At 66.1% G+C, this 56,951-nt stretch carries 50 protein-coding genes, 2 rRNA genes and 1 pseudogene (1 of these 53 running past the window's edge); 20 read left to right on the top strand and 33 right to left on the bottom strand.

Going from position 1 to position 56,951, the window contains the following annotated elements:
- Positions 1-1,441, top strand: partial view of an acetyl-CoA hydrolase/transferase family protein gene (locus tag CR156_RS21800; RefSeq protein ID WP_100554564.1) — the 3' portion only. The gene continues 74 nt to the left of window position 1, outside the view; only the last 1,441 of its 1,515 coding nucleotides appear in the window; its start codon lies off the left edge, out of view; it ends in the stop codon at positions 1,439-1,441.
- Positions 1,442-1,526: 85 nt separating this feature from the next.
- Here the strand turns inward: CR156_RS21800 and hglS are convergent, their stop codons facing one another.
- The 9 genes from hglS to CR156_RS21750 form a co-directional block, all read right to left on the bottom strand.
- Positions 1,527-2,888: a 2-oxoadipate dioxygenase/decarboxylase HglS gene (gene hglS, locus CR156_RS21795; RefSeq protein WP_100554563.1), complete on the bottom strand. Its 1,362-nt coding sequence runs from the start codon at positions 2,886-2,888 to the stop codon at positions 1,527-1,529.
- A 162-nt stretch (positions 2,889-3,050) separates the two neighbouring features.
- Positions 3,051-3,539, bottom strand: coding sequence for a hypothetical protein (locus CR156_RS21790; RefSeq protein ID WP_100554562.1), 489 nt, complete (start codon positions 3,537-3,539; stop codon positions 3,051-3,053).
- Between the two features lie 31 nt (positions 3,540-3,570).
- Positions 3,571-4,323, bottom strand: a complete 753-nt coding sequence (locus tag CR156_RS21785) for an HAD family hydrolase (protein WP_100554561.1) — start codon at positions 4,321-4,323, stop codon at positions 3,571-3,573.
- A gap of 97 nt (positions 4,324-4,420) precedes the next feature.
- On the bottom strand, positions 4,421-4,840 hold the full coding sequence (locus tag CR156_RS21780) for an EF-hand domain-containing protein (protein ID WP_100554560.1): 420 nt from the start codon (positions 4,838-4,840) through the stop codon (positions 4,421-4,423).
- A 227-nt stretch (positions 4,841-5,067) separates the two neighbouring features.
- Positions 5,068-5,439, bottom strand: coding sequence for a hypothetical protein (locus CR156_RS21775; protein WP_025878234.1), 372 nt, complete (start codon positions 5,437-5,439; stop codon positions 5,068-5,070).
- Positions 5,440-6,040: 601 nt separating this feature from the next.
- Complete coding sequence (locus CR156_RS21765) at positions 6,041-6,754, bottom strand: M15 family metallopeptidase (protein WP_100554558.1); 714 nt, start codon at positions 6,752-6,754, stop codon at positions 6,041-6,043.
- Positions 6,687-8,237, bottom strand: a complete 1,551-nt coding sequence (locus CR156_RS21760; RefSeq protein WP_100554557.1) for a serine hydrolase domain-containing protein — start codon at positions 8,235-8,237, stop codon at positions 6,687-6,689. The genes CR156_RS21765 and CR156_RS21760 overlap by 68 nt, the downstream gene beginning before the upstream one ends.
- Before the next feature lie 55 nt (positions 8,238-8,292).
- Positions 8,293-11,316, bottom strand: coding sequence for a TonB-dependent receptor (locus CR156_RS21755; RefSeq protein ID WP_100554556.1), 3,024 nt, complete (start codon positions 11,314-11,316; stop codon positions 8,293-8,295).
- A 50-nt stretch (positions 11,317-11,366) separates the two neighbouring features.
- A complete protein-coding gene (locus CR156_RS21750) occupies positions 11,367-12,839 on the bottom strand; it encodes a transglutaminase-like domain-containing protein (RefSeq protein WP_100554555.1) in 1,473 nt (490 codons plus the stop codon).
- 132 nt (positions 12,840-12,971) lie between these two features.
- Here CR156_RS21750 and CR156_RS21745 point away from each other — a divergent pair, with 132 nt between their 5' ends.
- From CR156_RS21745 to CR156_RS21720, 6 genes are all read left to right on the top strand, one after another.
- Entirely contained in the window at positions 12,972-14,417 is a 1,446-nt protein-coding gene (locus CR156_RS21745; protein WP_100554683.1) for an SH3 domain-containing protein, read from the top strand.
- Positions 14,418-15,512: a dipeptide epimerase gene (locus CR156_RS21740; RefSeq protein ID WP_100554554.1), complete on the top strand. Its 1,095-nt coding sequence runs from the start codon at positions 14,418-14,420 to the stop codon at positions 15,510-15,512. It begins immediately after the preceding gene.
- A gap of 517 nt (positions 15,513-16,029) precedes the next feature.
- Complete coding sequence (locus tag CR156_RS21735; protein WP_100461502.1) at positions 16,030-16,878, top strand: MurR/RpiR family transcriptional regulator; 849 nt, start codon at positions 16,030-16,032, stop codon at positions 16,876-16,878.
- Positions 16,879-16,890: 12 nt separating this feature from the next.
- Positions 16,891-17,655, top strand: coding sequence for a L,D-transpeptidase family protein (locus tag CR156_RS21730; RefSeq protein ID WP_100554553.1), 765 nt, complete (start codon positions 16,891-16,893; stop codon positions 17,653-17,655).
- Positions 17,652-18,953: an APC family permease gene (locus CR156_RS21725; protein ID WP_100554552.1), complete on the top strand. Its 1,302-nt coding sequence runs from the start codon at positions 17,652-17,654 to the stop codon at positions 18,951-18,953. Before CR156_RS21730 ends, CR156_RS21725 begins: the two co-directional genes overlap by 4 nt.
- 82 nt (positions 18,954-19,035) lie before the next feature.
- On the top strand, positions 19,036-19,368 hold the full coding sequence (locus CR156_RS21720; protein WP_100554551.1) for a hypothetical protein: 333 nt from the start codon (positions 19,036-19,038) through the stop codon (positions 19,366-19,368).
- A 107-nt stretch (positions 19,369-19,475) separates the two neighbouring features.
- Here CR156_RS21720 and yiaA read toward each other — a convergent pair whose 3' ends face one another.
- Positions 19,476-19,928, bottom strand: coding sequence for an inner membrane protein YiaA (gene yiaA / locus CR156_RS21715; protein ID WP_100554550.1), 453 nt, complete (start codon positions 19,926-19,928; stop codon positions 19,476-19,478).
- A 171-nt stretch (positions 19,929-20,099) separates the two neighbouring features.
- Here yiaA and CR156_RS21710 point away from each other — a divergent pair, with 171 nt between their 5' ends.
- A complete protein-coding gene (locus CR156_RS21710) occupies positions 20,100-21,266 on the top strand; it encodes a PQQ-dependent sugar dehydrogenase (protein ID WP_100554549.1) in 1,167 nt (388 codons plus the stop codon).
- A 70-nt stretch (positions 21,267-21,336) separates the two neighbouring features.
- Here CR156_RS21710 and CR156_RS21705 read toward each other — a convergent pair whose 3' ends face one another.
- From CR156_RS21705 to folB, 4 genes are all read right to left on the bottom strand, one after another.
- A complete protein-coding gene (locus CR156_RS21705; RefSeq protein ID WP_100554548.1) occupies positions 21,337-21,927 on the bottom strand; it encodes a hypothetical protein in 591 nt (196 codons plus the stop codon).
- A gap of 129 nt (positions 21,928-22,056) precedes the next feature.
- Complete coding sequence (locus tag CR156_RS21700) at positions 22,057-24,231, bottom strand: glycoside hydrolase family 3 N-terminal domain-containing protein (protein ID WP_100554547.1); 2,175 nt, start codon at positions 24,229-24,231, stop codon at positions 22,057-22,059.
- A 128-nt stretch (positions 24,232-24,359) separates the two neighbouring features.
- Positions 24,360-25,631, bottom strand: a complete 1,272-nt coding sequence (locus CR156_RS21695; protein ID WP_100554546.1) for a mechanosensitive ion channel family protein — start codon at positions 25,629-25,631, stop codon at positions 24,360-24,362.
- Between the two features lie 88 nt (positions 25,632-25,719).
- Positions 25,720-26,073 (bottom strand): dihydroneopterin aldolase, encoded by a 354-nt coding sequence (gene folB, locus CR156_RS21690; RefSeq protein ID WP_025878255.1) that lies wholly within the window; start codon positions 26,071-26,073, stop codon positions 25,720-25,722.
- Positions 26,074-26,438: 365 nt separating this feature from the next.
- Between folB and CR156_RS23245 the strand changes: the two are divergent.
- Positions 26,439-27,100 (top strand): annotated as a pseudogene (locus CR156_RS23245) (hypothetical protein).
- 41 nt (positions 27,101-27,141) lie between these two features.
- On the opposite strand, the gene tsaD reads toward CR156_RS23245, so the two are convergent.
- Positions 27,142-28,167, bottom strand: coding sequence for a tRNA (adenosine(37)-N6)-threonylcarbamoyltransferase complex transferase subunit TsaD (gene tsaD, locus CR156_RS21680; protein WP_100554544.1), 1,026 nt, complete (start codon positions 28,165-28,167; stop codon positions 27,142-27,144).
- 167 nt (positions 28,168-28,334) lie between these two features.
- Between tsaD and rpsU the strand changes: the two genes are divergently transcribed.
- The 6 genes from rpsU to CR156_RS21650 all read left to right on the top strand — a co-directional run bounded on the left by rpsU (position 28,335) and on the right by CR156_RS21650 (position 33,523).
- A complete protein-coding gene (rpsU, locus tag CR156_RS21675; protein ID WP_002808376.1) occupies positions 28,335-28,550 on the top strand; it encodes a 30S ribosomal protein S21 in 216 nt (71 codons plus the stop codon).
- Positions 28,551-28,683: 133 nt separating this feature from the next.
- Positions 28,684-29,127 carry a GatB/YqeY domain-containing protein gene (locus CR156_RS21670; RefSeq protein ID WP_099821346.1) on the top strand — a complete coding sequence of 148 codons (444 nt, stop codon included), beginning with the start codon at positions 28,684-28,686 and terminating at the stop codon, positions 29,125-29,127.
- A 126-nt stretch (positions 29,128-29,253) separates the two neighbouring features.
- Complete coding sequence (locus tag CR156_RS21665) at positions 29,254-30,198, top strand: YihY/virulence factor BrkB family protein (protein ID WP_100554682.1); 945 nt, start codon at positions 29,254-29,256, stop codon at positions 30,196-30,198.
- Between the two features lie 59 nt (positions 30,199-30,257).
- Positions 30,258-31,997, top strand: coding sequence for a DNA primase (dnaG, locus tag CR156_RS21660; protein WP_100554543.1), 1,740 nt, complete (start codon positions 30,258-30,260; stop codon positions 31,995-31,997).
- A gap of 26 nt (positions 31,998-32,023) precedes the next feature.
- A complete protein-coding gene (locus CR156_RS21655) occupies positions 32,024-32,524 on the top strand; it encodes a protein tyrosine phosphatase family protein (protein WP_100554542.1) in 501 nt (166 codons plus the stop codon).
- Positions 32,525-32,551: 27 nt separating this feature from the next.
- A complete protein-coding gene (locus tag CR156_RS21650; RefSeq protein ID WP_099782541.1) occupies positions 32,552-33,523 on the top strand; it encodes a bile acid:sodium symporter family protein in 972 nt (323 codons plus the stop codon).
- An 81-nt stretch (positions 33,524-33,604) separates the two neighbouring features.
- Here CR156_RS21650 and CR156_RS21645 read toward each other — a convergent pair whose 3' ends face one another.
- The 5 genes from CR156_RS21645 to CR156_RS21625 form a co-directional block, all read right to left on the bottom strand.
- Entirely contained in the window at positions 33,605-34,411 is an 807-nt protein-coding gene (locus CR156_RS21645) for a TraB/GumN family protein (RefSeq protein ID WP_100554541.1), read from the bottom strand.
- Positions 34,412-34,507: 96 nt separating this feature from the next.
- Positions 34,508-35,401, bottom strand: coding sequence for a heme o synthase (cyoE, locus tag CR156_RS21640; RefSeq protein WP_089238231.1), 894 nt, complete (start codon positions 35,399-35,401; stop codon positions 34,508-34,510).
- Between the two features lie 4 nt (positions 35,402-35,405).
- On the bottom strand, positions 35,406-36,569 hold the full coding sequence (locus CR156_RS21635; RefSeq protein WP_100554540.1) for a COX15/CtaA family protein: 1,164 nt from the start codon (positions 36,567-36,569) through the stop codon (positions 35,406-35,408).
- Between the two features lie 10 nt (positions 36,570-36,579).
- Positions 36,580-37,149 carry a hypothetical protein gene (locus CR156_RS21630; protein ID WP_100554539.1) on the bottom strand — a complete coding sequence of 190 codons (570 nt, stop codon included), beginning with the start codon at positions 37,147-37,149 and terminating at the stop codon, positions 36,580-36,582.
- Positions 37,150-37,199: 50 nt separating this feature from the next.
- The gene (locus CR156_RS21625; protein WP_100554538.1) at positions 37,200-37,916 is read right to left on the bottom strand and encodes an SURF1 family protein; all 717 of its coding nucleotides are present in this window, start codon (positions 37,914-37,916) and stop codon (positions 37,200-37,202) included.
- Between the two features lie 57 nt (positions 37,917-37,973).
- On the opposite strand from CR156_RS21625, the gene CR156_RS21620 reads away from it, so the two are divergent.
- Positions 37,974-38,192 carry a twin transmembrane helix small protein gene (locus CR156_RS21620; RefSeq protein ID WP_089238223.1) on the top strand — a complete coding sequence of 73 codons (219 nt, stop codon included), beginning with the start codon at positions 37,974-37,976 and terminating at the stop codon, positions 38,190-38,192.
- Positions 38,193-38,245: 53 nt separating this feature from the next.
- On the opposite strand, the gene CR156_RS21615 is transcribed toward CR156_RS21620, so the two are convergent.
- The 6 genes from CR156_RS21615 to CR156_RS21590 all read right to left on the bottom strand — a co-directional run bounded on the left by CR156_RS21615 (position 38,246) and on the right by CR156_RS21590 (position 43,072).
- The gene (locus CR156_RS21615) at positions 38,246-39,121 is read right to left on the bottom strand and encodes a cytochrome c oxidase subunit 3 (RefSeq protein WP_049468562.1); all 876 of its coding nucleotides are present in this window, start codon (positions 39,119-39,121) and stop codon (positions 38,246-38,248) included.
- A gap of 14 nt (positions 39,122-39,135) precedes the next feature.
- On the bottom strand, positions 39,136-39,726 hold the full coding sequence (locus CR156_RS21610; RefSeq protein ID WP_100461555.1) for a cytochrome c oxidase assembly protein: 591 nt from the start codon (positions 39,724-39,726) through the stop codon (positions 39,136-39,138).
- The gene (locus CR156_RS21605; protein WP_100554537.1) at positions 39,723-39,950 is read right to left on the bottom strand and encodes a hypothetical protein; all 228 of its coding nucleotides are present in this window, start codon (positions 39,948-39,950) and stop codon (positions 39,723-39,725) included. The genes CR156_RS21610 and CR156_RS21605 overlap by 4 nt, the downstream gene beginning before the upstream one ends.
- 8 nt (positions 39,951-39,958) lie before the next feature.
- The gene (gene ctaD, locus CR156_RS21600; RefSeq protein ID WP_025878294.1) at positions 39,959-41,566 is read right to left on the bottom strand and encodes a cytochrome c oxidase subunit I; all 1,608 of its coding nucleotides are present in this window, start codon (positions 41,564-41,566) and stop codon (positions 39,959-39,961) included.
- A gap of 61 nt (positions 41,567-41,627) precedes the next feature.
- Positions 41,628-42,584, bottom strand: coding sequence for a cytochrome c oxidase subunit II (coxB, locus tag CR156_RS21595; protein WP_100554536.1), 957 nt, complete (start codon positions 42,582-42,584; stop codon positions 41,628-41,630).
- Between the two features lie 11 nt (positions 42,585-42,595).
- The gene (locus CR156_RS21590) at positions 42,596-43,072 is read right to left on the bottom strand and encodes a DUF2244 domain-containing protein (protein WP_100554535.1); all 477 of its coding nucleotides are present in this window, start codon (positions 43,070-43,072) and stop codon (positions 42,596-42,598) included.
- Between the two features lie 273 nt (positions 43,073-43,345).
- Here CR156_RS21590 and putA point away from each other — a divergent pair, with 273 nt between their 5' ends.
- On the top strand, positions 43,346-46,564 hold the full coding sequence (putA, locus tag CR156_RS21585) for a bifunctional proline dehydrogenase/L-glutamate gamma-semialdehyde dehydrogenase PutA (protein ID WP_100554534.1): 3,219 nt from the start codon (positions 43,346-43,348) through the stop codon (positions 46,562-46,564).
- A gap of 89 nt (positions 46,565-46,653) precedes the next feature.
- On the opposite strand, the gene CR156_RS21580 is transcribed toward putA, so the two are convergent.
- From CR156_RS21580 to CR156_RS21570, 3 genes are all read right to left on the bottom strand, one after another.
- Complete coding sequence (locus tag CR156_RS21580; protein ID WP_100554533.1) at positions 46,654-47,721, bottom strand: AAA family ATPase; 1,068 nt, start codon at positions 47,719-47,721, stop codon at positions 46,654-46,656.
- Complete coding sequence (gene pnuC / locus CR156_RS21575) at positions 47,708-48,307, bottom strand: nicotinamide riboside transporter PnuC (protein WP_100554532.1); 600 nt, start codon at positions 48,305-48,307, stop codon at positions 47,708-47,710. Before pnuC ends, CR156_RS21580 begins: the two co-directional genes overlap by 14 nt.
- A 166-nt stretch (positions 48,308-48,473) precedes the next feature.
- Positions 48,474-49,901 (bottom strand): outer membrane protein transport protein, encoded by a 1,428-nt coding sequence (locus tag CR156_RS21570; protein WP_089238203.1) that lies wholly within the window; start codon positions 49,899-49,901, stop codon positions 48,474-48,476.
- Positions 49,902-50,126: 225 nt separating this feature from the next.
- Between CR156_RS21570 and CR156_RS21565 the strand changes: the two genes are divergently transcribed.
- Positions 50,127-50,819, top strand: coding sequence for a rhomboid family intramembrane serine protease (locus tag CR156_RS21565; RefSeq protein ID WP_025878304.1), 693 nt, complete (start codon positions 50,127-50,129; stop codon positions 50,817-50,819).
- A gap of 86 nt (positions 50,820-50,905) precedes the next feature.
- Here CR156_RS21565 and CR156_RS21560 read toward each other — a convergent pair whose 3' ends face one another.
- Complete coding sequence (locus CR156_RS21560) at positions 50,906-52,387, bottom strand: S41 family peptidase (RefSeq protein ID WP_100554531.1); 1,482 nt, start codon at positions 52,385-52,387, stop codon at positions 50,906-50,908.
- A 107-nt stretch (positions 52,388-52,494) separates the two neighbouring features.
- Positions 52,495-53,727 (bottom strand): murein hydrolase activator EnvC family protein, encoded by a 1,233-nt coding sequence (locus tag CR156_RS21555; protein ID WP_223880324.1) that lies wholly within the window; start codon positions 53,725-53,727, stop codon positions 52,495-52,497.
- Positions 53,728-53,896: 169 nt separating this feature from the next.
- Here CR156_RS21555 and CR156_RS21550 point away from each other — a divergent pair, with 169 nt between their 5' ends.
- Entirely contained in the window at positions 53,897-54,559 is a 663-nt protein-coding gene (locus tag CR156_RS21550) for a DUF4097 family beta strand repeat-containing protein (protein WP_100554529.1), read from the top strand.
- Positions 54,560-54,636: 77 nt separating this feature from the next.
- On the top strand, positions 54,637-56,352 hold the full coding sequence (locus CR156_RS21545; RefSeq protein ID WP_100554528.1) for a M28 family metallopeptidase: 1,716 nt from the start codon (positions 54,637-54,639) through the stop codon (positions 56,350-56,352).
- Between the two features lie 232 nt (positions 56,353-56,584).
- On the opposite strand, the gene rrf (CR156_RS21540) is transcribed toward CR156_RS21545, so the two are convergent.
- Both rrf (CR156_RS21540) and rrf (CR156_RS21535) read right to left on the bottom strand, forming a co-directional pair.
- A 5S ribosomal RNA gene (gene rrf, locus CR156_RS21540) occupies positions 56,585-56,699 on the bottom strand.
- Positions 56,700-56,832: 133 nt separating this feature from the next.
- A 5S ribosomal RNA gene (gene rrf / locus CR156_RS21535) occupies positions 56,833-56,947 on the bottom strand.
- Between the last annotated feature and the right edge of the window lie 4 nt (positions 56,948-56,951).

Below are 56,951 nucleotides of genomic sequence, written 5' to 3'. Positions count from 1 at the left end.
CCAGCCCGGTGAAACCGTGGCCATGAGCGGCTTTACCGGCTCCGGTTACCCCAAGGCCGTTCCCGTTGAACTGGCCCGCCGCATCGAATCGGTGCATGCCCAGGGCCTGCCCTTCCAGATCAGCCTGATGACCGGTGCCTCCACTGCGCCGGAACTGGATGGCGCGCTGGCCAAGGCCGATGGCATCGCCATGCGCATGCCGTTCCAGAGCGACCCGGATGCGCGCAACCGCATCAACGAGGGCAAGCTGGATTACATCGACATCCACCTCAGCCACGTTGCCCAGCACGTCTGGTTCGGCTTCTACGGCGAGATCGATACCGCCGTGATCGAAGTCTCGGCCATCCGCGAGGATGGTTCGCTGGTGCCGTCCACCTCGCTGGGCAACAACAAGACCTGGCTGGACCTGGCCAAGAAGGTGATCATCGAGGTCAACGAGTGGCAGCCGGCCGGCGTCGATGGCATGCATGACATCTACTACGGCACCGCGCTGCCGCCGCACCGCAAGCCGATTCCGCTGGTCAATGCCAACGATCGCATCGGCGAGACCGCGCTGCGCTGCGACCCGGACAAGATCGTGGCGGTGGTGCGCACCAACGGCCCTGACCGCAACAGCCCGTTCAGCCCGATCGATGCGACCAGCGAGCAGATCGCCGCGCACCTGATCGAGTTCCTGCAGCACGAAGTGAAGCGCGGCCGCCTGCCGGCCAACCTGCTGCCGCTGCAGTCGGGCGTGGGCAACATCCCCAACGCGGTGCTGGCCGGCCTGGCCAAGAGCGGTTTCCGCGACCTGGCTGCGTTCACCGAAGTGATCCAGGACGGCATGCTCGACCTGCTGCGCGACGGCGTGCTGAGCTATGCCTCATGCACCGGTTTCGCGCTGAGCCCGCAGGCCAACGAGACGTTCAAGGAAAACATCGATTTCTACCGCGAGCGCATCATCATGCGCACGCAGGAGATCTCCAACCATCCGGAACTGGTGCGCCGCCTGGGCTGCATCGGCATGAACGGCATGATCGAAGTGGACCTCTACGGCAACGTCAATTCGACGCACGTGATGGGCACGCGGATCATGAACGGCATCGGCGGTTCCGGCGACTTCGCGCGCAATGGTTTCCTGTCCGCATTCCTGAGCCCGTCGACGGCGAAGAACGGCACCATTTCGGCGATCGTGCCGATGGCCAGCCACGTCGACCACACCGAGCACGACGTGTCGGTGATCGTGACCGAACAGGGCCTGGCCGATCTGCGTGGCCTGACCCCGCGCAAGCGCGCGCAGGTGCTGATCGACAACTGCGCGCACCCGGATTTCCGCGCGCAGCTGCAGGACTACTTCGACCGCGCCAGCCGCGAGAGCTACGGCAAGCACACCCCGCACCTGCTGCCGGAGGCCCTGTCGTGGCACCAGCGATGGCTGGATACGGGCACGATGAAGGCTTGAGTATTGCCGGTTCGCCGGGCATGGCCCGGCGCTACCCCGCATCACACCCTGGTAGCGCCGGGCCATGCCCGGCGGATGTGGCGTATCAGCTGCGCAGCGCCGCCAGCGATTCGGCCTGGATGCGCTCGTAGATCTCGAACTCATCGTTCACCGCCGCGCCCAGCGCCTGTTCGAAGGCTTCGCGATTGGCATGTGCGGTGTAGGCGCGCTGCTCGCCACCGCCCAGGTTCGACTGGAAGATGCCTGCGGCGCTGACCGGCAGGAAGTCCTCGTAGACGATCGGATCGGCCGTGGCCAGGCCCGCTGCAACCAGCACTTCGGCCGGCAGATCGGCCACGCGTTCCGGCGCGGCGCGGCCCGCGTCGGTCAGCTGGTAGCGGTAGTAGCCCAGGCCTTCCTGGCGCAGGGTGTCGTGGTCATCCGGGAAGCTGGCGAACACCGCCTGCAGGCGCTGGCCATAGTCACCGCCGGTGCTGCCGGCACCATCGGTATCGCGCGCCTGGGTCAGCAACTGGTCGTACAGCGCGCGGCCCTTGGCGGTCAGTGCCAGGCCGCGCTGTTCGATCTCGCCGAAGCGCGCGGTATGGGTACCGGCGTCGCCGCCCTCGTTGTCCGGGAAATGCACGGCCTCTTCCAAGGCCTTGAAGCTGGTCTGCCGCAGCAGGATCGGGCAGGCGCGACGCGGCGGGCCCTCGATCACCGCCTTGGCGGCCATGCCGTGCTCGATCATCGCCGCCTGTGCAGCGTCGATGTCCAGCGTGCGCGGGGTCAGGTGGTTGATGTGCGGGCCACGGAAGCTGACCACGTCGGCCACCAGCCGGTGCGCCTTGTGCAGGGCGTGGTAGGTCGGAAGATCCACGGTGGCGTCACCATGCCAGCGGAAGGTTTCCAGTGACTGTTCGACGAAGCGCTCGGCATCGGCCTGGGTCAGGCCACCCTCGCGCTCGGCCTGCTCGATCAACGCCAGCGCGTCGTCGGTGAAGATGCGGCGGCGGGCGAGGATCTCAGCCGACTGCGCACGCAGCACCTCGTCTTCGATCAGCTCCAGCCGCAGCAGCGAGGTGAACACGCGGAACGGGTTCAGTGCCAGCGCAGCGGCGGTCAGCGGGCGGAAGGCGGTGGAATGCACCGGCACGCCGGCCACCGACAGATCGTAGTAGCCCACCGGGTACATGCCCATCACCGCGAACAGGCGGCGCAGGGTCGCCAGTTCCTGCGGGGTGCCGACGCGGATCGCGCCATGGCGTTCTTCATCCAGGCGCGCGCGCTCGTCGTTGCGCAGCAGCTGCGCGGCCAGCGCCGGGTCCTGCGCCAGGACCTGCGAGTTGATCCGCTCCACCAGTTCCACCAGCGTGCCGTACAACGGCACTTCGGTGCGGTACATGCGGGACATGGCCTGGGCGAACAGGCGGCGGATCACATCAGGCGAAACGAAAGAGGCGCTCATCAGTCACTCGGTTACGGGAACGGGGAACGGCGAGAACCCGTATTGTCGCCGGAGTGCGCGGCCGCGGCGATACGCAGAGCAACATGAAGAACATCGGTAGCGCCGGGCCATGCCCGGCGGACCCCAGGGCCGCGCTGCGCGCTCGCCGGGCACGGCCCGGCGCTACCTGCCCAGCTGGCGCTTCAGCGTGGCATCGAGGGTGATCGGCCGGTCCCAGTGCTCGTAGCTGGCCACGATGGCGTGGCGCACGGCGCGGTAATGCAGGTTCTGCGGCTTGGCCGGCATCCGCTTCACCACCTCGGCCCAGCCGCCCTCGGGGTCCTGGCTGAAGGCGCGCACGCTGTCGCGGCAGGCCTGGCCACTGGCCTTGGCCCAGAAACAGGCGAAGTAGATGTCACCGGCCTGCCACTGGTGGGTGGTGGCCAGCGCGGCGATGTAGCCGCGCGGTACACCGGCGTAGCGCGATACCTCGTCGAGGAAGGCATCGGGGTAGCGCTCGGCGTAATGGTTGATGTCGGCCAGCTGGGTGTCGACCCAGGCGTCGCCGGTATCCACCTCGTAGGTCGCCGAACGTTCGGCGGTCTGCTGGGCCAGCACGATGGCCGGCGCCAGCAGCAGGGACAACAGCAGCGCGCGCAGTGGCAGTTTCATGACCCGATTCTGCCGCAGCGGGCGCGCCGTGTCAGGCCACGGCGGCGGCCTTGGCCTCGATCGTCGCCAGCGCGGCCGGCCAGTCCCAGGCGGTATCGGCGTTGACCATGCGCGGTTCGTCGTCGGCCACGCCGTGCTGGGTCTCATGCGCCCAGGTCACCGCGTACGGGGTATGGATGCCCCAGCCGCCCAGGGTGATCACCGGTTCGATATCCGAGCGCAGCGAATTGCCGACCATCACGAACTGCTGCATCGGCAGGTCGAATTCGGCCAGTACGCGTGCATAGGTTTCCGGGTCCTTCTCGGACACGATCTCGATGCGCGGGAACAGGTCGGACAGCGCCGCCACCTTGATCTTGGCTTCCTGGTGGAACAGGTCGCCCTTGGTGATCAGCACCACCGGGTACTGCGCGGCGATGGCCGCCACCGACTCGCGTACGCCGTCGATCAGTTCGACCGGATGGCGCAGGGTGTCGTGGCCGATGTCGAGGATGCGCTGGATGTCCTTGGACTCGATGCGCTGCGAGGTGATCTCGATGGCCGCTTCGATCATCGACAGCGTCATGCTCTTCACCCCGTAGCCGAACACGCCGAGGTGGCGCTGCTGCACTTCCAGCAGGTGGCGGGCGGTCTGGGTGTCATGGACGTCGATGTAGCGCGACAGCAGGTCCAGGTAATCCTGCTCGGCCTTGCGGTAGTAGTCCTCGCTCTTCCACAGCGTGTCGTCACCGTCAAAACCGACCAGGCCGATGGCGCGCGAAGGCGCAGGCGTGGAGGTGTTCATCGCCCTAGGATACAGGCGCGGAGATGACGAAAAAAACCCGGGTGGCCGAAGCCACCCGGGTTGCCCATGCACCGGTTGTCCCGAATTCAACCGTGGATCAGCGGCCCTGGCCCGCGGCCGTGCCACCTGCGCCGGCACCCGCCTGCTGGGCGGCCACGTAGGCCTTGTACTCGTCGGCACTCAGCTGGCCGTCCTTGTTGGCATCAGCCTGGTCGAACACCTGCGCAAGGCCCGCATTCACCTGCGCTTCGCTCTTGCTGATGGTGCCGTTGCCATCGGTATCGATGCTGGCCCAGGTCTGGCCACCGCCGTTGGCCTGCGCCGATGCTGCCGCGGCCGCATCGGTCGCCTGGTCGGCCGCCTGGCCTGCCTGTGCCGCCGCCTGCTGGGCCTGCGCCGCTTCGTTCTGTGCATGCGCGGCCTGCTGCTTGGCCGACTGCGCCATCGCCGGGATGGCCAACACGCTGCCGGCGGCGACGATCAGGGCGATCAGGGGCTTGCGGTTGCGAATAGTCATCTGGGGTGTCTCCTGAGGGGTGGTAGTGCGCGGTCGTTGTCTCCGCACGGCACCTACCCTGCCACCGCGTTTCTGAATCGATTTTGCGCGGCGATCGCCGCGAACACGCATGGTTAACCACTCACCCGGACGCATGCTTTAGCGCGGTGGTTAGTGCGAAGTGAGCAGGGAGTAAGACGAGCATTCAGCGCTACCGGATTTAACCGGCAACGAACGAAAAACCTGCGTCAGTCGACGGTTTTTTCCGATGACCGCGAACTGAACAACACCCATCCCAATGCAACACCGGAGAGCGCACCGGCGATTTCCAGCACCACGCGGCTGCCCAGTTCGTTCGGATCGTGGATGGTGGACAGGAACAGGCGCGCATACAGTGGCGACTCCAGCCGCACGATGCCCATGTAGAACAGCTTCCAGGCGTCGATGCCGGCGGAGATGATCACCGCGATGACGCACGACCAGCCGATCGCATGGCCCACGGTCCAGTGCAGCAACCGGCACAGGTGGTGCCACAGGAAGTACACCAACAGGCCGACCAGCAGGGCGATGAGGCCCGCTTCAAGCGTACCGAGCAGGCCGAAATGCAGGGGAAGGTTCATCGGGCGGGGACGCAGGAGAAGGCGGCCAGTGTAAGGGGTATCGGCAGGGCTGCGCCCTGCACCTGCAGATGCCGAAGCAACGGCAACAGCAGGCATTCCGTGGGGTGGCGGGGCGGTGTCGGAGTGCGGGGACGCCGTAAACCCATCCCTGGGGGCTTGGCAGCCGCATCCATGCGGCTGACACCCCGCAATCCGACACCGCCCCACCTTCGACAGATTCCCGCGATCGGGTAGATCCACGCCATGCGTGGATGAATCTCCATCGAAATCGAATATCTCGACAATTGATCGAAGAGCATCCACGCATGGCGTGGATCTACGTGTCGACCAAGGTCGACACCCACCAACAGCAGCGTGGTCGACACCCACCAAGCGCAGGCCATGCCATTCCGACAGATCGCGGAGACCTGTCGAAGGCGGGGTGGGTCCGGTTGCGGGGGTGTAAGCGCCATGGATGGCGCGCCCAAGCCTCCATGGATGGATTCACGGCGTCCCCCGCAACCGGACCCACCCCGCCATCCCACGGAATGCCCGCTGTTGCCGTTGCCGTTGCTCTGGCTTGAGGCTTCGGCAGGTGCAGGGCGCAGCCCTGCCGACACCCCTACCGCACTGGCACGTCGTAGGCAGTACCGGCATCCGGCTCGGGTTGCATCGTGTAGTGCCACCACTCCTGCGCATAGTTGGCGAAACCACGCCGCGCCATCGCCTGCACCAGCTGCTGGCGGTTGGCGTTCTGTGCATCACTCAAGCCCGGCGTCTGCGTATGCGCGCGTGGGCCGAAGAAATCGAAGTCGGTGCCCATGTCCATCGGCGTGCAGCGCCCGCTGCGACAATCCAGCAGGCCAAGATCCACGGTGGCACCGCGGCTGTGGCCGGAACGCTCGGCGATGTAGCCGTCGCTCAGCAGCTGCGGCTTACCCAGATCCGGATACTGCAGCGCCTTGCGCGACTGTTCCTGCGGATCACTCACCCAGGCCATGAACGCCTGCACCGCGCGCACCGGGCGGTAGCAATCGTAGAGGCGCAACGCAAAGCCCTGCGCGCGCAGGTCGCCCTCCACATCGGCCAACGCCTTTGCCACTGGCGCCAGCAGATAGCATGCAGGCGCCTCATAGCCGGGCACGGGCGCAGCGGTGAAGTTGTTGGCACCGGCATAGCGGATGTCCATCTCGATGCGCGGCGACAGCATGCGGATCTCCACCAGTCCCGCCGCAGTGGCGTCGGTGGCGGGCGAGATGCGTGGTGACTCAGCGGCGTGGGCCGCCGGGGCCAGGGCAATCGCCAGTACGAGTGAAATGCAGGTCCTGGAAGTCATAGCTGAAGTCGATCTCCGGATCGATGGCGCGCAGCTCCAGCGTCGGCGTGTCTGCGCCGGGATTCAGCCACGCCTGCGCCGAGGGTTCCAGCGTATCCCACCGCAGCAGCCAGCGCCCCTCTAACTGCTGCACCGTTGCCTGCAGCGCGGGCGACTTGTCCACGCTGAAGCGCAGGCCGTTGGCGGTGGGACACAGCGAGGCAGGGCCCAGCCAGGGATCGAGGTAGCGTCCCTGCCATTGCGCCAGATCGGTGGCAGCAGCCGGTTGCGCAGCCCGGGTGGAAGGCGCACGACTGCCCGTGGCAGCACGCACGGCCCGTTCGGCGGCCAGCTCGGCCAGGTAGTACCCCACATGTTGCGCGTCTTCCGGCGCGGTGAACTGTTTCAGCGTCGACTGCATCAGCGCGGTACGCGCGTCTTCGGCCTCGCCGTTGATCAGCATCACCACACCGAACTTGCGATCCGGCAGCAGCGCCAGCGAGGAATACATGCCCGACAGCGTACCGGTGTGCGCGACCTTCCAGTGCCCATCCATGTCCGACACCCGCCAGCCCAGCCCATAACCGTAGAAACGGGCGTTGTCCCAGTCGCGTTGGCGTTCGCCCAACGGCATCGGCATGTGCAGTGTCCACAGCATGCGGCGCTGCTCGGCGCCCAACCACGCCGGTGCCAGCGACGGGTCCAGCAGCACCTGCATCCAGCGCGTCATGTCGCGCAGCGAACAACGGATGCCACCAGCCGCCATCGACGTCAGGTCGGGGCTGAGCGCTCCATCACCACCGGCCACCACGTTGCGGCCATCGCGCCGCACATGCGGTTGGGCGACATTGCCGACCTGCTTCACCGACCATGCGCCCACCTGGCAACGGGTCATGCCCAGCGGTTCAAACACCCGCTCGCGCATCAGCTGGTCATAGGGCTTGCCACCGGCGGCCGCAGCCACCTCACCGGCAACGACATACATCAGGTTGTCGTAGGCGTAACCGCTGCGGAAGCTGGTGACCGGCTTCAGGTGTGCCAGCCCGGCGATGACATCGCTGCGGGTGAAGGCATTGGGCTCAGGCCACAGCATCAGGTCACCGGCACCCAGGCCGAGGCCACTGTTGTGGATCAGCAGATCGCGTACCTGCAGGTGTTCGCCCACCCACGGGTCATGCATGCGGAACGCCGGCAGGTGACGCTGCACCGGATCATCCCAATGCAGCTTTCCCTGTTCCACCAGCGTGGCCAGCAGCGCGGCGGTCATCGCCTTGCTGTTGGAGGCGATCTTGAACAGCGTGTCGTCGTCGATGCGGCCGCCGTCACCGCGCACCCCTTCGGTGTGGCGATAGACCACCTGGCCATCCTCGACCACCGCCATCGCCAGCCCCGGCAGGTGCTCGTGCTGGTCCACGAAAGCGATGTCGGCATCCAGGCGTGCGCTGTCCACCGCCTGTGCAGGGGCGGCGGCAAGCAGCGCGGCGAAGGTCAGCAGGCGATACACGTCCGGTCTCCATCGGCAGCGCCGGGCAACGCCCGGCACTGCGCATCCTCGTCGATCAGAAGTTCCAGGTCACCACCAGCTGGGTGTAGCGCGGGGCCTGCCAACGGGTACCGGTGGCGAAGGTGTTCTCGCGGTACTGGCCAGGCTGCGCTTCGTAGCGCTGGTGCACGTTGATGGTCTTCTGGTTGTTGAAGATGTTGTACACCGAGAGTCGGGCACTCAGGTCGATGCCCTCCACCGGCAGGCGCCAGGTCACGTTCGCCCCCATGGTCCAGGTCCACGGCAGGCGACCGAAAGCACCACGCGGGCTGTATTCGAACTGGCGTTTGTCATACGGGTCGGAACAGTTGGCCACGCACAGCCAGCCGGTGCCACCGCCACTGCCTTCACTGGACGTGCTGCCGCCGGCAATCGAATCGTTCGGCCACATCACGCCATAGGCAGTGATCGGGCCGCCAGACTGCACCTGCAACGTGGTACCGAACGACCACTGCTTGTTCAGTGCATACGCAGCACGCAGCTTGAACTGGTGACGGAAGTCGTTGAACAGCACGCCGTAACGTTCGTTGGTGGCCGGGTGATCCCAGAACTGGACCATGCCGGTGTCGCCATAGTTGGTATCGGAGTTCACCGGCCCTTCGAAATTGCCCTCGCTCTTGGACCAGAGGTAGGACGCGTTGAGCATCCACTTCTCGTCCCACGCGCGGTCGATCTGGAATTCCAGCGCCTTGTAGGTCCGCTTCGGCTTGGAATAACCGATCACCTCGCCGCTGCCACCCTTGCGATAGCCGCTGTTGGCGGTATCGATGGTGATCCAGCCTTCGTTGGCGCAGCCGATGCTCTTGTCGCCCCAGATCGTCAGGCTCTCGCCCGGGTTTGCGATCGGCCACAACGTGCTCGGCGTCGGTCCGCACGGGGTGTAATTGATGCGGATGTCATCCAGTGCGCGGGTCATGCGCCGGTAGGTCGCGTTGACGCCCCACGACCAGGCCTGGTTGATCATGTTCTGGAAACCAAGGATGTACTCGTCCTGGTAGACCGCCTTCAGATCCTTGTCCACGCTCTGCCGCAGGTCGGCACCACCGGTGTTCATGCGGGTGTCGGTCGGCCCGACCTGCTGGCCGATGACCGGCGCCATGTACGCCGAACCGGTGGGCGAGGTCTTCCGTTCCCAGCCCTCAAGCACGTAGTAGCTGTACTCGTCGGTCAGGCCGCCGGCGAAGTTGACGTTGATATTGTTGGTCACCGGCAGGTAGTAACGGCCCGCGTTGCCGAACACCTTGGTGCTGCCGTCGCCCTTCATGTCCCACGAGAAGCCTACGCGCGGCGCGATCAGATCGTCCATCTTGATGAACGCCTTGCCGGCGGCGGTGCGGTTTTCGAAGCGGTCCCAGCGCACGCCAAGGTTCAGCATCAGGTTCGGGGTGATGTTCCAGATGTCCTCCAGGTAGAAGGCATTGGCTTCGGTCTCGAACTTGCCGCCGGATTGCCGGTTGCGCGCACGCAGCATCTCGGTGACACCGGCCGGCACGTAGCCATTGGCGCCGTCCCACACTTCATCCCCGGGACGCGCCACGTAGGCGGTGTAGCTCAAGGCGGTCGGCCCGGGATAGCGGGTGGTCTGGTCGGTGGTCATCAGCTCGCGGTCAACGCCGAAGCGCAGCAGGTGGTCTCCCAGCTGCCATTCGAAGTCCAGGCGCGCCACGTCGCGTGTGTCATCACGTTCGGCCACGGCAGTCCCGGTCGGATGGCAGCCGGCGCGCAGGCCCTGCAGCTTGGACAGGCGGGTGCCATAGGTGCTGTCGGTGAACACCGGGCTGCAGGCCTGGTCCAGCGACGAGTTGGTGAACGCGCGCTGGTTGTTCTGGCCGACCATCGCGCGGGCGGTGAAGTTCTGTCCGAAGTGACCGGTGTAGGTCGCTGACCAGTTCTTGCCGCCAGTCTCGGTGATCGAATCACCGCCCCAGTCGCCGAGACGATTGTCATCCCAGGCATAGGCGTAGGACGCATTGGTGACATCGCCTTCATCGGAAAATGCCAGCAGCGCCAGGCTGTGGTTGTCATTGATGTTCCAGTCCAGCTTGGTGCCCCAGAACCCATTGCCGGACTTGTTCTTGAACCAGGTGCTGCCATCGGACGAGGTGTTGTGGCCGCGGTCGTTGCGGTCCTCGTACATGGCGAACAGGAACAGCTTGTCCTTGATGATCGGCCCAGAGCCCCAGACGTTGGTCTTCAGGAACGAATTGTTGTCGCGGCTGCCGTAGGAATGCGGGGTACCGTCGCGATGGAAATGGTCGCCGCCGCTTGAGCGCCCCGCGCTGGGCTCGGCAGTGACTTCCACGCCGCCCTTGAACTCGTTGCTGCCCGAGCGTGTGACCGCATTGATCACGCCGCCGGTGGAACGACCGAACTCGACCGAGTAGCCGCCGGTCTTGACCTGGAATTCATTGAAGAACGCGAACGGTGCCGTGCTGAAGCCGCGGCGCGTGTACATGTCGGTGACGTTGAGGCCGTTGATGAAGACTGCGTTCTCGGCCACCGAGGAACCCGCAAAGGACAGGCCGCCGAACGAGGAGTTACCGCCGACCACACCCGGTGCCATCAGCGCGACAGCGGACAGATCCTGTGCCACCGGCAGCCGGGAAATCTCCTGCCGGTTGATGTTGAATGAGGTCTCGGTGGAATAGACGTCCACCCGGTTGATCACGCGGGTACCGACCACCTGCAGCGCATCGAGGTTGGTGACACCGCCGCCACTGGCCAGGTTGACTGTGGTGGTGCCGCCGACAGCGACGCTGACCGCCACCTGTTCGCCCAGTGTCTGGCCATCGCGGCTGAGCTGCAGCCGGTAGTCACCCACCGGCAGCTGGCCGAGGCGGTAGCTGCCATCGGCACCGACGGTGACCGTCCGGGTCAGACCGGTGCCGGCATTGACGACGGTGATCTGGTCGCCCGCGGTCGCGCGGCCGGCAACGGCACCCGACACGTTCTGGGCCATGGCCGTGGTGGGCAGCATGATGCCCAGACACGTCCCGAGGGCGACGCACAAGGCCGCCCGCTTGATGTTGTAAGCCTTCATCCCCTGCTCTCTCCTGCAAGAATTGAATGGTGGTGGGGTGGTGTGTCGCGCTAGCGTTGCCCGGCTGGCAGTACCCGCCACTGGAAGTCGTAGCTCCATTGGTCGAAGTACAGGTTGCCGCCTGACCACTCGGCCTCGCCGCGCTGCGAGTCGACCGTTTCCGAGCGGTAGTGCTTTTTGGCCGGCACGAAGGCCTGGCCGAAATCGTCGTTGAACGCGATGCGGTAGCCATCGAGGCCACCGAGGTAGAAATCACGCAGCGCGGGCGTGTCGCTGGCCAGCGCACCGGTGGTCACATCCATCGGCAGCCAGCCATACGGCGCCAGGTAGACCTGTCCCCAGTCGTGCAGGTTGTTGTAGCCGCTGCCATCGTCGGAATACACCATGCCCGACTGCCAGCGCGCGGGAATGCCGTTCATGCGCAGCAGGGCGATCAGCAGCAGGGTCTGCTGCCCGCAATCGGCGTGGCCGGCACGCAGCGCGTAGTCGCTGATGTTGCTGATCGTCGAGTACTCACGCGCCCCTGCCCACGGAATGCGGTCGACCGCCGCGAACAGCCTGCGTACCACTTCATATGGGCGTGTCTCGCCCTGCAGCACCTGGTCGGAGAACAGCTTCAACGCCGGGGTGAAGCGCACGTGCGGCAGCTGCTCGGCCAGATAGGGCTTCAATGCAGGATCATTCGGCGTCGACTGCACCTTGGTCGCGTCGATTGCCGTGTGGCGCGCGAAGATCGTCACCGCATAGCGGATTTCAAAGTGCGTCGGCTTGCCAGCGACGGCCTTGGCTTCCAGATAGGCGGTGCGCTGCTGGATGCTGGCCGGGGCGATGCGCGCCTTGCCCGGCGAACTGGCAATCCACTGCACGCGCTCCTGCTGGCCGGGAATCTCGCGCGGGTACGGAATCCATGCACGTACGGTTTCGCCGGCCGGCACGGTGTCGGCCTTGACCGTGAGCGACTGGGTGAATTCGATGCGCTGCGGCAGCACAGATGTCGTGCCGCTCTGTTCGGAGACAGCAACCACGCGTGCATGATGCGCATTGAGCACTTCATTCGGGCCGGGCGGTGGCATAGGCGCATCTGCCCGACGACGCGCACGCGCCTCGTCGCTGAGCAGGAACAAGTTCGACGGTGCGCGCTTGAAGTACCAGCGCGTGCCGTCGATATCGTAGTGCTCGATCAACCCCTGCTGGTCCCAGCGCGCGAACTCCTCGTCGGTCAGGTTGGGAATCCAGCGACGCACGGCGGCCTTGGCTGCGGCTTCGTCGAGGCTGAAATCCATCTTGATGCGGCGCATGCGCTCGTACTGGAAGTCGGCGGGTGCGGGCACTCCGTCTGCGGCGAACGTCGCATCGACATCCCTGAAGCGACCGCTGTCGACCAGATCGATCAACCGCGTTTCCTGCTCACGATCGACGGCACTGCGCTGATCCGCGGCCGGTGCCGCCCACGCCCACAGCAGCAGCGCGGCGCATAGTCCGGCAGCGACAGGCAGAGACGGTTTGCGAACGGCAGGATCCACAGCGACACTTCCCAAGCGCGGGTGGTAACGGCTGTGTAACACGGGCCGGGGGACCGGTCAATAATTTATTCTTGCTTTCGTCGCCAAAAGGAATAAATATTCCAAAAGGCATTCGAGGAGGGTGTGCAGCGCATGATCCTGGCTTCCCGCGAACCGCGTCGGCACTGGCCGCGCAGGTTGACCCTGGCGCTGGCCCTGGGCCTGCTGGCGGTACCGGCCTTTACTCAGGCAGCCACGCCTGCACCCGACCCCGGCGCACCGCTGCCGTACGTGATCGGCCTGCATGAGGCCTACCTCACCCCGGATTACTGGGCCGCACGGCTGGACAACGCCGACGCACCGATCCTGGATCGCGCGCAGATCAATGCGCAGAACGCGCGGATGCGCACCCAGGACAACCACATCCAGGACATCGCCACGCTGCCCGCACAGCTCAGCGCCACGCAGGTGCGCGACAGCATCGGCGCGCTTTCAAGCTGGCCCAAGCGGGCGCTGTATGACGAGAAGGGCCAGGCCATCGCCCCCGGCCTGCGCACCGCAATTGAAGCCAACCTCGGCCTCGACGCGGTTCCTGCGCAGGTCGCACCGTCGTACGGGCTGGTGGTGAAGCGCGCCGCGCTGCGCACCTTCCCCACCCGTCAGCGTGTTTTCAGCACCGTCGGCGACACCGATATCGACCGTTTCCAGGAATCGGCGCTGTTCCCCGGTGACAAGGTAGCCGTGGTCCACCGCAGTGCCGATGACCGCTGGCTGTTCGTGCACAGCGAGCGCTACAGCGCCTGGATCGAAGCCGATGCCGTGGCCAGTGGTGACAAGGCCACGGTGCTCGGCTACGGCGCGAAGGGCCCGTACCGCATCGTCACCGGTGCCACCGCGCACACCGCCTACACACCGGAAGAACCGCGTGTATCGCGCCTGCAGCTGGACATGGGCGTGCGCCTGCCGGTGCTGGCCGACTGGCCCGCCGCCGAACCGGTGAACGGGCAACAGGCACACGCTTCGTGGGTGGTGCAGCTGCCGGTGCGCGAGGCAGATGGCCGCCTGCGCCTGGTGCCGGCGCTGCTGCCACGCTCGCAGGACACCGCCGCCGACTACCTGCCGCTGACTCCGCGCCTGCTGCTGCAGCAATCGTTCAAGTTCCTCGGCGAGCGCTACGGCTGGGGCCACGACTACGACACCCGCGACTGCAGCGGATTCGTGTCGGAGATCTACCGCAGCTTCGGTGTACTGTTGCCGCGCAATACCAGCGCACAGGCGATCAGCCCCGCGCTGGACCGCCTGCCGTTCACCAGCAAGGACAGCAAGGCCGTGCGCGACCGCGCCGTCACCGATCTGCAGGTGGGCGATCTGGTCTACATCCCCGGCCACGTGATGATGGCCATCGGCCACATCGACGGTCGCACCTGGGTGATCCACGATACCGCGGGCGGCAGCTGGTTCGGCGCCGACGGCAAGCGTGTGCAGGCCCATCTCAATGGCGTATCGGTCACGCCGCTGGAGCCGATGATGGCCAGCGACAGCGTCCGCTACATCGACCGCATCACCAACATCCAACGCCTGCGTGCCAAGAATCCCTGAATGAAGATCACTGCCATCGAACTGGGCATGCTGCGCGTGCCGCTGAAAACACCGTTCAAGACCGCGTTGCGTACCGTGGAGACCGTGGAAGACGTGGTGGTGCTGATCCGCACCGACACTGGCCACACCGGCTACGGCGAGGCGCCGGCCACCGCGGTGATCACCGGTGACACGCACGGCTCGATCATCGAAGCGATCCGCCACTTCATCGCCCCGCGCCTGATCGGCCAGGAGGTGGTCAACCTCAACCGCCTGTGCACGCTGGTGCAGACCGCGATGGAGCGCAACACCAGCGCCAAGGCGGCGGTGGAAATCGCGCTCTACGATCTGTGGGCGCAGCTGCATGGCGCGCCGCTGTACCAGATGCTGGGTGGCGGCGACCCGGTGATCACCACCGACATCACCATCAGCGTGGACTACATCGACAAGATGGTGGCCGATTCGCTGTCGGCGATCGAACGCGGCTTCGAGTCGCTGAAGATCAAGGTCGGCAAGGACATCGGCGTGGACATTGAGCGGGTCAAGGCAATCCATGCCGCCGTTGAAGGCCGTGCACTGCTGCGCCTGGACGCCAACCAGGGCTGGACCGCCAAGCAGGCCGTGCATGCGATGCGTACGCTGGAAGAAGCCGGCGTGGTGCTGGAGCTGCTGGAGCAACCGGTCAAGGCCGCCGACATCAGTGGCCTGAAGTACGTGACCGACCGGGTCAACACCCCGGTGATGGCCGACGAGAGCGTGTTCAGCCCCAGCCAGGTCATGGACCTGATCCAGCAGCGCGCCGCCGACATCATCAACATCAAGCTGATGAAGACCGGCGGCCTGTCCAACGCGATCCGCATTGCCGACATCGCCGGCATCTACGGCGTGCCGTGCATGATCGGCTGCATGATCGAGTCGAGCATCAGCGTGTCCGCGGCAGTACATCTGGCGGTAGCCAAGAGCGATGTGATCACCAAGGTCGACCTGGATGGCCCATCGCTGGGGCAGTTCGATCCGGTCAGCGGCGGCGTGCGTTTCAACGAGTCGGAAATCAGCATCAGCGATGTGCCGGGGCTGGGCATCACCGAAGTGCGGGGGCTGGAGATGCTGGGTTGATTTCTGCCTTGCCGCTGGCCTGGCGTACAACTGACTTTTGGTCGGGCGTTACTTTTCTTTTCGCGAAAAGAAAAGTAACCAAAAGAAACGCTCCGCCGGCCGCGAGCCGACGTGCTGCGCACGCCAGTGCCCTGCGCTCCTCGGTCCGCCGAGGGACGGCGCGGAACTCGCTGCGCTCAGACACCCGCGCCTCTTCGCCCTCGCCGGACCTGCGGTGCTCAGCTCGCTTGAAGGCGGACTCAACAGCAGCTCCGGGTAGATCCACGCCTCGCGTGGATGCTTTTGCCTTCGCTTTTGATTCTGCCCTTCACCGTATCCCTTTCGCGGCTGGCACGCGCGCGATCTGTCCGGGGTCGGGCGGGTGGGATTTGCAGGGGTGTCCGCGCCAAGGATGGCGCGGCCAAGCCTCCATGGACGGATTCACGGCGTCCCCTGCGAATCCCACCCGCCCGACCCATCGCATGAAACGCTCTACGCAGCCAACCGCAACGCGCCTACACATGTCCGGACGCCCCGCATGCCGCCCCTGCTGAAAATCCGCACCGAGCGCGGGCAGATGTCGGCCATCGAACGCCGCATCGCCGACTTCATCCTCGACAACGCGCACCTGCTGCGCGATTACTCTTCGCAGCAGCTGGCCAGTGCCCTGGGCATCAGCCAGTCCAGCGTGGTCAAGTTCAGCCAGAAGCTCGGCTTCAAGGGCTACCCGGACCTGAAGTACTCCATCGGCGAGGACGTCGCCCGCGCCGGTGCCGACCCGCAGCAGGCACCGGCCGCACCGGACATCAGCGATGACTACCTGCGCCTGGGCGATGCCCTGCGCCGCAGCAAGGCGCAGGCCGAGGAAGAAACCCGCCAGGCCAACCCGCGCGAGGAGATCGAACGCATCGTGCAGCTGCTCGACGGCGCGCCGAAGCTGTTCGTCCACGGCCTCGGTGACGACGGCCTGTACGCACGCGAATTCGCCATGCGGCTGTCTTTGCTCGGCCTGCTGGTGGTGCCGCATACCGATCCGATCCTGATGCTGGCCAACCTGTCGGCGGCGCGTCCGGGTGATGTGCTGTTGATGTTTTCCGAGTTCGGCAACCTGCCACAGCTGTCACAGCTCTCGCGCCAGTTCCAGGACATGGGCGGCAAGGTGGTGTCGATCACCCGCCACACCGCCAACCCGCTGCGCGCGCATGCCGATGCGGCGCTGGTGGTGTGCGCCCACGACCGCGCGCCGCAGGTGGCGCAGCTGCTGTACCGTAGCGCCATGCACGCCCTGCTCGATTTCCTGTTCGTGCTGCTCTGCCACGCCAATCCGGATCGCCAGCAGCAGCTGGCGGTGAACCTGGAACGGATCGATCACCTGCTGGATTCCTGACCGGAGCGCCCAATGAATCTGCTGCTGGCCCGCTTTGCATCCGCCGCGCTGCTGCTCGTAGCGGCCGTCACTGTCCATGCTGCTCCGCTGGACGACGCTCGCCAATTGATCGTCGTCACCAGCGATACCTGGGACAGTACGCAGGGCCAGCTGCAGGCCTTCGTGCGCGACGGCAAGCACTGGCGCAAGCACGGCCAGTCGTTCCCGGTGGCGCTGGGTCGCACCGGCAGTGCCTGGGGCCTGGGCCTGCATCCTGCCCAGGCCGATGGCCCGCAGAAACAGGAAGGCGACGGTCGCAGTCCGGCCGGCGTGTTCGCGCTGGGCAGCGCGTTCGGTTATGCCGTCACCCGGCCCGGAACGGCGATGATTTACCAGCCAATGTTCGAGAGCAGCTACTGCATGGACGTACCGGCGTCGCCGTTCTACAACCGCATCGTCGATGCAAAGAAGGTCGGCAGTGCCGCCATCACCGGCTCCACCGAACCGATGCGGCTGGACCTGCACAACAAGGGCGACGTGCGTTACCAGGAAGGCTTCGTGATCGCGCACAACCCGGACAACCAGCCCGGCAAGGGCAGCTGCATCTTCGCTCATCTGTGGCGCCAGCCCGGCGAGGCCACCGCTGGCTGTACCGCGATGCCACAGGCGCGCATGCAGGCATTGCTGGACTGGCTGCGCCCGCAGGACACGCCGCGTTTCGTGCTGCTGCCGCGGGCTGAATACCAGCGCCTGCAGGCGCAGTGGAAACTGCCCGCGCTTGAAGGAGCCGCACGTTGAGCGCCGCCGACGAACCCCAACTGCAACGCGCGGTCAGCCGCTGGCAGATCGTCGGCCTGTCGATCAACGATGTGGTCGGCAGCGGCATCTACCTGCTGCCGGCGGCCACGGTCGCCCTGCTCGGCCCCTTCAGCCTGTGGGGCGTGGTGGCCGCCGGTATCGTCGTCGCCCTGCTGGTGCTCTGCTACGCACAGGCAGCCAGCTATTTCGATGAACCCGGTGGCAGTTATCTGTACGCGCGCGAAGCCTTCGGCCGCTTTGCCGGCTTCGAGATCGGCTGGATGATCTGGCTGACCCGCATCAGCTCTGCCGCAGCGCTCAGCAATGCGCTGGCCGACGCCGTGGCGCGGTTCTGGCCATGGGCAGGCGCCGGCATGGGCCGCATCGCGATCATCGTGGTCTCGCTCGCTTTCCTGACCGGGGTGAACATCATCGGCGTGCGTTCGGCCGCCCGTACCGGCATCGTGCTGGTGATCGGCAAGATGCTGCCGCTGCTGCTGTTCGTGGCCATCGGCGCGTTCTACATCGACCCGCAGCTCGCTTTCTCCGGCCAGCGCCCGGACCCGCACGACCTGCAGCGCATGGGCGAGGCAGCGCTGTTGCTGTTGTATGCCTATGCCGGGTTCGAGAACATCCCGGCCGCGGCCGGCGAATACCGCAACCCACGCCGCGACATTCCGTTCGCACTGATCACCATGATCGTCACCGTCACCGTGATCTATGCGGCGGTGCAGATCGTGGCGCAAGGTACGCTGCCCGGCCTGGCCGCGTCAGCCACGCCGCTGGCCGATGCCGCCTCCAGCTTCGGTGGCGAGGCGCTGGCGCTGATCCTCACCGTGGGCGCGACCATCTCCATCCTCGGCACCAACAGCAACACGATGATGATGGGCCCGCGCTTCCTGTTCGCCCTGGCCCGCGATGGCTACGGCCCGAAAGTGCTGGCGCAGGTGCACCCACGCTTCCGTACCCCGGCCGCAGCGATCTTCTGCCAGGGCCTGATCGCCCTCGGCCTGGCGCTGTCCGGCTCGTTCGTGCAGCTGGCGCTGTTGTCGATGACCACGCGCCTGTTCGCCTACATCGGTACCGCGGCAGCGGTGCTGGTATTGGCCAAGCGCTATGCGGACCGCCCCGGTGCGTTGAAGCTGCCCGGTGGCCCGTTGATTCCGGTGCTGGCCCTGCTGCTGTGCGTGGCCCTGTTCGCCAGTGCCAGCTGGCAGAACATCGCCGCGGCGCTGGTCGCCTTCGCTGTTGGCGCGGTCATCTACAAGCTGCCGCGCAAGGACGCCAGCGCCGATTGACCTGCCGATCACGCTGCCGGCCCGATGCGTTAACCGGCCGATAGGCACGATCAGGCTTCGTCCACCACGGAGCCTCCTGCCCATGAGCACTGATTACCAGATCCCCGGCCGCGTACCGGAAGAAGGCACACCCCGCCAGGCGGTTTCGGACTACTGGCGCGATCGCTATACCAGCGAACCGTACTACGACAACCAGCTGTTCTTCGACGATTACGAGCCGGCGTACCAGATCGGCCACACCGCACGCGCGCAGGACATGATCCGCGCTTACGAAGAGATCGAAGGCGAGCTGGAGTCGCGATGGGCGAAGGAGCGCGGCAAGAGCCGGCTGGAATGGGCGCAGGCGCGCAGCGCCGTGCGTCGCGGCTGGGAAGAGGCAGTGAATCTGGATCCGCGCCGGAACAGCCGCGGATAACCATGCCCTGTAGAGCCGAGCCCATGCTCGGCTGGGTATCCAGAGTCGAGCCCGCTCGGCTGCCGATACACTGCAGCCGAGCGTGGGCTCGGCTCTACCACCGTCCGTCAGTCCTGTTCCGGCAGCGGCGGAATCGGCGAGGCGCGCTTGGGCTCAGCGGCATTGGCGGCAATCAGGTCGCGGGTGTTCTTCTGCACCGCCACCGCGCCAAACAGCGACAGCGCGAATGCCATGCCATAGAAACCCTTTTCGCTCAGCACCAGGGTGGCGTTCCACAGACCGACCAGCAGCAGCAACAGTGCCGACAGCAGCGCGAACCAGCACAGTGCGTAGTACAGGCCGCTCACCGGAATGCTCTCGACGCGGTCGCGCACACTCTTCTGCAGCGATACCGCCGCGAACAGGCCGAACAGCAGCAGGGTCAGGTAATAGCCCTTTTCGTTCAGCGGCATTTCGGCATTGAACAGGCCTACCAGGTAGGCCACCGCGCCCAGCAGCAGGGCCACCCACGAGGCGGCGATGAAGGCGGGCGAGGGTCGATGGATGAGGGGTGCGTTCATTGCAGATCCTTGGCAGACAGGCGGGCATGCTTTGCCCGGGCGAGAACACCCTAGACGATCCGCGCCATGCCGCACAGGGGGTAGCAGGACCTTCGGGCCACGACCGTCACCCCGCCGGTGGTATACAAAGGAGAGCCTGGCCATCCGCATCCCCTTCCGCTGGAGATACCCATGACCCGCACGCCCCTGCTGCTCGCACTCGGCCTGCTGCCGATCCTCGCCACCACCGCCTGCAATGCCGCCGGTCCTGATGCGACAGGTCAGAAGGCACCGGCAACCGCCGCGACCGCCAACGACCAACGCCCCTTCACCGCCACCGAGGTCAGCCGTTTCGACCAGCCATGGGCGATGACCTTCCTGCCCGATGGCAGCCTGCTGGTGACCGAAAAGCGCGGCAAGCTGCAGCACTTGGACCTGGCCAGCGGCAAGAAACATGAGATCACCGGTATCCCCAAGGTCGCGTACGGCGGTCAGGGTGGTTTCGGTGATGTGATCCTGCATCCGGATTTCGCCCGCAACCATGTGGTCTACGTCAGCTATGCCGAAGAAGGCACGCTGGATACACGCGGCGCGGCCGTGGCCCGTGCCACCCTCGCCCTCGACGCCAGCGGCGGCGGCCAGCTGAAAGACCTGAAGGTGATCTGGCGGCAGACACCGAAGGTCAGTGGCGAAGGCCACTACGGCCATCGCCTGGCCTTTGGCCCGGACGGCAAGCTGTGGATCAGTTCCAGCGAACGGCAGAAGTTCGACCCGGCGCAGGACATGAGCGGCAACCTGGGCAAGATCATCCGCCTCAACGACGACGGCAGCTTGCCGGCCGACAATCCGTTCGCCTCGCAGGGTGGCGTAGCCGCGCAGGTATGGTCGCTGGGCCACCGCAATGTGCTGGGCATCGCCTTCGATGCCAACGGCAAGTTGTGGGCACAGGAAATGGGGCCGGCCGGCGGCGATGAGCTGAACCTGATCGTGCGCGGTGCCAACTACGGCTACCCGATCGTGTCCAACGGCGACCACTACGATGGCCGCCCGATTCCCGACCACGACACCCGCCCGGAATTCGCTGCTCCGAAGGTGACCTGGAACCCGGTGATTTCGCCGGCCGGCCTGATGTTCTACAGCGGCAACCTGTTCCCGCAGTGGAAGGGCAGCGCCTTCATCGGCGGCCTGTCATCCACTTCGCTGGTGCGCGTTGCCTTCGACGGCGACAACGCACGCGAAGCCGAGCGCTTCAACATGGGCGAGCGCATCCGTGAAGTGGAACAGGGCCCGGATGGCGCGCTGTGGCTGCTGGAAGACGGCAGCAAGGCGCGGCTGCTGAAGCTCACGCCGAAGGCCTGATTGGCCGGATTGCCGGCCAGCGGCCGGCACTACCGAACTGCAACGGCCCCGCATGCGGGGCCGTCTGCTTTCATTGGATGGTGATGACTTTCACTTCCGTGCGCGTGCAGGCCTTGTCCAGGCACTCGCCGTTCAACCACACCTGGCCATCGCCGATCATCACGCCCTGCTGGTTGACGAAGACCTTACCGAACTCCTGCGCGGACACCGCCTTGACCACCGCCGGGGTGATGATCTTTTCGTAGTTGCGCTGGAATTCACCGGGTCCGGTGATCTTCTTCCCACCACTGATGTTCAGTGGGAAACGCACTTCTTCAACCACGGCAGGACGGTCACCCGCGACCACGGCGGTCTTGAAGGCATTGAATACTTTTTCATACTGCGCCGCATCGCCGAGCAGCGTCTCGATGCGCGCGCGGGCGTCGTCTGCTGCGGGCTCGACGGGGCTGGACGCATCCGCGGGCGTCGCCGCCGCATCCTTTGCGTGTTCCGCCGCAGCCTGCGGTGCCGCAACGGCATCGGGCGTGGTGCTGGCGGCCGCCTCGGCCGGCGTCGCACCGGTCATCGGCGGCGGCGCATCGGCGGCGGGCTCGGGCGGCGATGCCGGCTGCGAGCACGCTGCCAGCAACAGGACAGGAACAAGGTACGCCATCGTGCGCATGTGCGGTCTCCATCGATACAGGGAGTCCGATGGTAGCGCCGGCGCAGTGAGAACAACAAAAAGGGGACGGAGGGGATTAAGTCGTTTATGCCACAAACGACTTAATCCCCTCCGTCCCCTTTTCTGCAATCAGGCCTTCAGCAGCTCGAACTGCACGGCCTCACCGGCCATCGACGAGGCACACACCCACACGTCGAACAGGCCCGGCTCGGCACGCAGCACGCCGTCGCGGCCGGTGAATGCCAGCTGCTCACGGGTCAGGGTGAACACCACCTCGGTCGATTCGCCCGGCTGCAGGGCCACCTTGCGGAAGTCCTTCAGCTCACGCACCGGCCGCACGCGGCTGGCCACGCGGTCATGGATGTACAGCTGCACCACTTCCTCGCCGGCCACGTTGCCGGTGTTGGTCAGCGTGGTGGTCAGGGTCAGGGTGTCGTCCCAGCCGACACGCGCGCTGCTCAGCTGCGGCACGCCGTAGGCGAAGGTGGTGTACCCGATGCCGTGGCCGAACGGATACAGCGGCTCGTTCGGAATCTCGCGCCAGCGTGCCTTGAACTCCGACATCGTCGGCAGTTCCGGGCGGCCGGTACGCGGATGGTTGTAGAAGTACGGCTGCTGGCCGGACACCTGCGGGAAGCTGACCGGCAGGCGGCCGGATGGGCTGTAATCGCCGAACAGCACATCGGCCACGGCATGGCCGGTCTGCGTGCCCAGGTACCAGGTGATGGCCACGGCATGCGCATTGCGCACCGCGCCCTGCAGTGCCAGCGCGCGACCATTGCGCAGCAGCACCACCAGCGGCTTGCCGGTCATCGCCACCGCTTCGGCCAGCGCCTGCTGTGCCGGCGGCAGGGTGATCTCCACGCGCGACTGTGCCTCACCGCTGTAACGCTGCGGCTCGCCCAGCGCCAGCACCACCACGTCGGCACGCAGCGCAGCCGCCACGGCCGCTTCGGTGCCACCGGCAATGGCTACTTCCAGCTCGCAACCCGGCACCACTTCCAGCAGCGCATCATCGCCGATGGCCGCGCGCACGCCGGTTTCCAGGTCCACGTAACGCTGCTTGTCGCCGAACAGCGTCCAGCAGCCTTCGATGTTGTCGCGGTCCTGCACGAACGGGCCGATCAGCGCGATCTTCTGGCCGTTCTTCTGCAGCGGCAGCACGTTGTCGCGGTTGTTCAGCAGCACGATCGAACGGCGCGCGGCATCACGCGACAGTTCGTCATGGGCGGCGATATGCGAGGTATCGGCTTCGCGCGCCGGGTCCAACGAACGGTACGGGTCGTCGAACAGGCCGATGGTTTCCTTCAGCCACAGGATGCGGCGCACGCCCTCATCCAGCACGCTCATCGGCACCTCGCCGCTCTCGACCAGGCCCGGCAGGTGCTCGGCGTAGAAACCGCTCTGCATGCTCAGGTCGAGGCCGGCGGTGAACGCCTTGGCAGTGGCGTCGCGGTCGTCGGCGGCATAGCCGTGCGCGACCAGTTCCATGTCGGCGGTGTAGTCGGAGATCACCACGCCCGGGAACTTCCATTCACCGCGCAGGATGTCGGTCAGCAGCTCGGCGTTGGCGCTGGCCGGCACGCCGTTGATGTCGTTGAACGAGGACATCACGGTGATCGCGCCAGCGTCGAAGGCAGCCTTGAACGGCGGCAGGTGCACGTCGCGCAGGGTCTGCGGCGAGATGTCGACCATGTTGTATTCCATGCCGGCCATCACCGCGCCGTAGGCGGCGAAGTGCTTGGGCGTGGCCAGCAGCGAATCGGCGGCGCGCAGGTCGCTGCCCTGGAAGCCACGCACGCGGGCGGCGGCAAACGCACAGCCCAGTACGACGTCCTCACCGGCACCTTCGGCACCGCGGCCCCAGCGCTGGTCACGGGCGATGTCCACCGCCGGTGCGTAGGTCCAGTGCAGGCCGGCAGCGGTGGCTTCAACCGCGGTGGCGCGCGCGGTGCGCTCGGCCAGGTCCGGCTCGAAGCTGGCGGCTTCGCCCAGCGGAATCGGGAACACGGTGCGCATGCCGTGGATGACGTCGGCGGCCAGGATCACCGGGATGCCGAGGCGGCTCTCCTCGGTGGCGACCTGCTGGATGCGGCGGCCGAGCTCGGCGCCGACACCGTTGAACAGCGAGCCGACCTTGCCCTCGCGCACCTGCTGCAGCACCTGGTCGGCATTGCGCACGTTGGCTTCCGGGTTCACGTCCGGAGCGAACGGGCGGACCATGTCCGCGAAGACACCCAGCTGGCCGACTTTTTCCTCGACGGTCATCTGGGCAATGAGGGATTCGATGCGATCGGAGGCCACCGGCAGTCCTTGATGAAAACGTTTACAAGCCCGGCATTCTAGCGATCCCGGACGATTTGGCGAGAGGTTTCGTCATTCAGTTTCAGCCACCAGCCGGATCCGTACGGTCCGGCCGGGGGCATCGCAGCTTACTCCGAGCCGGCCAACTGGCGCTGCCCGGCCATCAACATGGCGTCGCTGGACGCCTGGAACACCCGCAGGCCAAAGGCCGGCAGGATCGCCAGCAGGTGGTCGAAGATGTCCGACTGCACCGCTTCGTACTCGCCCCAAGCGGTGCTGCGGGTGAAGCAGTACAGCTCCAGCGGCAGGCCTTCGGTGGTCGGCTGCAGCTGGCGCACCAGCAGGGTCATGTCGGTGTGGATGCCCGGGTGGCTGGCCAGATAGCGCTCCACGTAGGCCCGGAACGTGCCCAGGTTGGTCACCCGGCGGCTGTTGACCTCGGCCACGCCCTGCTCGCGCAGACGCCCGTTCCACTGGCCCAGCTCCTGCTGCTTGCCGCGCAGGTAGTCGCCCAGCAGGGCGAACTGGCCAAGGAAGGCCAGGTCGTCCTCTTCCATGAAGCGCACGCTGTGCTGGTCCAGGTACAGCGCGCGCTTGATCCGGCGGCCCCCCGCTTCCTGCATGCCACGCCAGTTCTTGAACGACTCGGTCACCAGCTTCTTGGTCGGGATGGTGGTGATGGTCTTGTCGAAGTTCTGCACGGTGACGGTATGCAGGGCGATATCGATGACATCGCCGTCGGCGTTCTGGCTGGGCATCTCGATCCAGTCGCCGATGCGCACGCGGCCATCGCCACTGATCTGTACGCTGGCCACCAGTGACAGGATGGTGTCCTGGAAGATCAGCATCAGCACCGCGGTGGCCGCGCCCAGGCCGGTGACCAGTGGTCCCAGCGCGACCCCCAGCAGGGTGGCGACGATGGACAGGCCCGCGGCCACGAACACCACGATCTTGACCACCTGCAGGTAGCCCTTGATCGGCTTGTTGCGTGCATCGGGCTTGCGCTCGTACAGGCTGTTGGCCGCATCCAGCGCATGCGAGAACGCCATCGATACGGTCAGTACCGCCCACACGATGCACAGCTTGATGATGACGTTGACCAGGCCTGGCGGCAGGTCGGGAATGAGGGTGATGCCCGAGGCGATCACCTGGCTGGGCACCACGTTGGACAGGCGCGCGATGACCCGCATCAGGTGGCTGCCACGCCCGGACTCGGCGCCCGGCAGGCGCTGCAGCAGGCGTCGCAGGCCGCGCACCAGGATGCGCTTGGTCACCCAGTTGGCCAGGCCAGCTGCGATCAGCAGGGCCGAGATCATCAACGCCAGGTAGGCGCCAGGATAGGGTTCCAGTGTGTTCTGCAGCTGTTCCAGCCACTGTACCGCCACCACTGCGTCCACCATCGGTTGTCTCCTTCTTCATTGCTGTCGAGGTTGCCGGCCAGCGGCCGGCACTACCGGGAGTTGCCAGCCGGCGGCTGGCAGTAACGGGTCAGTCCCGCGAGCGTTCGATGATCACGCCGACCGCGCGCGCGCCGCGCACCGCACCGGGCTTGCTCAGCTTCAGGCGCAGCCACTTCACGTCGAACTCGTCCAGCACGATCTGCGCGCAGCGCTCGGCGAGCGTTTCCACCAGGCCGAACTCCGATTCACGCACGAACTGCTCCAGGCGCTTGCTGACCGCCTTGTAGTTCAGGGTATGGGCAATGTCATCGCTGGCCGCCGGACGACGGTTGTCGAAGCCCATCTCCAGATCGAACACGAGGTCCTGGCGGATCCGCCGCTCCCAGTCGTAGATCCCGATCAGGGCGTCGATCGTCAGCCCTTCGATGAAAACCTTGTCCATTGCGGTTACCAGCCGGAAAACAGGCGGTCATGGTAACGGGACGGCGGTGAGCCTGCCCGGAACGGGCGATGGGCCGCCGGGCATTCACAGGGGCTGGAAAAGACAAAGGGCCCTGCTAGCGGGGCCCTTTGGTACTACCGTTTGTCCCCGGGGGGAGCTTTCTCAAGCCGCAAGTCCCGGTGGCGCAGGTGATCAGATTAGGCAGCAACCAAACTGCGGGTCAAGGCCATGTGCGACAACGCAGACCTACGTCTTGTCCCCAGCTTGAGCGCGGGAAATCGGCCACGTACACAAAGGCGTTCCCTGATGGTGACCGACTCCGTCCCTGGCCAACATCGATCTTCCCCTCACCAGCGCACATCACGATGGCTGCATACGATGCATTGAGACGCGCGCTGTCAGCGGAGCGTCTGTCGACCTACGAGAGAATCGCATCGACCTGCAGCCCTGACGTCACTGCCGAATCCCTGTACCTCTGGAACATGCGGATGTGCGGTGCGTTGATGATGCCGGTCCACCTCTGCGAAGTGGTCATCCGCAATGCAGCGGCATCGGTACTGGCGCGGCAGCATGGTCCGCGATGGCCGTGGAATGATGCCTTCCGACGCAGGCTCCCGCATCATCATCCGCCTTTGCCAGGACGGCACTGGAACAGGCAACCTGTCGCGCGACCAGTACATCCGAGATCGTCGCCAACCTGCCAATGGTGTTCTGGCAACAGCTGTTCACCTGTCGCTTCGACTCCACGCTGTGGATTCCGGCGCTCAACGGCGTACTGCGCCATGCGCCTTCGGCTCATCCCAGTGTCATCAGAAAAGCCATGCACGTTGACATCGGACGCATCCGCCAGCTGCGCAACCGCATCGCCCACCACGAACCGATCCTTGAACGCGACATCGGTGCCGACCTGGCCGCGATCGGGCGGCTGATCCACGCCCGTTGCCCGCACACCCTGGGCTGGCTGCAGCGCCATGAACGGGCGACGACGGTGCTGGCGGCCTCGCCACTGGTTGGCAAACGCTCATGACGTTGCCGGCCAGTGGCCGGCATCACAGGAACAGGTCCGGCTCAGACGGCCGGCAGCGTCGCCATGTCCCAACGCGGGGTGACGTCCACCCTCGGCGGGCTGTGCTGGCCCGCCTGCAGGCGCAGTGCGCCAGCGAAGGCAATCATCGCGCCGTTGTCGGTGCACAGCGCCGGCCGCGGGAAACAGGCCCGCCCGCCGAGGCGCTCGGCCATCTGCTGCAAGCGTGCGCGCAGGCGCGTGTTGGCGCCGACGCCGCCGGCCACCACGATCACATTGGTGCCAGCCGCTTCCAGCGCGCGCTCGCACTTGATGGACAGGGTCTCGACCACGGCATCTTCAAAGCCGCGGGCGATGTCGGCGCGGGTCTGCTCGCTCTGGTCACTGTCGCGCCAGGCCATCAGGACCTGGGTCTTCAGGCCGGAGAAGCTGAAATCCAGGCCCGGGCGATCGGTCATCGGCCGCGTGAAGCGGTAGACGCCCGGCGTGCCCTGCTCGGCCAGCTTGGCCAACTGCGGCCCGCCGGGGTACGGCAGGCCCATCATCTTGGCGGTCTTGTCGAAGGCTTCACCGGCCGCGTCGTCCAGGGTTTCGCCCAGCAGCCGGTACTGGCCGATGGCATCGACGGCCACCAGCTGGGTATGGCCGCCGGACACCAGCAGGGCCACGAACGGGGCCTGCGGCGGGTCGTCTTCCATCAGCGGCGCCAGCAGGTGACCTTCCATGTGGTGCACGCCCACGGCGGGGACCTCAAGGGCCCAGGCCAGCGACCGGGCCACGCCGGCGCCCACCAGCAGCGCCCCGACAAGGCCGGGACCGGCGGTATAGGCCACCCCATCAATGTCATTCACGCCGAGCCCGGCCTCGGCCAGCGTCTGCCGCACCAGCGGCAACAGCTTGCGCACGTGGTCACGGCTGGCCAGCTCAGGCACTACACCGCCGTACTCGGCGTGCAGGGCGATCTGGCTGTAGACCGCATGGGCGCGCAGGGCCGCGCTGCCGGACAGGTCGGTGTCATACACCGCCACGCCGGTCTCATCACAGGAAGATTCGATGCCAAGGACTCGCATGCCTGCTATTATGACGCCCCTGCCAACCCCTCGGGGGAACTGGCAGGTCTCACTGCAATCCAACAACCTGCCCCTATTCAGGATTTGCGGCTTGCAGTTTGTTTATTCGCCACTATAATGTGCGGCTCGCCGGGCGTGACCCGGTTCTACTGTGTCCCGGAGATTCCATGCCCAGCGTCAAAGTCCGCGAGAACGAACCCTTTGAGTTTGCTCTTCGCCGCTTCAAGCGCACTTGCGAAAAGGCCGGTGTGCTGGCCGAAACCCGCAAGCGCGAGTTCTACGAAAAGCCGACCCAGGAGCGTAAGCGCAAGGCCGCCGCTGCTGTGAAGCGTCAGCTGCGCCGTTCCTCGCGCGACGTCACCAAGCGTCAGCGCCTGTACTGATCGGACGCATCTTCATTGCGGTGGGCATTCCCTGCCGCGGTGGAGTCGAAGCCGGCACGCGCGAGCGTCGCCGGCTTTTTGCGTTTCCGGGCCCGGGCATCCGCCCTGCCCCACCACCACCACGAGGTTCGCCATGAGCATGAAGCAGCAGCTCACCGAAGACATGAAGGCCGCCATGAAGGGCGGCGAGAAGCACAAGCTGGGCGTCATCCGCCTGATCAACGCGGCCATCAAGCAGAAGGAAGTCGACGAGCGCATCGAGCTCGACGACACCGCCGTGATCGCCGTGCTCGACAAGATGGTCAAGCAGCGCAAGGATTCGGTCAGCCAGTTTGAAGCGGCCAACCGCGAAGACCTGGCGGAAATCGAGCGCGCCGAGATCGTGGTGATCGAAGCCTACCTGCCGGCCAAGATGGGTGAAGCCGAGATCGTCGCGGCGATCCAGGCCGCCATCGCCGAGACCGGCGCCAGCAGCGCAGCCGACATGGGCAAGCTGATGGGCGCGCTGAAGCCCAAGCTCGCCGGCCAGGCCGACATGGGCCTGGTGTCCAAGCTGGTCAAGCAGCAGCTGGCGTAAGCCAGCGTTGATCCGGTAGCGCCGGGCCATGCCCGGCGTTTCGGTTGGTCGCCGGGCATGGCCCGGCGCTACCGATGCAGCACCCGCTTCACCACCTCTTCGACCTCCGGCTGCTACAACATCCCCATGGTCGAGCAATCAAACGCCCCCACCGACACGCGTCCCCACGGCATCCCCGCACGGCTTCGTCACTACGCTGATCGCCTGCAGGACAGTTTCCCGATGGCGGTGGCCAAGCGCTTCGTCGAGATCGACGTGCTGACCCAGGCCGCTTCGGTCTCCTTCTACGCCCTGCTGTCGATGGCCCCGCTGCTGGTGCTGTTGCTGTGGCTGACCGCCTCGTTGTATCCGCCGGCGCAGCAGGCACTGATCGGGCAGATCGGCTCGGTGGCCGGCAGCAGTGTGGCCAGCGTGGCCGACACCGTGCTGCACAACGCCAACAGCCAGCCCAGCGTCGGCTCGCTGGCCGGGGTCTGGAGCACATTGCTGTTGTTCGTCGGCGCCACCGCCGTGTTCGCGCAGCTGCAGAACGCGCTGAACCGGATCTTCCATACCAGCGGGCAGCGCCTGGACGGGGTCAAGGCCTGGCTGCGCAAGCGTGTGTTCTCCTTCGGCGTGGTGCTGGCACTGGGCTTCCTGCTGATCCTGTCGATGACCGCCACCACCGCGCTGCAGGTGGTGTTCGCGCAGCTGCCTTCGGTGCTGCCTGCCATCGGCTACCTGACATCGCTTCTGCTGTACACGCTGGCCTTCGCGTTCCTGTACCACTACCTGCCTGACCGGCGCGTGGCCTGGCGCCAAGCGTTCATCGGCGGCGCCATCACCTCGTTGCTGTTCACCCTCGGCCGTTATGGCATCGGCGTCTACATCAGCACTGTTGCCCCTGGCAGCGCCTACGGCTCGATGGGCGCACTGGTGATTTCGCTGGTCTGGATCTACTACGCCACTGCCGTGTTCTTCGTCGGTGCATTGATGACCGCGGTGATCGACGAACGCCAGTACGCACGTGCACGCCTGGCCAGCGCCGATGTGGCCCCACAGGAAACCGGCCCGGCCGCCGCCAGCGAGTAAACTAGGGGACCTGCCGCCCCCGCAGCGCGCCCTGGCGGCCGCGCCCTGTCCTGTTGCCCATGGCCCGTATCCCCGACGCTTTCATCGACGACCTGCTGGCCCGCTCCGACATCGTCGAGGTGGTGGGCAGCCGCGTGCCGCTGAAGCGCCAGGGCAAGGAGTACGCCGCACGCTGCCCGTTCCATGACGAACGCTCGGCCTCGTTCACCGTCTCGCCGACCAAGCAGTTCTATCACTGCTTCGGCTGCGGCGCGCACGGTACCGCGATCAGCTTCCTGATGAACTACGACCGCCTCGAGTTCCTCGACGCGGTGGATGAACTGGCCAAGCGTGCCGGCATGGAAGTGCCGCGCAGCGAGAACCCGCGCAGTGCGCAGCAGCAGGATGACAGCCGCGAGCTGTACTCCGCACTGGATGCGGCAACCAAGTTCTTCCAGAAAAACCTGGAAGGCAGCGAGAAGGCGCGCAGCTACCTCGACGGCCGCGGCGTGGACGAAGAGAACCGCGCGCGCTTCCAGATCGGCTATGCGCCCGATGGCTACAGCGGCCTGCGCGATGCGCTGGGCAAGGACGAGCGGCGGATGAAGCTGCTCGACCGCGCCGGCCTGTTCTCCAAGAACGACCGCGGCCACGTCTACGACAAGTTCCGCGACCGGGTGATGTTCCCGATCTTCGACCGCCGTGGCCGGGTGATCGCCTTCGGCGGGCGCGTGTTCGAGAAGGACGACGGCCCCAAATACCTCAACTCGCCCGAGACCGCGCTGTTCCACAAGGGCCGCGAACTGTACGGCCTGTGGCAGGTGCGCCAGACCAACCAGAAGATCGAGCGCTTGATCGTGGTCGAGGGCTACATGGACGTGGTCTCGCTGTTCCAGTTCGGCGTCACCCAGGCGGTGGCGACGCTGGGCACTGCGACCACGCCGGACCACGCCGAGCTGCTGTTCCGCAACGCGCCGGACGTGTTCTTCTGCTTCGACGGCGACGCCGCCGGCCGCCGCGCCGGCTGGAAGGCACTGGAATCGGTGCTGCCACGCATGAAGGACGGCCGCCAGGCCTTCTTCCTGTTCCTGCCCGATGGCGAAGACCCCGACAGCATCGTGCGCAAGGAAGGTGCAGAAGCTTTCGACGAGCGCCTGAAGCAGGCCACGCCCCTGTCGCAGTTCTTCTTCGACGAGCTGACCCGCGAGATCAACCTGGGCACGCTGGACGGCAAGGCACGGCTGGCCGAGCGCGCCAAGCCGATGCTCGCGCAGATTCCCGACGGCGCGTTTGGCGACCTGATGAAGCAACAGCTGGGACAGCTGACCGGCCTGGGCGGCAACGCGCAGGCGGGCCGCCCGCAGATGCCGCAACGCGCCGTCTCGCGCACGATCCAGCCGGTGGCCAAGCGCAGCCTGGTGCGCGGCGCAATCGCCGTGCTCCTGCAGCAGCCGACGCTGGCCCTGACCCTGGGCGGCAAGCACCACTTCCAGGGCCTGCGCCTGCCGGGCGTGGAGCTGCTGCTGGAACTGCTGGGGCTGGTCGAACAACGCCCGGACATCAGTACCGGCGCCCTGCTGGAGCATTTCGACGGCCGCGAGGAACAGGCCTCGCTGCACACCTTGGCCGCGCAGACGCTGGCGGGCGATGAAGCGATGTGGACGGTGGAGCTGCATGACGCGGTCGGGCAGCTGGAGAAGCAGCTGCTGTTCCAGCGGATCGACGACCTTAACGCCAAGCAGCGACAACAGGGTCTGGACGATACTGACAAGTACGAGATGCGCGAGCTGCTCAAGGCCCGCGCCAATCTGCGCCTGTAGCGGCAGAACACATCCCCGGAGAGACCATGCTGCTGCGCCTGACCTGCCTGCTGTTGTTGTCGCTCTGCCCCGCTCTGCCGGCCTGGGCTGCGGACCCCGCCCTTGCTGAAGTCCGCCCCGGCCTGTACGCCGGCGGCCAGCCCACGGCTGCGCAACTGCGCGAACTGGCTGCACAGGGCGTGCGCACGGTGATCGACCTGCGCCAACCCGATGAAGATCGCGGCTTCGATGAAACACGCGAGGCCGAAGCGCTGGGCCTGCGCTATGTACGCATTCCGGTGGCCGGTGCCGAAGGCCTGGATGCCGCCAACGTGCGCGCCGTGCACCAGGCCCTGCGGCAGAGCCAGGGGCCAGTGCTGCTGCACTGCGCCTCCGGCAACCGCGCCGGTGCCGTGCTCGGCCTGGTCAACGCACGCTACGAACACGCCAGCCCGGAACAGGCCCTGCAACTGGGCCAGCGTGCCGGCCTGAAGTCGCTGGAAGCAGCCACCCGCGAGCGTCTGGCGATTCCTTCTCCCACCCCCTGATTCCCAGCACCAAGGAGCCTATCCACCATGACCCGCTGGTGGTCGCGCCTGCGACCGGACAACTTCACCCTCGCCCTGCTGTGCACCGTCGGCCTGGCTTCGCTGCTGCCGATGAAAGGCGCCGCCGCCCTGGTGCTCGACGATGTCACCACCGTCGCCATCGCAGCGCTGTTCTTCCTGCACGGCGCGCGCCTGCCGCGCGAATCGATCATCGGCGGCATGCTGCACTGGCGCCTGCACCTGACGATCCTCGCCTGCACCTTCATCCTCTTCCCGCTGCTGGGGCTGTTGTTCAAGCCGTTGTCGGGCTGGCTGCTGACGCCCGAGTTGTACCTGGGCGTGCTGTTCCTGTGCACCCTGCCATCCACGGTGCAATCGTCCATCGCGTTCACCTCGATGGCGCGCGGCAACGTGCCGGCGGCCGTGTGCAGTGCCTCGCTGTCGAGCATCCTCGGTGTGTTCCTGACGCCACTGCTGCTGACCGCGCTGGCCGGTACCTCCGGCGGCGTGCACGACCCGCTGCATGCCATCGGCGGCATCATGCTGCAGTTGCTGGTGCCGTTCGTGGCCGGCCACCTGCTGCGCCCATGGATCGCCGGCTGGGTGGAGAAGCAGCGCGCGCTGCTGCGCTACACCGATCAGGCCACCATCCTGCTGGTGGTGTACTCCGCGTTCGGCGAAGCAGTCACTGAAGGGCTGTGGAGCAAGACACCGCTGCTCTCGCTGTTCGCGGTGGCTGTCGTGGCCGCGGTACTGCTCGGCATCGCCATGCCGCTGATCACCTTCATCGCCCGCCGCCTGCGCTTCAACCGCGAAGACGAGATCGCCATCGTGTTCTGCGGCTCGAAGAAGAGCCTGGCCACGGGCGTACCGATCGCCAAGGTGCTGTTCGCTGGCGGCAGCCTCGGCGCGATCGTGCTGCCGGTGATGATCTACCACCAGATCCAGCTGATCGTCTGCGGCGTGATCGCCCAGCGCTACGCCAAGCGCGCGCCCTGACCGGCAGAACAGCCATCCACGCATGGCGTGGATCTACTGTGGCGCTGAGCCTACAAAAGTAGATCCACGCCATGCGTGTATTCACCGATCCACCAACGTGCCGACGCTCAGCTGCGGCATCCACACCCACAGGTCGTACTGCCGCCCGGCATCGGTATCGACCTCCGGTGCACGCGCAGGTCGCTCGAGCAGAGCCAACGCCTTGCAACGGTCCATGCACCCCCAGAAATGGCCGCGCAGGGCTTCCAGCCGCACGCTGTAAATGTCCAGATCGCGCAGCGCCGACGCCATCGGTTGCGTCTGCATTTCCGGCGGCGCATCGGCCGGCCGCTGCAGCATGGCGTGGACATTGCCGGTCAGGACGACCATGCGTGCGTCATCCGGCAGGCGCCGGTACAGGCGCCGCAGCTCCGCCGCCATGCGATCGTCGCGCGCTTGGCTGCCGCCATCACCGTTGTTGACGTCATAGCCGACCACCTCGATGGCGCGACCCTGCGCCTTCAGCGCGCGCAGGCCTTCGATCAGCGCCAGCATGTCGCGACTGCGGCGGCCATCGTGCTGATCATCGCGCACGGTCCAGAACGCACGGCCGTGCACGTGTTGGCGTGCCATCGCCCCGCCATCGGAATCCAGATAGTCACGCAGTGTGGTGTTCTCACCGCGCGGCAGTTCCAACGCCAGCACGACCGGGCCGTTACGGCTGTAGTCGTCCACCAGTCGGCGCACCAGCAGCGGTATCTCGCGGGTACCATGGAATTCGCCCAGCACCAGAACGCGGTGGTCTCCGGCATGCTGGCGGATCTGCATGGCAGCGTCGTCGGCGCGCGCGCTCATCACCATGCCCAGCGCCAGCAGCAGGGTGGCGGTCCAGCGGAAGATCGAATGCATCCCTGCTCCTTCCTTTCCTTGGGGTCAGGAACAGCAATGGCGATGCGGCAACGGCAGTTCAAGTAGATCCACGCCATGCGTGGATGCCTCAGCCCATCACAACCAGGGCAGGATCCAGTGATCCACCAGCAGGAAGGCGAACAGCGCCATCAGGTAGACGATGGAGTAGCTGAACATCTTCATCGAGAACAGCTCATCCGGCGGGTTGAGCATGCGCCAGGCGTACCAGAGGAACACGGCGTTGAGCACGATCGCACCGCCCAGGTAGAACGCCCCGCTCATGCCGACCAGGTACGGCAGCAGGCAGACCAGTGCCAGCACCACCGAGTACGCCATGATCTGCTTGCGCGTGTGCACCACACCATGGGTGACCGGCAGCATCGGGATTTCCGCCTTGGCGTAGTCCTCGCGACGGAAGATCGCCAGTGCCCAGAAGTGCGGCGGCGTCCAGATGAAGATGATCAGCACCAGCAGCGACGAGTACGCCCAGTCCGACGAGCCCTGCATGCCGGTCACCGCCGCCCACCCCAGCATTGGCGGCATCGCGCCGGCCAGACCACCGATGACGATGTTCTGCGAGGTCGCTCGTTTCAGGTAGACGGTGTAGATCACCGCATAGCCGATCAGCGAAGCGAAGGTCAGCACCGCGGTGATCCAGTTCACCCACAGCACCAGGATCGCCATCGACAGCACGATCAGCACGCTGGCGAACACCAGCACCTGCCATGGCTTGACCTTGCCCACCACCAGCGGTCGCCACGAGGTACGCGCCATCTGCGCGTCGATGTGCGCATCCAGCAGCTGGTTGATGGCTGCAGCTGCCGACGCCGCAAGCCAGATACCGAGGAAGCCGAGCACGCCGGCGCGCACCTGCTCCCAGCTGGGCACACCCGGAATGGCCAGGACCATGCCGACCAGGGCGGTGAAGACGATGAGGGCGACGACCTTGGGTTTGGTCAGGTCCCAGTACTGGCGATAGTTGGAAAACATGGAATCAGTCCGGGGCACGCAGGCGGGCCAGCAGGCTGACCAATACAAACAACAGGGCAACGGCAACGCCGTTGTGCGCCACTGCCACTTCCAGCGGCAGTGCAAGCTTCACATTGAGGATGCCGAGGGTGACCTGCAGCACCAGCAGCGCGACCAGGGCCGAGGCCCAGCCACGCATGCTCGGCAGCCGGAACAGGCGCAGGCCCAGCCACAGCATGTAGACGGCAACGACAATCGCGAACAGGCGATGGGCCATCTGGATGGCGATGCGCGAGGCACCGTCGAGCACGCCGCCTTCGTAATCCACGCCAATGCCACGCCACAGGGTGAAGCCCTCGGCGAAGTTGTGCTGCGGCCACCACTGGTTGGCGCAGCGCGGGAAGTTGTCCAGCGAGGCACTGCCGCCGCCGCACGCCAATGCCGCGTAGTTGGCACTGACCCAGCCGCCGAGCGCGATCTGGGTGACCAGCACCGCCACACCGATGCGCAGCAGCCACTTCAGCTTCGGCGCCTCGGCCAGGGTGATCGGCATGTGCGTGGCACGCCACGCCATCCACACCAGCAGGCCGAACATCAGCATGCCGCCCAGCAGGTGGCCCATCACCACGATCGGCTTGAGCAGCAGGGTCACCGTCCACATGCCCAGCAGGGCCTGGAAGATCACCACCGCCAGCGTCAGCAGCGCCGCGCGCGCCAGGTCGATGTTGCTCCAGCGCAGTGCGGCGATCAGCAGGATGGCCTCGCCGATGAGTGCCAGCACGCTGGCGGTTCCATGCCAGCCCATCATGTACAGCGGTATGCCCGCGGCCACCAGCACGCAGGCGGTAACCACCGCCGTGCTTCCAAAACGACGCTTGCGCGTGGCCAACAGGGCCAGGGTCAGGATCTCGATGCCGAGCGCGCCGGCCAGGAAGCGGTGCACCTGCTCACGCCAGGCTTTGTGCGTTTCCAGCGGACGGATCTCCGCCGCCGGATGCCCGATGGTCTCTTCCACGTGCTGCGGCCAGGTCGCCTGCCCATAGCAGGTTGGCCAGTCCGGGCAGCTCAGGCCGGCATCGGACAGGCGCACGAAGGCGCCGAACATGATCGTGCTCGCGGTCATGATCATGGCGAACCACGCCAGGCGGTGGAAATTGCGGTGCAGCGCCGGACGCGCGGAAAGGCTCATCAAACGGGACTCACTTCAGTTTCAGCAACGTGGCCATGTCCTTGCGCAGGCCTCCGAGATCGCTCCCGGGGGCATGACGCATGATCACGAAGCCGTTCGGATCGATCACGTAGACCGGCAGACCCGCCGGATCATCGACGCCGGGCAGCGCCGCGCGCAGGGCTGGCGACGGGGCCAGCGGCCGCAGCGCGGGCAGCGAGGCGATCGACGCCGGTGGCGTTCCCAGCCACAGGATTTCGACATTATCGGCGTTATGGCCGAACAGCTGCCACACCTTGCCCAGTCCCTGCGACAAAGTGACGCACTGCGCGTCGCAGGCACCGGCCGGTGCCACCAGCAGACGCCAGGTGCGCGCGTCGGGGTTCCAGGGGTAGGCCGCGCCATTGGCCAGCGTCGGTGGTTGCTGGCGCAGATCCACAGGCGGCTTCAGCAATTGACCACTGTTGCAATGCGCGGTCGGCTGCCAACCCGAGAAACGCAGGATGGCGGCCAACGCCATCGCCCCGAAGAAAACGGCGAACAGCAGCACCAGGGTCCGGCGGCCGTTGCCGCGCGCCTGCGGGGAGGTAGCAGTGTTCATGCGGGGCATTTTCTCATGGTTGGGAAAGGGATGCCGGCCAGCGGCCGGTACTACCGGGCACCGGGCCGCCTCCTGCGCCATTCCAGTACCAACGCCACCACCAGCACGGTCAGCGCCAGCCCGAACCACTGCACGGCGTAACCCAGGTGGCGCTGCGGCGGCAGCGTGTTCGGCAGCAGGTCGAGATCGCGCTCATCGCCGAACGGCAACGCCGGATCCAGCCGCAGCACGCGCTCGGGCAACGACGGCAGGCCCAGCGCGGCGGCCAGGCCATCGGCGGGAAGGCGACTGGCCAGCCAGCGCCCTGCAACATCGGTGGTGGTGAACGCCGGCCCCAGCGCCAAGCCGGCCGAAGGGGGCGGTGCCAACAGGCCACGTACGTCCACCGGCGACGGCGGTGCCGCCACCTCCGGCAACATGCGGTCGGGCGGCAGCGCGCGCCAGCCCAGGTCCACCAGCAACACGCTGCCCGCGTCGCTGCGGAACGGACGATAGATCTTCACTCCGGCGCGGCCGTGGCGGGTCTGGTTGTCCAGCAGCACCACGCCCGGCAGGAAGCGACCGTGATCGGCCACGCCATGCAGCGCGCCCTGCGCCGCCAGTGCCTGTGCCAACGGCATCGCCTGCGCCACGGCCGGGGCCTGCGCGTCCAGCAACGCCTGTTTGGCATGCATCCGCTGCAGCTGCCACAGGCCGAGCGCGGTGAATCCGGCCATTGCCAGCAGCGCCATCAGCCATCCGATCAGGCGCGTGTGCTGGCGCATCATGACAAGTCCGCGCAAACGCGGTCAGATAGGCACATCCACCCTGCCCTCGAGCCGCGCATGAGTGATTCGCTGAAGACCCTGCTGGTAATCGCGTTTCTGATCGTCATCGTCTGGAATCTGGGCGCCGGCCTGTATTACCTGCTGGTGGACCGCGGCCAGACCAAGCGCACGGTCAATGCATTGACCCGCCGCATCGGAGTGTCGGTGGCGTTGATCGTACTGGTGATCGTGTGCATCTATATGGGATGGATCAAACCGCACGGCATCGGCAGCTGACCCCACGTCAGGCCAGGCAGCGCCGGCGGCTGAGGCTGCCGACGCCTGCGCGGTCAAAGCACGTAGACGAACAGGAACAGCATCAGCCACACCACGTCGACGAAGTGCCAGTACCACGCAGCCGCTTCGAAAGCGAAATGGTTGTCGCGGGTGAAGTGTCCCTTTGCCGACCGCAGCCACATCACGATCAGCATGATCGTGCCCAGCAGCACGTGTGCGCCGTGGAAGCCGGTCAGCATGAAGAAGGTGGAACCGTAGATGCCCGAGCCGAGCGTCAGGTTCAGTTCCTTGTAGGCGTGGATGTATTCCTCCGCCTGCAGTGTCAGGAAGCCGAGGCCGAGCAATACCGTCAGGCCCAGCCAGATCAGCAGCTGGCGGCGGTTGCCCGCCTTCAACGCATGATGGGCGATGGTCAGGGTCACGCCCGAGGTCAGCAGGATCAGCGTATTGATCAGCGGCAGGCCCCAGGCCGGAATGGTCTGGAACGCGCCACCGATCGCTGCCGGGCCATTGGTCGGCCAGCCGGCCGAGTAGCCCTGCCACAGCAGCTCGTTGGTCATCACCCCGCGCCCTTCGCCGCTCAACCACGACAGGCCGAGGTGGCGGGTGTAGAACAGCGCACCGAAGAAGGCACCGAAGAACATCACTTCGGAGAAGATGAACCAGACCATCCCCATCCGGAACGAACCGTCCACCTGCCGGTTGTAGTTGCCGGCCTGCGACTCGCGCACCACGTCGCTGAACCACCAGAACAGGGTCAGCACCAGCATCGCCACGCCGATGTAGAAGGTCCAGCGGCCCCAGCTGGCGTCGTTGAGCCAGCTGGCCACGCCGACCATGGTCACCATCATCGCGATGGAACCGACGAACGGCCATTTGCTCTGGGCCGGGACGAAGTACACGTTGGCGTCGGTAGGTGTCTGGGCCATGGTCGGTATCCGGGTCAGGGAGCAGCGTGGGCGCCTTCCGACGTGGCGGCCGGAGCCAGCCGATCGGACAACGCATCGTTGCGGTAGAAGGTGTAGGACAAGGTGATCGTCCGGATTTCCGGCGGCAGGTCCGGATCGACGATGAAGCGCACCGGCATGTCGCGCTTCTCGCCGGCCTGCAGGGTCTGCGCGGTGAAGCAGAAGCACTCGGTCTTGCTGAAGAATCCCGACGCGCGTGCCGGTGCCACCGAAGGCACCGCGCTGCCGACTACGGCCTGCTGGCTGTCGTTGCGGGCGAAATACAGCGCCTCGTTGAGCTCGCCAGGCACCACATCCATGGTCAGCTGCTCGGGATGGAACGACCACGGCAGCCGCGAATTGACGCCACCATCGAATTCCACCCGCACGGTGCGCTTGCCACTGGCGGCACCGGTACTGGCTTCGCTGCCCGGACCACGTTCCAGGCGCACGCCGAACACCTTCTCGCAGGCGATGCGATACAGCGGCACCAGCGAGAACGTCAGCAGGAACACCACCACCGCAACGCCGATCAGGCGCGGCAGGCCGGCGCTGCGTGACGGAGCGGTGGCCGGCGTTTCGCTCATCGACCGATCACGCCGCTGAGGATGAAGCCGACGTAGACCAGCACGGCGATCGCGCCCACCCACAGCGCGGTGCGCTTGGCGCGCTGACGCTGCTGCTCGATGCCGTGGATCTGGCTGTCGCTCTGATGGAGCCGACCGCTGGTCGGCTGCGCTTGACCGGACGACACGCTGTCAGCCGAACGCGGCTCGGCTCTGGCTGCAATGATCGGGCTCTCGTTATGCATGCACCACCTCAATGACCGATATCGTCGTGGGCCAGGTCACCCGGGCGGATGGTCGGCGGCGTGGTGAAGGTGTGCGCCGGTGCCGGCGACGGCAGCGTCCACTCCAGGCCACGCGCGCCTTCCCAGGAGCGCGCCTCGGCCTTCTCGCCATTGCGCAGCGAGGACAGCAGGATCGCGGCCATCATGAACGGCGTGGCGAACATGCCGAACGCACCGATCGAGCTGATCAGGTTCCAGTCGGCGAACGCCACCGAGTAATCGGGGATGCGCCGCGGCATGCCGGCCAGACCCAGGAAATGCTGCGGGAAGAACAGCAGGTTGACGAACACGATCGACCACCAGAAGTGCACCTTGGCCCACTTCTCGCTGTACATGCGCCCGGTCCACTTCGGCCACCAGTAGTACACCGCCGCGATCAGCGCGAACACCGCGCCGGTCACCAGCACGTAGTGGAAGTGGGCAACCACGAAGTAGGTGTCGTGATACTGGAAGTCGGCGGCCACGATCGCCAGCATCAGGCCGGAAAATCCGCCGATGGTGAACAGGATGACGAACGCCACCGACCACAGCATGGGAGCTTCGAAGGTGAGCGAACCACGCCACATCGTGCTGACCCAGTTGAACACCTTCACCCCGGTCGGGATCGAGATCAGCATGGTGGCGAACATGAAGTAGATCTCGCCACCCAGCGGCATGCCCACGGTGAACATGTGGTGGGCCCAGACGATGAACGACAGGAACGCGATCGCCGCGGTGGCGTAGACCATCGCCTGGTAGCCGAACAGCGGCTTGCGGCTGAAGGTCGGGATGATCTCGCTGACCACGCCGAAGGCGGGCAGGATCATGATGTAGACCTCGGGATGACCGAAGAACCAGAAGATGTGCTGGAACATCACCGGGTCACCACCACCGGCCGCATTGAAGAAGCTGGTGCCGAAGAACTTGTCGGTCAGCAGCATCGTCACCGCACCAGCCAGCACCGGCATCACCGCGATCAGCAGGAACGCAGTGATCAGCCAGGCCCAGCAGAAGATCGGCATCTTCAGCAGGTCGATACCGGGCGCGCGCATGTTCAGTACCGTGGCGATGATGTTGATCGCACCCATGATCGAACTGATGCCGGCCACGTGGATGGCGAACACGGTGAACGCGACGTTGTAGCCGCCCTGCAGCGACAGCGGCGGATACAGGGTCCAGCCACCGGCCGGCGCACCACCGGGTAGCAGGAAGGTCAGCAGCAGCAGGCTGAAGGCCACCGGCAACAGCCAGAACGACCAGTTGTTCATGCGCGGCAGCGCCATGTCCGGCGCACCGATCTGCAGCGGGATCATCCAGTTGGCCAGGCCGACGAAGGCCGGCATCACGCCGCCGAAGATCATCACCAGCGCGTGCACGGTGGTCAGCTGGTTGAAGATTTCCGGACGGATGTACTGGATGCCGGGCTGGGCCAGTTCCAGCCGGATCAGCACGCTCATGAACGCGCCGATGACGAACATGATGAAGCTGAAACCCAGGTACAGCGTGCCGATATCCTTGTGGTTGGTCGAGAAGAACCAACGCTCGAAGAAGCTCTGCGGGTGATGGTGATCGTCGTGCCCAACTGCCGAGTGCGCCATTGCAAAACACCTCTCAGGATCGGTTGTCGCCGCGGCCGCGACACGGCCGCGGACAGTTACATCAGGCTCCGCTGGCCGCCGCGGCAGGCGCGTTGCCGGCCTCGGCGGCGGCCGGTGCTGCCGGCTGTGCCGGCGATTCACTGGCAGGCGCGGTGGGTTCGGCGGGCGCGGCAGGCGTCGCGGGTACAGGCGCCGGTTTGCGCTGCGCCAGCCACTGCTTGAACTCTTCCTTGGACACCGCCTCGACCACGATCGGCATGAAGCCATGGTCCTTGCCGCACAGCTCCGCGCACTGGCCGCGGTAGACACCGGGCTGCTCGATGCTGGTCCAGGCTTCGTTGATGAAGCCGGGAATCGCGTCCTGCTTCCAGCCCAGCGCCGGCACCCACCAGGCGTGGATCACATCGTCGGAGGTGATGACGAAACGCACCTTGGTGTCCACCGGCAGTACCAGCCGGTTGTCGACATCCAGCAGGTAGTGCGGATGGCTCTCGCGGGTCGGCACCTTGCCACTCTGCCGCATGCGGTCGGACTCACGGTCCAGGCGGCTGGTGAAGGTCACGTTCTCGCCCAGGTACTCGTACTTCCACATCCACTGGTAGCCGGTGACCTTCACCGTCATCTCGGCATCGCGGGTGTCGTACATCTTGATCAGGTTGGCCGTGGCCGGCCACGCCATCACCACCAGGATGATCACCGGGATCACCGTCCAGATGACCTCGGCCTTGGTGTTGTGGCTGAAGGTGGCGGCGACCGCGCCCTTGGACTTGCGGAACTTGAACATCGCGTAGGCCATGGCGCCGAACACGATCACGCCGATCACCGTACAGACGATCAACGAGAGGTTGTTCGATTCCCAGGCCAGGCGCGAGGTCTGGGTCACCCCCTTGCCCATGTTCAACTGCCACGGCTTTGGATCGGCCGCCTGGGCCAGCGCCGTCCCCGGCATCGACAGCAGGGCCCCCATCGCGGCGGCCATTGCAACGCACTTCGTGCCCCACCCTCTGCTTTGCTTCATTGCCTAGACCCTTAGCGTCGTCGGTTGCCGCCATCGCTGGCGGCGAGCAAATCTTCAAGCGTTTCAACAAGCGTTTGACGTTCGGCCGGCGCGAGAAAACTCCCCACCTCCACCTGCCGGCCGCTGGATGCCAGCCGGACCCTCTGGTCGTCGGTGAGCAGGCGCACCCAATGCGGATGAGCCCGGAACACCGGCAATCCACCGGGCACGGGGATGACCTCCACGTACGCCGGCACTACCCGGATCTCCTCCTGCCGTTCACCGCTGCGCCACAACGCGCGCAACGCAGCTGCCAGCAACAGGCTGTACAGCAGCGCGAACAGGGGGGCGAATGCGTTGCCGGCCACCCACCCGAAGGCGGACACCAGCCACATCACTCCCGACAACACAGCAAACAACAGGACGAACTGCCGGGCATCGAGCGCCCGTGGGGGACGCAGTCGCAGCTGCGTACCTGACCCATCCGGAGCTGTAAGCACCTCGATCATGTCGCAACCGCGTTCCTGCCGCGGGAAACGTCTTGATGGTAGCCCTGCCCTCTCGCCGGTAGCAAGGGTGCATTCACACTTTTTCCGATGCTGCAACACAGCATGACCCCAACAGCACGAATGACGAATTCGGCACAAAACTACCCGACTTTGCTGAACACGCTGAATCCACCACCGCTAGGGGCTATCAGCATTCATGAAGGTGGCTGCGCGGGCCTTCCTGAAGTCGAAAAAATGATTAAAATCGCCAAGTTTTCCACTGGCCGGACCGGCATGAACGCACCTTCCTCTCCCATTGCCGCCAGCGACGCTCCGCGTCCCTCGGCGCTGCTGTCGCCGGAACTGCCGGCGTCCCCCAACCCGTTCCGCCAGGCCATCACCGATGCCTGGCTGAAGGACGAGGCCAGCCATGTGCGCGAACTGCTGGAGCAGGCACGCCTGCCGGCCGACGAGCAGGCCAAGGTGCAGGCGCTGGCCGCCGACCTGGTCGCCCGCGTGCGTGTGCGCGCCAAGGACCAGGGTGCGATCGAAGCCTTCATGCGCCAGTACGACCTGGGCAGCGAGGAAGGCGTGCTGCTGATGTGCGTGGCCGAAGCGCTGCTGCGCATTCCAGACCAGGAGACCGCCGACAAGCTGATCCGCGACAAGCTGGCCGATGCCGACTGGGAAAAGCACCTGGGCGGCAGCGACTCGGTGTTGGTCAACGCCTCCACCTGGGGCCTGATGCTGACCGGCAAGCTGGTGCAGATGAACGACGCCACCCGCGCCGATGCGCCCAGCGCGTTCAAGCGTCTGGTCGGCCGCGTCGGCGAGCCGGTGGTCCGCCTGGCCGTGCGCCAGGCGATGAAGATCATGGGCCACCAGTTCGTCATGGGCCGCACCATCAGCGAAGCGCTGGCACGCTCGCACAAGGGCGACAGCGCCAGCTACCGCTACTCGTTCGACATGCTCGGCGAAGGCGCGCTGACCATGAAGGATGCCCTGCGCTACCTGGAAGACTACCGTCGTGCGATCCACGCCATCGGTGGTGACCACAAGGCGCGTGGTGGCCGTGCCGATGGCGACGTCAACAACGCACCGGGCATCTCCATCAAGCTGTCGGCGCTGTACCCGCGCTACGAGCATGCCAAGCGCGCGCGCGTGTTGAAGGACCTGGTGCCGGGCGTGCTGGAACTGGCGCAGCTGGCCAAGAGCTACGGCATCGGCTGCACCGTCGACGCCGAAGAGTCCGATCGCCTGGAACTGTCGCTGGACATCATCGAGCAGGTGTTCGGCGATGCCTCGCTGGCCGGCTGGGATGGCTTCGGCGTGGTCGTGCAGGCCTACCAGAAGCGCACCCCGTACACGATCGACCATCTGGCCGACATGGCGCGCCGCGCCGGTCGTCGCCTGCAGGTACGCCTGGTCAAGGGGGCCTACTGGGACGCCGAGATCAAGCGCGCGCAGATCGAAGGCTATGCCGGCTACCCGGTGTTCACCCGCAAGCAGAACACCGACGTTTCCTACCTCGCGTGTGCCAAGCGCCTGTTTACCCATGCCGACGCGATCTACCCGATGTTCGCCACGCACAACGCGCACACCATCGCCGCGGTGCGCAGCATCGCCAACGGCGGCGTGTACGAGCACCAGAAGCTGCACGGCATGGGCGACGACCTGTACGCCGAAGTGGTGCCGGCCGACCGCCTCGGCCTGCCGTGCCGCGTGTATGCGCCGGTGGGCTCGCATGAAGACCTGCTGCCGTACCTGGTGCGCCGCCTGCTGGAAAACGGCGCCAACTCGAGCTTCGTCAACCGCATCACCGACGAGCGCGTGCCGATCGCCGACCTGGTCCGTGATCCGGTCGAGATGGTGTCCTCGTTCGAATCGATTCCGCATCCCAAGATCCCGCTGCCGGTTGACCTGCTGCGCAGCCAGAACCACGACAGGAAGAACTCCATGGGCGCCAACCTCGCCAACGACAACGAACTGCGCGCCCTGGCCGAGCAGCTCAACGCTGCAGTGAAGCCCTGGCAGGCCGCACCGCTGGTGCCGGGCGCGAACCCGACCGGCGCATCGCTGCCGGTGACCAACCCGGCCGACACCCGTGAAGTGGTCGGCCAGTGGCAGGCCGCCGATGCCGCCACCGTGCAGAAGGCGCTGGCCAACGCCGTGGCCGCGCAGCCGAGCTGGAACCGCACCCCGGCCGCCAGCCGCGCCGCCATCCTCGAGCACGCCGCCGACCAGCTGGAAGCGCGCATGCCCGAGTTCATGGCGCTGTGCGTGAAGGAAGCCGGCAAGAGCCTGCCCGACGGCATCGCCGAAGTGCGCGAAGCGGTGGACTTCCTGCGCTACTACGCCAAGCAGGCGCGCGAGCAGTTCAGCCACGCCGAGAAGCTGCCCAGCCCGACCGGTGAATCCAACGAACTGCAGCTGCACGGCCGCGGCGTGTTCGTCTGCATCAGCCCGTGGAACTTCCCGCTGGCCATCTTCCTGGGCCAGGTGGCTGCGGCACTGGCCGCCGGCAACAGCGTGATCGCCAAGCCGGCCGAGCAGACCAACCTGATCGGCTACTACGCGGTGAAGCTGCTGCACGATGCCGGCGTGCCGGCCGAGGTGGTGCAGTTCCTGCCGGGCGACGGTGCCACCGTCGGTGCCGCGCTGACCGCCGACCCGCGCGTGGCTGGCGTGGCCTTCACCGGCTCCACCGACACCGCCCGTGCGATCAACCGCGCGATGGCTGCACGCGATGCGGCCATCGGTGTGCTGATCGCCGAGACCGGCGGCCAGAACGCCTTCATCGCCGACTCCTCGGCGCTGCCGGAACAGCTGGTCAAGGACGCAATCGGTTCGGCCTTCACCTCCGCCGGCCAGCGCTGCTCGGCCGCACGCGTGCTGTTCGTGCAGGACGACATCGCCGACAAGGTGATGACCATGCTCGCCGGCGCAATGAAGGAACTGAAGGTCGGCAACCCCGGCCTGCTGTCCACCGACGTCGGCCCGGTGATCGATGCCGACGCACTGCAGATCCTGCAGGACCACGCCGTGCGCATGGATCGCGAGGCGCGCCTGATCGCGGCTGCCGAACTGTCCGCCGAAACGGCCAACGGCACCTTCTTCGCGCCGCGCGCGTATGAGCTGAAGGACCTGGGCCAGCTGCAGAAGGAGATCTTCGGGCCGGTGCTGCACGTGATCCGCTGGAAGGGCGACCAGCTCGATGCCGTGATCGATCAGATCAACGCCACCGGCTACGGCCTCACCCTGGGCGTGCATTCGCGCATCGACGAAACCGTCGACCGCATCAGCAATGGCGTCCACGTCGGCAACGTCTACGTCAACCGCAACCAGATCGGTGCGGTGGTCGGCGTGCAGCCGTTCGGCGGCCAGGGCCTGTCCGGCACCGGCCCGAAGGCTGGCGGCCCGCACTACCTGCTGCGCTTCGCCACCGAGAAGACGGTGACGGTGAACACCACCGCCGCCGGCGGCAACGCCTCGCTGCTGACCCTGGGCGACTGATCCCAGGCGTCATGCAGTAAACGAAAAACCCCGCGAAAGCGGGGTTTTTTTGTGCATTGCCGGTAGCGCCGGGCCATGCCCGGCGACGATCACGCCGCCACGCTGAACCGGTTGTCCGCACGCTCTGCCAGCTCCACCTGCACCCGCGCAATCCGCGTTTCCAGATCGCCTTCCAGCAGCACATGGGCCATCCCACGCGCCTGCAACTGCTGCAGATACCACGCGTGCTGCTGCATGCGGAATTCCTGCCCCGCCCGTGTCCCATCCTGCTCGAACGGGATATCCGGCGCACACAGGAACAGCAGGTCGTACGCACGCGCTGCGGCCCGCTGCAGCGGTTCGGGCGCTGTGCCGAACATCCAGCCACTGTAGCCCAGCGTCACCAATGGCGTGGTATCGCAGAACAACCAACGATGCGCGTGCTGCGCGACCTGGTCCTCGTGCTGCGGCTGGGTCACTGCGATGCGCAGCAGATCCGGCGCCTGCAGCTCGCCGCCCTGCTGCTCCCACAACGTACGTCCGAACTCCGGTACCCATGCCGTGCCCAGGCGTTCGGCCAGCACCCGCGCCAGCGTGCTCTTGCCAGTGGACTCACCGCCGATGAACGCCACCCGCTGCACATACCCCGCATACACCTCTGCTGCGAGGCCATGGCGATGCGCATGCGGATCGGCGCGCAACTGCGTACCGCAGGCCTGCCCGACATCCAGGGTGCGCTCCAGCCGCTCATGGCGTACCGGCGCGCCGAAGTGCGCAGCCAGCGCCTGCGCGAAGCCGTCGCCATAGTCCTCGCCGGTAAACACCGCCTGCACCGGTCCACCGAACAGCGTCATGCACAGCCAAGCGGTAAACGCGCGCTGCACCTGCTCGTCGTCCGTGTCCTGCGGCAGCTGGCGTATCGGTACCCCCTGCTGCTCGCACATCGCCGCCAGACGCGCATCATCGAGTACCGCGATGGTGGCCTGCGGAAAGCGCTCGCGCAGCCAGCGTTCGCGGCGCTCTGCGCTGTAGCCGGCAAAGCCCGGTTGCGACCAGCCGATCACCAGCAGTTGCGTGCAGCGGGTAAAGGCGAATTCGATCAGGTGCTCGTGGCCGAGGTGCAGTGGGCAGAACTTGCCGACCACCAGGCCCCGCGCAGCGTGCTCAGGCAACAACATCGGCCGCCCTGGCGTCATCCCGCATCAGGTGCCGCCAGTGACGCAGCGCCACCAGTGCGTTGATCCAGAAGCCGATGTACAGGATCGAGGTCAGGTGCAATCCACGGCTGTAGTACAGCGGCACCGCGATGGTGTTGACCAGCAGCCATACCCACCATGATTCCAGCTTGCGCCGCATCATCAGGATCTGCGCGATCACGCTCAGCACCAGCACCGCCGAATCGATGTACGGCGCATAGGCATTGGTCAGGCGGGTCAGCATCCAGCCGTAACCGAAGGTTGCCAGCACCGCCAACGGCAGCAGCCAGCTCCACGCGCGTGCAGGCAAGCGGGTGATCGGCAACGGCGCGCCATGGTCGCCACGCAGCCATTGCCACCAGCCGAACACGCTGATGACCACGAAGAAGAACTGCAGCACCATGTCCGCGTACAGGTGCGAGCGCTCGAACACGGCGGCGAACAGCGCACATCCAACGATGCCCAGCCACCACGTATGCACGTTGTTGCGACCGGCCAGCAGGATCGAACCGGCAACGGCGATGTTGGCGGCCAGCTCCAGCTGGAAGTTCGGGTCGGACAGGTTCATCGCGCCATTGTCGCGTAGATCCACGCCATGCGTCGTCGGCCCAGTAGATCCACGCCATCGTCGTCTGACCAGTAGATCCACGCCATGCGTGGATGCAGATCCCCGGCAAAAAAGAAGCCCCGCTTGCGCGGGGCCTCCTTCGTACTGCTTCAGGCGATTGCCCGAATCAGAACTTGTACTGCATCGAAGCAGCCAGCACGTCGCCGGTGACCTTGTACTTGCCGGTAACGGTGTTGGCCGTTGCCGAGGTCGAGTTGACGTTCGGATCCTTGGTGAACAGGTGGGTGTAGCCCACGCTGTATTCCATCTTCTCCGACGGCGCCCAGGTCAGGCCCAGCGACAGCCACTTGCGGGTGGTATCCGGCACGCGGACGTCACGGTGGGCGTCGGTGGTTGGGGTCTGGTCGTACGCCAGACCGCCACGCAGGGTCAGCTGCTCGTTCAGACGGTACTCGGTACCGATCGAAGCGAAGGTGGTGTCGCGGTAGTGGAATGGCAGCACGCTGTCCGGCTGGTTGGAGTCATAGTCGACGCGCACTTCGTCGAACTTGCTCCATGCGGTGCGCGACACGTCGGCCATGATCTTCCACTGGTCGTTCACGCGGTGCGTGAAGCTGACGGTGGCGCTGGCCGGCAGGGTGATGGTCGCCCGGCCGTTGCTGTCGATGAAGGTACCCGGTGCGGCGCTGGCCAGGAAGGCGGCGGCGTTCTGCGGGATGGTGAAGTCGGCCTTGCCGTCGGTGATCTTGTGTTCGACTTCCGAGCGGTAGCTGAAGGCGATGTTGGTGCCTTCCACCGGGCTGACGGTCATGCCCAGGGTGTAGCCGATGGAGACTTCGTCACCCTTGATGCGCAGGTAGCCATCAGCGGTACCCGGCGAGAAGCCGAGCTGTGCAGCCTGGCGTGCAGCCGCCTGTGCGGCAGCCTGGGCCTGGGCTGGGGTGCGGCCGGCCGCCAGTGCAGCGGCGGCGGCGCGCTGCTGGGCGCTGGCGTTGATGGCGGTACCGGTATCGACGGCGCTGGTCAGGTCGACATTCAGGCGCTCGGCGAACACCGACGCACCGAACGACAGGTACGGGTTGACGTCATACGAGAAGGCCGCACCCAGGTCGATGGCCTGCAGTTCGGTCTTGACGCCGTTGTAGCGGCCGACCCAGTCACGGTCGTATTCGGTCTTGAAGCCGAACGGCACGGTCAGCGACACGCCGAAGTGCATGTTGTCCTTCTCGCCGAACGGCACGTGGAAGTACGCGGCCGGAACCGGAGCGATCATGCCGGCGTCGCCGCCGTTGCCGCCGGAAATCGGAGCGCCGTTGGCGTAGCGGCCTTCGCCGCGGAACTTGGCGCCGAAGCTGATGGCGCTGACGTCACCCTGGATCTGGGTGCCTTCCAGCAGACGCATCGAAGCCGGGTTGGTGGCGACCACCGAGGCATCGCCCTCGGCGGAGGTCGAGCCGGCGAACGCGCGGCCCAGGCCCTTGGCGCTGTTTTCCTTCAGCTGGAAAGCGGCGGCGTTGGCGTCGGCGGCGGCCAGCGCACCGGCAACGCCGACGGCCAGCAGGGTCAGGCGGGCAATGGTGGAAGCAGTTTGCATCGTAGTTCTCTCTCCGGTAAGCGGTGATGGTGCTCTGAGTGCGCCTGCGCCCGTCAGGCCGGATGGCCCTTCGAAGCGCGCCGGATTCCCCTCCCGACATACGACGCCGTATGCGAGTATTACCCAGAGCCGTTAATGAAACAATAACAGCGGCGGCGCTTTTTTCGCCGCAAAAGCTGAACAGGACTTTCCCCGCCAAAAGCGCCCTCGCGCTAGGCTTACGCCATGTTCGTCTCCCTCCCCTCGCGCAAGAAGGCGACCCTGCGCTGGGCTACACCCGTGCTGTTTGCGGCACTGTGGCTGGCATTCCTGTGGTCGATCTCGCGCCCGGACGACGCCCGCGGAAGCCTGTGGCTGGACTGGGGCGCCCTGTCCACCGGCCTGACCCACCCGCTGGACTGGTGGGCGACCCTGCAGGACGGCAGCGTGCTGCGCCTGTTCACTGCCCTGTTCCTGCACGCCGACTGGTCGCACCTGCTGGGCAACCTGGTGTTCCTGCTGATCTTCGGCCTGCCGGCCGAGCGGGTGCTGGGTCCGTGGCGGTTGCTGCTGCTGTTCCTGGTGGGCGGGGCGATCTCGAACCTGGTTGCCATCTACACCATGGGCAGCCCGGACCAGATCATCATCGGCGCCAGTGGCGCGGTGTCGGCATTGATCGGCGCCTATCTGGCGCTGTTCCCCGGCGCGCGCCTGGGCGTGGTGATTCCGCTGGGGCTGTTCCTGGAATTCGTGCGCGCCCCGGCCTATCTGCTGATCGGCGTGTGGGCCGCGCTGCAGGTGGTGTTCGCCTACATCGGCCCGACCTTCGGCATGGTCGCCTGGTGGGCGCACATCGGCGGCTTCGTGTTCGGCGTGGTGTACGGCATGTACGTGCGCGCGGCGATCGCACGGCGCCTGCGCAAGCGGCACGGGTTCTAGCGTCCGCTAGCCGCGTTCTGCGAAACGCCCGAGACGTGCTCGGGCGGCGTTCGGACATCAGTCGAGCATGGCTCGAATCTACAGAATCAAGGCTTGGCCGGGATCTCTGCGGGCTTTGCTTCAGGCTTTGCCTCAGGCTTTGCCTCAGGCTTTGCTTCAGGTTTTGCTTCAGCCTTGGGCTCCGCCTTCGGCGCCGGCTTGGCGGCGGCCTTCGCTGCCTTGTCCGCTTCAGCCTTCGCGGCTTCTGCCTTCAAGCGTGCCGCCACCGAACCCGGGTTCTTCAGTTCGGCCAGCGCATCGTTGATCGGACCATCGCCCGGCAGCACGGCGCCTGCGTGGTAGCCCTCGGTGCCTTCCTCGTCACCGCGCAGGTGGCCCGGCAGAGTCGCTTCACTGTAATCACTCAGGCTGGCCGGCAGCGCCTCATCTTCCGGACGCGGGGCGGCCTTCAGTTCCACTTCCGGCACGATGCCGGTGGCCTGGATCGATTTGCCGCTGGGCGTGTAGTAGCGAGCCGTGGTCAGCTTCACCGAATCGCCGTTGTCCAGCGGCAGCACGGTCTGCACCGAGCCCTTGCCGAAGGTGCGGCTGCCGATCACGCGCGCGCGCTTGTTGTCGCGCAACGCACCGGCCAGCACTTCCGATGCACTGGCCGAACCGGCATCCACCAGCACCACCACCGGCGCACCCTTCAGCAGGTCGCCCGGAGTGGCGTCGAAGCGTGCATCACTGATGCTGATGCGGCCACGGGTGCTGACGATGTTGCCCTTGTCGAGCAGGTCATCGGCTACCTGTACGGCAGCGGTCAGCAGACCACCCGGATTGCTGCGCAGATCCAGCACCAGACCCTTGAGGTTGCCGCCGGACTGCTTCTGCAGCTGCTGCAGGTGCTTCTGGAAATCAGAGCCGGTATCGGCCTGGAACGTGCTCAGGCGGATGTAGCCGTAGCCCGGCTCCAGCAGGCGGCTGCGCACGCTGGTCACGCGGATCGTCTGCCGGGTCAGGCTGACGTCGAACGGCTTGGGCTTGCCGTCGCGGACGATGGTCAGCACCACCTTGCTGCCGGCCGGACCACGCAGCGGTTCGCTGGCATCGATCGCACTGATCGGCTTGCCATCGATGGCGATGATCAGGTCGCCGGCGAGGATGCCGGCCTTGGCCGCCGGGGTGTCGTCGATCGGCGAGATCACCTTCATGCTGGCGTTGTCCGGCTGCTGCTGCAGCTCGACGCCGATGCCTTCGTAAGCACCGTTGGCCTGCTCGTCGAACGCCTCTGCATCTTCCTTGTTGAAGTAGGTGCTGTGCGGATCGAGGTCGAGCAGCAGCCCGCGCACGGCCGACTGCATCAGCTTGTTGTCATCGACCGGATCGACATAGGCTGCGCGCACCGCGTTGTAGACGGCCACGAAGCGGCGGATATCGTCCAGCGGCACCTTCGAGGTCACCGCCTCCTCGCTGCTCGCCGCCTTCCCGGGAGTTTCCTTCAACGGGATGGGGGCGGTCTGCTGGGCCCAGGACAGGGCCGGCAACAGAGCCAGCAAGAGGGTGGCGGTACGGGCTGCGCGCATGGATCACTCCTGTCGACGATGGCATCGTGCCCAAGGCACATGCACCGATTATGCGCGAAGCGTGGCTAAATTCCCGTTGAATCCGGCCTCGTGCGGCCAGCCGGAATTCAGCGCCGCTGCAGCCAGCTGTCCGGATTGACCGGTTGCCCACCACGGCGCAGCTCGAAGTACAGCGCCGTCACGCCCTGGCCACCGGAGTTGCCGACCTTGGCCACCGCGTCGCCACGGCTGACCCGCGCGCCGGCATCCTTCAGCAGGGTGTCGTTGTGGGCGTACAGGCTCATGTAGCCATTGCCATGGTCGACGATCAGGATCATGCCGTAGCCGGTCATCCAATCGGAGAACACCACGGTGCCATCGGCCACAGCGGTGACGGTGCTTCCGGCAGGTGCGCCGATCAACACGCCGCTGCTGGTGCGGCCGTCCGGCAGCTTGCCGCCATAGCGGGCCAGCAGATTGCCCGACAGTGGCCAACCCAGGCCACCGACCTTCGGCGCTGGCGCCGAGGCAACCGCCGGGGGAACCTTGGTCGGTGGCGGCGGCGGGCGGCCAGCTGCGGCCGCCTGTCGGGCCGCGCGCTCGGCGGCGGCTTTCTCGGCGGCAGCCTTGCGGGCGGCGGCACGGCGCTCGGCTTCGGCACGGGCCGCGGCAGCGCGCAGGTTGGCCAACAGGGTTTCCAGCGCCTTGGCGTCCTGGCCCAGTGCCTGTTCCTTCTCGCGCTTGTCCTTGAAGCGTTCTTCCAGCGAAGCCACGGTCTGCGCGCGTTCGCGACGGTCCGACGCGAGCGTGGCGACCTGCTGCTTCTGCTCCCGCTGGGTACCCTGCAGGTGCTGCTGGCGTTGGGCGATCTGCGTCTGCAGTGTCTCCAGCTCCTTCAGATCGGCCGTCAGCGTGGTGATGCGCTGCGCACGCTCGCGCTGCAGGTAGCGGTGATAGGCCAGCGCACGGTTGGCATCGGCCACCGTGTCCTGCGAAAGCAGCAGCTTCAGCGGGGCGTGGTTGCCAAGCTGGTAGGCGGCGCGCAACAGGCCGGCCAGTTCGCGATTCTGTTTTTCCAGGTTGGACTGCAATGCATTGCGCCGCTGCTCGGCCTGGGCCAGCGCCTGGGCCTGCTCACGCAGTGCCGCCTCGGTCTGGGCCAACGTGCGGCCACTGCGCGCGACTTTTTCATCGGCCTCGCGCAACTGCTGCGACGCCTGTCCGCGCTGGCCCTCGATCTGCCGGCGCTCCTGCGCCACGCCCTTCAACTCGCTGCGCAGCTTCTGCAGCTTGCGCTCGGCCTCGCGGGTGGAAGCGGTCTGCGCAGCGCCCGGCAATGGCAGCGCCAGGGCAAGCGCCATTCCCAGCAACAGGCAACGTCCACCGCGCAGGGTGGCGATGTGATGCCGGCGTGAGGGGAAGGCGTTGTTGCGCAAGGGCTTTCCAGTGACTTCAGGCAGATGCGGAGACGTGCGGGGAATGGTGACATCTCCGCACGCGGCCTGCCAGCCGCACAACAACGAGGTTCCCATGAAAGCTCTCTCCATTCCGCTGCTGTTGGGCATTGCGCTGGCCACTGGCCCGGCCTGGGCCCAGGCGGATGTCAGCAAGGTCAACGGCAGCATCAGCGCGGATCCGGGCCAGCGCTACGGCAAGCTGGACACCGTCAATGGTGGCATCCGTGTCGGCGAAGGCGTGGAAACCGGCAGCATCGACACCGTCAACGGCGGCGTCAAGGTCGCCGATCGTGCCCGCACCGGCAGCATCGAGACCGTCAACGGCGGCATCCGCATGGGCCGCGAAGTGACGGCCCATGGCGATGTCAGCACGGTCAATGGCAGCATCTTCAGCGACCAGGGCAGCCAGATCGAGGGCGGCGTGGAAACCGTCAACGGTGGCATCGGCCTGGTCGGCAGCCGCGTGCGCAAGGACGTGGAGACCGTCAACGGCGACATCACCATCGGCATCGGCTCGCAGGTCGGCGGCGGTGTGCATGTGCGCAAGCCGAACTTCAGTGTCTCGCTGACGGCCAGTCGCAAGCCGCGGGTCATCATCGGCCCCAATGCGGTGGTCAGCGGCAGCCTGCTGTTCGAGCGCGAAGTGGTGCTGTATGTCCACCGCAGTGCACGCATCGGCGCGGTCACCGGCGCCGATCCGATCCCCTTCGATACCGATACCGCCCCGGCCGACTGAGCCTGCAGCTTGGGCGATACTCCAGATACCGGTCGCGCCTGCTGCGCGGCCGTCCCTTGTGTTTCCAGGAACCGATGATGCCCCGCAAACTCCTCCTGTGCCTGGCCGCTGCGGCCGCGCTCAGCGCCTGCAAAGGCGAAGACACCCCCGCGCCGGCGCCCAGCGCCGACAGCACCGCCAAGCCGGCCCCGCACACGTTCTCAGCCGCGATCAACGCCGCCGACTTTGCCGAGATGGTGAAGACCCTCGCCTCTGACGAGTTCGAAGGTCGCTCGCCGGGCAGCAAGGGTGAAGAACTGACGGTCAACTACATCCGCGACCAGATGCAGCGCATCGGCCTGCAGCCCGGAAACGGCGACAGCTGGTTCCAGGACGTGCCGATGACCGAGACCACGGCTGATGAATCGACCGTGCTCACGCTCAACCAGGGCGGCAAAACCACCGAACTGAAGTTCGGCACCGACATGGTGGTGGGCACCCGTACCGGCCAGACAGAAGTGAAGGTCGATGCCAGTGACCTCGTCTTCGTCGGCTACGGCGTGGATGCACCGGAGCAGAAGTGGAACGATTACGCCGGCCAGGACTGGAAGGGCAAGACGGTGGTGATGTTCGTCAACGACCCGGGCTTCCATGTCGATGACGAAAAGCTGTTCGACGGCAAGCGCATGACCTACTACGGCCGCTGGACCTACAAGTTCGAGGAAGCCGCGCGCAAGGGTGCCGCCGCCGCACTGATCGTGCATGACACCGCGGGCGCTTCCTACGGCTGGGACGTGGTGAAGAACTCATGGGCGGGCCCGCAGTACGACCTGCCGGCCAAGGACGACGCCGAACCGCGCCTGCCGGTGCAGGGCTGGTTGAGCGCCGACGCGGCCAAGGCGTTGTTTGCCGGCGCCGGACTGGATCTGGACCAGGCCTACAAGGATGCCAGCAAGCGTGGCTTCAAGCCGGTGCCGCTGAAGGCGACCGCGTCGGTGGACCTGAAGAGCAAGGTTGCGCAGAAGCAGTCGCGCAACGTGGTGGGCGTGCTGCCGGGCAGCAAGCGCGCCGATGAGGCCGTACTGTACATGGCGCACTGGGACCACCTCGGCAAGCACGAGGGCGAGCAGGGCGACAACATCTACAACGGTGCCGTCGACAACGCCACTGGCGTGGCCGGCATCCTTGAGGTGGCCGAAGCCATGACCCATCAGGAACCGAAGCCGGAGCGTTCGGTGGTGTTCCTGGCGGTGACTCTGGAAGAGTCCGGTCTGCTGGGTTCGAAGTACTACGTCGCCCACCCGACCTTCCCGCTGGACAAGATCGCCGGTGTCATCAACATCGATGCGATGTCGGTGGCCGGTCGTGCCAAGGACGTGACGGTGACCGGCTTCGGCAGTTCGGAGCTGGAAGACATCCTCAAGCCGCTGGCTGCAGCCCAGGATCGCACCCTGCACGGCGAGACCTCGGTGCAGAGTGGCTTCTATTTCCGTTCGGATCACTTCAACTTCGCCAAGGCGGGTGTGCCGGCGCTGTATGCCGACGGCGGCGAGGACCTGCGCGACGGTGGCGTCGAGGCGGGCCGCAAGGCGGCCGCCGATTACGGTTCCAACCGCTACCACGGCCCGAAGGACGAGTATGACGCGGCGACCTGGAAGCTGGATGGCACGGTCGAGGACCTGCAGCTGATGTACGGCGTCGGCAAGGAACTGGCCGGCGGCGATCGTTGGCCGAACTGGTACGAAGGCAATCCGTTCAAGGCCGCCCGCGACACGATGATGAAGGGCAAGGCACCGGCCGCTGCGGCGAAGTAAGTCCGCCTGCCGTTGAGCTGTACAAAAAGCGGCGCCCCTTGGGCGCCGCTTTTTCATGCGCGGCTGCCGGCCATCTGCGTGATGCTGGGCACCGGTAGTGCCGGCCGCTGGCCGGCAACCCCATGAACTTGACGCAGCTGCACGTGGTTGCCGGTCAGCGGCCGGCACTACCGTGGTTTACGACGGGCAAAGAAAAACCCCGCTGCGTGAGCAGCGGGGTTTTGGATGTAAACCCTGGCGATGACCTACTCTCGCATGGCTTAGGCCACACTACCATCGGCGCAGCTACGTTTCACTTCCGAGTTCGGGATGGGATCGGGTGGTTCCATAGCGCTAATTTCACCAGGGAGACGGTTGCAGCAGCGCTTGCAGCGCCAGCTCGCGTACTTGCCCTTGGGGCGGAAGGAACTCAAAAAAGCAGAGCCTTCACTTAATAGAGAAAAACCCCGCTGCATGAGCAGCGGGGTTTTTAGGTATAAACCCTGGCGATGACCTACTCTCGCATGGCTTAGGCCACACTACCATCGGCGCAGCTACGTTTCACTTCCGAGTTCGGGATGGGATCGGGTGGTTCCATAGCGCTAATTTCACCAGGGAGG

Source organism: Stenotrophomonas lactitubi (assembly GCF_002803515.1).
Taxonomy (GTDB): domain Bacteria; phylum Pseudomonadota; class Gammaproteobacteria; order Xanthomonadales; family Xanthomonadaceae; genus Stenotrophomonas; species Stenotrophomonas lactitubi.
The sequence above is the reverse complement of the archived record's forward strand: the minus strand, read 5'-3'. Positions and strand labels throughout refer to the sequence as shown.

Excerpts from the sequence above, each read along its gene's own strand:
- CR156_RS21695 (WP_100554546.1), bottom strand. The coding sequence starts at position 25,631 with ATGGTGGACGCAGTGGTGGCGGTACAGTGGCTGGAACAGCTGCAGAAC.
- CR156_RS21555 (WP_223880324.1), bottom strand. The coding sequence starts at position 53,727 with ATGGCGCTTGCCCTGGCGCTGCCATTGCCGGGCGCTGCGCAGACCGCT.
- putA (WP_100554534.1), top strand. The coding sequence starts at position 43,346 with ATGAACGCACCTTCCTCTCCCATTGCCGCCAGCGACGCTCCGCGTCCC.
- CR156_RS21620 (WP_089238223.1), top strand. The coding sequence starts at position 37,974 with ATGAGTGATTCGCTGAAGACCCTGCTGGTAATCGCGTTTCTGATCGTC.
- folB (WP_025878255.1), bottom strand. The coding sequence starts at position 26,073 with ATGGACAAGGTTTTCATCGAAGGGCTGACGATCGACGCCCTGATCGGG.
- CR156_RS21755 (WP_100554556.1), bottom strand. The coding sequence starts at position 11,316 with ATGAAGGCTTACAACATCAAGCGGGCGGCCTTGTGCGTCGCCCTCGGG.
- CR156_RS21785 (WP_100554561.1), bottom strand. The coding sequence starts at position 4,323 with ATGAACACCTCCACGCCTGCGCCTTCGCGCGCCATCGGCCTGGTCGGT.
- CR156_RS21740 (WP_100554554.1), top strand. The coding sequence starts at position 14,418 with ATGAAGATCACTGCCATCGAACTGGGCATGCTGCGCGTGCCGCTGAAA.
- CR156_RS21635 (WP_100554540.1), bottom strand. The coding sequence starts at position 36,569 with ATGAGCCTTTCCGCGCGTCCGGCGCTGCACCGCAATTTCCACCGCCTG.
- tsaD (WP_100554544.1), bottom strand. The coding sequence starts at position 28,167 with ATGCGAGTCCTTGGCATCGAATCTTCCTGTGATGAGACCGGCGTGGCG.
- CR156_RS21650 (WP_099782541.1), top strand. The coding sequence starts at position 32,552 with ATGACCCGCTGGTGGTCGCGCCTGCGACCGGACAACTTCACCCTCGCC.
- CR156_RS21720 (WP_100554551.1), top strand. The coding sequence starts at position 19,036 with ATGAGCACTGATTACCAGATCCCCGGCCGCGTACCGGAAGAAGGCACA.
- yiaA (WP_100554550.1), bottom strand. The coding sequence starts at position 19,928 with ATGAACGCACCCCTCATCCATCGACCCTCGCCCGCCTTCATCGCCGCC.
- CR156_RS21790 (WP_100554562.1), bottom strand. The coding sequence starts at position 3,539 with ATGAAACTGCCACTGCGCGCGCTGCTGTTGTCCCTGCTGCTGGCGCCG.
- CR156_RS21545 (WP_100554528.1), top strand. The coding sequence starts at position 54,637 with ATGCCCCGCAAACTCCTCCTGTGCCTGGCCGCTGCGGCCGCGCTCAGC.
- CR156_RS21565 (WP_025878304.1), top strand. The coding sequence starts at position 50,127 with ATGTTCGTCTCCCTCCCCTCGCGCAAGAAGGCGACCCTGCGCTGGGCT.
- CR156_RS21630 (WP_100554539.1), bottom strand. The coding sequence starts at position 37,149 with ATGAACACTGCTACCTCCCCGCAGGCGCGCGGCAACGGCCGCCGGACC.
- CR156_RS21570 (WP_089238203.1), bottom strand. The coding sequence starts at position 49,901 with ATGCAAACTGCTTCCACCATTGCCCGCCTGACCCTGCTGGCCGTCGGC.
- CR156_RS21735 (WP_100461502.1), top strand. The coding sequence starts at position 16,030 with ATGCCGCCCCTGCTGAAAATCCGCACCGAGCGCGGGCAGATGTCGGCC.
- coxB (WP_100554536.1), bottom strand. The coding sequence starts at position 42,584 with ATGAAGCAAAGCAGAGGGTGGGGCACGAAGTGCGTTGCAATGGCCGCC.
- cyoE (WP_089238231.1), bottom strand. The coding sequence starts at position 35,401 with ATGTTTTCCAACTATCGCCAGTACTGGGACCTGACCAAACCCAAGGTC.
- pnuC (WP_100554532.1), bottom strand. The coding sequence starts at position 48,307 with ATGAACCTGTCCGACCCGAACTTCCAGCTGGAGCTGGCCGCCAACATC.
- CR156_RS21665 (WP_100554682.1), top strand. The coding sequence starts at position 29,254 with ATGGTCGAGCAATCAAACGCCCCCACCGACACGCGTCCCCACGGCATC.
- CR156_RS21615 (WP_049468562.1), bottom strand. The coding sequence starts at position 39,121 with ATGGCCCAGACACCTACCGACGCCAACGTGTACTTCGTCCCGGCCCAG.
- rpsU (WP_002808376.1), top strand. The coding sequence starts at position 28,335 with ATGCCCAGCGTCAAAGTCCGCGAGAACGAACCCTTTGAGTTTGCTCTT.
- CR156_RS21710 (WP_100554549.1), top strand. The coding sequence starts at position 20,100 with ATGACCCGCACGCCCCTGCTGCTCGCACTCGGCCTGCTGCCGATCCTC.
- CR156_RS21560 (WP_100554531.1), bottom strand. The coding sequence starts at position 52,387 with ATGCGCGCAGCCCGTACCGCCACCCTCTTGCTGGCTCTGTTGCCGGCC.
- ctaD (WP_025878294.1), bottom strand. The coding sequence starts at position 41,566 with ATGGCGCACTCGGCAGTTGGGCACGACGATCACCATCACCCGCAGAGC.
- CR156_RS21590 (WP_100554535.1), bottom strand. The coding sequence starts at position 43,072 with ATGATCGAGGTGCTTACAGCTCCGGATGGGTCAGGTACGCAGCTGCGA.
- CR156_RS21550 (WP_100554529.1), top strand. The coding sequence starts at position 53,897 with ATGAAAGCTCTCTCCATTCCGCTGCTGTTGGGCATTGCGCTGGCCACT.
- CR156_RS21745 (WP_100554683.1), top strand. The coding sequence starts at position 12,972 with ATGATCCTGGCTTCCCGCGAACCGCGTCGGCACTGGCCGCGCAGGTTG.
- CR156_RS21625 (WP_100554538.1), bottom strand. The coding sequence starts at position 37,916 with ATGATGCGCCAGCACACGCGCCTGATCGGATGGCTGATGGCGCTGCTG.
- CR156_RS21645 (WP_100554541.1), bottom strand. The coding sequence starts at position 34,411 with ATGCATTCGATCTTCCGCTGGACCGCCACCCTGCTGCTGGCGCTGGGC.
- CR156_RS21655 (WP_100554542.1), top strand. The coding sequence starts at position 32,024 with ATGCTGCTGCGCCTGACCTGCCTGCTGTTGTTGTCGCTCTGCCCCGCT.
- dnaG (WP_100554543.1), top strand. The coding sequence starts at position 30,258 with ATGGCCCGTATCCCCGACGCTTTCATCGACGACCTGCTGGCCCGCTCC.
- CR156_RS21605 (WP_100554537.1), bottom strand. The coding sequence starts at position 39,950 with ATGCATAACGAGAGCCCGATCATTGCAGCCAGAGCCGAGCCGCGTTCG.
- CR156_RS21705 (WP_100554548.1), bottom strand. The coding sequence starts at position 21,927 with ATGCGCACGATGGCGTACCTTGTTCCTGTCCTGTTGCTGGCAGCGTGC.
- CR156_RS21780 (WP_100554560.1), bottom strand. The coding sequence starts at position 4,840 with ATGACTATTCGCAACCGCAAGCCCCTGATCGCCCTGATCGTCGCCGCC.
- CR156_RS21670 (WP_099821346.1), top strand. The coding sequence starts at position 28,684 with ATGAGCATGAAGCAGCAGCTCACCGAAGACATGAAGGCCGCCATGAAG.
- CR156_RS21765 (WP_100554558.1), bottom strand. The coding sequence starts at position 6,754 with ATGACTTCCAGGACCTGCATTTCACTCGTACTGGCGATTGCCCTGGCC.
- CR156_RS21580 (WP_100554533.1), bottom strand. The coding sequence starts at position 47,721 with ATGTTGTTGCCTGAGCACGCTGCGCGGGGCCTGGTGGTCGGCAAGTTC.
- CR156_RS21730 (WP_100554553.1), top strand. The coding sequence starts at position 16,891 with ATGAATCTGCTGCTGGCCCGCTTTGCATCCGCCGCGCTGCTGCTCGTA.
- CR156_RS21610 (WP_100461555.1), bottom strand. The coding sequence starts at position 39,726 with ATGAGCGAAACGCCGGCCACCGCTCCGTCACGCAGCGCCGGCCTGCCG.
- CR156_RS21775 (WP_025878234.1), bottom strand. The coding sequence starts at position 5,439 with ATGAACCTTCCCCTGCATTTCGGCCTGCTCGGTACGCTTGAAGCGGGC.
- hglS (WP_100554563.1), bottom strand. The coding sequence starts at position 2,888 with ATGAGCGCCTCTTTCGTTTCGCCTGATGTGATCCGCCGCCTGTTCGCC.